Raw genomic sequence first — 57,671 nt, forward strand, 5'->3', positions numbered from 1 at the left:
GCCGACGACCCTGGTTGTCAAACGGTGAAATACGCACCAGACGATGAGTGCCGCCCTCGACGGAAAGGCGACCATAGGCGTAAGGAGCGTCCACTTCAAACGTTACTGACTTGATACCCGCCTCCTCGGCATACGAGGTATCCATAACTTTGACCTTGAAGCCGTTGCGTTCAGACCAACGCACATACATGCGCAACAGCATTTGCGCAAAATCAGCCGCATCCACGCCGCCAGCACCGCTTCGGATCGTGACCACGGCACTGCGTTCGTCGTATTCGCCATCGAGCAGCGTCTGAATCTCCATCTCATCGAGATCTTTTTGCAGGGCGTCAACGCCGCTGAGAGCCTCACTCATCGAATTGGAATCATCTTCCTCCTGGCCCAGTTCGTAAAGAGTCTCAAGATCATCGAACCGGTCAGAAAGAGAGGCAAGCTTCTTGATCAATCCCTGCTTGCCAGAAAGCTTGCTGGTAATTTTCTGCGCATTCTCAACATTATCCCAAAGATTCGGGTCAGATGCTTCCTCCTCGAGCTGCGCAATCTCAGACTTGAGACGATCGACATCCAGCGCTTTCTCAATCGTCTCGTATTTTGCATGCGCTTCACCCAGCGCTTGTGAAAAATCAAACTCTGCCATCACACTCCACCTTATGCTTGTTCATCGATAAGTTCCTGACCGTCTTCAACGGGGCAGTTATATTCACGCGATTCCGATTCCGACGATTTCTTCATTCTGTTCACCACTCAGGCACGCAACATCTCTTCGATAAATCACACGCCCGTGTCATGGATCAGCGTGTTGCCGTCTGCCTTGGCGAGGCACAAAACCTTCAAAGACCCGCATAGATCGCAGGAATCACCATCGCGAGCAGCATGGCCGCAGCTGCAAGAACGCAAATCGCGCGCACGATATTGCAACGACGTCCTTCCTTGCGTTCACGTTCTTTCCTGTAATCATTCACAACGCCTTATTGTATCGACCCTTCAGGATTTAACCTCCATGTCCGTTATGAGGTTCAGCTGCACCAATGATTCCCGCATGCGCTAGATTAGAGACATCATTCATTTGCATGCAACAGCAAACAAGGAGCGGGTATGGAAAACGAACCAATGGCTTGGGGCTGGGGATTGGCTTCAATCGACGAAGCGGGCAACACGCTGGACGTGTGGTACCCGACACCGAAAATGGGGCCGGCACCCGATGAAGCGTCACGACCGAACCACGGTTTCGGCGCAATGGCTGACGAACAACCAGATGCGCGCGGTGTACGGCGTGTCCCAGTGTTCACGGAGTCCTCACTCGATGCCCCCATTGTAGATGCCGCTGACGCTTATCTACGACTGCATTTGTTGAGCTTGTGTCTGGTCAAGCCGAACAGTATCAACCTCGATGGAATATTCGGCAAACTCTCCAACGTGGTGTGGACCAATTACGGTCCGTTTGCCGTTGACAACTTCGCCTTGCGGAAGATGGATGTGATGAACGCCGCCGCGAAATGCCGCAACATGGACGGCGGCATACCCACCACCCTTGTCGATGTCACCGTCCTCGCCCTCGACAAGTTCCCCCGCATGATTGATTATGTGGTTCCCGAAGGCGTGCGTATCGGGGATGCTGATCGAGTGCGCCTCGGAGCTCACCTGGCGCCCGGAACCACCGTGATGCACGCCGGATTCGTAAACTTTAACGCCGGAACACTCGGAACCTGCATGATTGAGGGGCGCGTTTCCCAAGGAGTCGTAGTTGGCAATGGATCGGATGTCGGCGGCGGTGCCTCGATTATGGGCACACTTTCCGGCGGCGGCAAATTGCGCAACTCGATCGGCGAGCACAGTCTGTTGGGAGCCAACGCTGGCATCGGCATCAGCTTGGGCGACAACTGCGTTGTCGAAGCAGGCCTTTATATCACAGCCGGTACAAAAATCGCAATTCACGACAACGCCAAGACCGAGGCCGGTGAGCCACTTGACGTGGTCAAAGGCGCTGATTTGTCCGGCAAAGACAACATCCTCTTCATTCGCAATTCAATTAGCGGCGCCATCGAAGCCCGATACCGCAAGAACGGTATCGCCTTGAATGAGAAGTTGCATAAGAACTGACACGACGTTCGCAAACAAACAGTCCGCTCATCAGACCTGCTGGAAACCATATGATTCCCAACTTGTCTCCGAGCGGACTTTCTTATCTGCACCTATAGATGCATTTACATCACCAGACGCTTAGCGCTGATCAATCGGCACATATTCACGTGCGGCTGGACCAATGTAGACCTGACGAGGGCGGCCGATTTTCGTTTCCGGATCGTCCAGCATCTCACGATATTGGGCAATCCAGCCGGGGATTCGACCAAGCGCAAACAATGGGGTGAACATCGCCGCGTCAAAACCGATGATTTGATAGAGCAGACCGGTGTAAAAGTCCACATTCGGGTAAAGATTGCGGGAAACGAAATATTCATCATGCAGAGCGATGTCTTCCAGTTCCTTCGCGATAGCGAACAACGCGCGTTCATCAGCCGGCAGGTGGCTGTCGACATCACCGCGAGCCATAAGCTCTTCCAGATACTGTTTGGCGACCATCGCCCGAGGATCATGACACTTGTAGACACGATGTCCCAAACCCGAAATGCGGACGTTGTTCGCCTTAGCGTTTTCAACGAATTGACTCACGCTTTCGTCGGAATCACGAATGGCTTCGAGCTGTTTGAGCACGGCTTCGTTGGCACCTCCGTGCCGAGGCCCTGAAAGCGCATTGATTCCAGCTGCTACCGCGGAATAAAGATTGGCATGAGCGCTGCCTGCAATGCGTACCACGGAAGTTGAACAGTTCTGCTCATGATCCGCGTGGATAATCAACAAACGACCCAAGGCATGAATCAGAAGTTCATCCGACCGGTAAGGCTCGTAAGGCACAGCAAAGCACATCCGCAAAAAATCATCAATATAGCCGCGGGCGACATCAGGATAAAGCATCGGCTCATCACGACGACGACGATAGATATAGCTCACTATCGTACGCGCCTTGGCCATAATGATACGAGCCGACTCATCCAACTGCTCGGGATCACTGACATCAGTGGTATCAGGGTAGAACGCAGCGAGTGCATTAATCGCCGAAGCAAGCACACTCATCGGTTGCGCGGAACGCGGGAATGAAGCCATAAAACTACGAAAGTCTTCCCCCACCATCGTTCGGCGGTTCAAATCAAGGCAGAACTGATCGTATTCAGCCTGGGTCGGTAGCTCACCGTACTGCAGCAACCAAGCCACTTCAAGAAAATCAGATTGCTCACACAATTGTTCAATCGGATAACCACGATAACGCAGGATTGAACGCCGACCATCGATGAATGTAATTTTGGATTTGCACTGGGCTGTGGTCAGGAAGCCCGGGTCAAGGGTGACGAACCCATCATTCTTGAGAGACGAAACAACGATGCCGTCGGCTCCCTCCGTGGCCTTAACCACAGGCAGGTTGAATTTGCTGGCATCCACATCAAGTTCTGCCTGCGTCATGCTTTGTCCTCCTTCAACGCTTCGGCGGCCATCGGATTCTCGAGAATCGACCTCCGGAACAAGCCCGAATCAATAAGTGCAATCACTTCGGATTGAACATACCCTATTGCATAAATGGGAATAATGGCAAACCATGTCCATGTACTGCACATCTGTACATTTAGAGGCGCTATGAAATTGCCGCACCCCTCCACCACGAAGCGAATGCAGCAATCCAACGAACTAAAAGACGCACCTATTCACGAACGGTAAGGATTTCCGGGCCGTTGTCGGTGATCGCGATGGTGTGCTCGCTATGTGCACCGTTGGACCCATCGGAACTGCGCAGAGTCCAACCGTCACCGGTGTCCTGATAGATTTCATCGGTGGTCTTCATGAACCACGGTTCGATGGCGATGGTAAGACCGGGACGCAACTTATAACCATGATGTCCCTTACCATCGTTGGGAACGAAGGGATCGCCATGCATCACACGACCGATTCCGTGCCCCCCGAACTCCATGTTGACAGCATATCCATGACCGTGCGCCACCTCACCAACAGCTGCGGATATGTCACCCAGACGGTTCCCAGACTGCGCCGCAGCGATACCAGCCGCAAGCGCCTCCTGGGTGCACTTGATAAGCGCAACATCCTCTTGATTGGGATTATCTCCGACCACAAAGCTGAGAGCAGAATCTGCACACCATCCGTCGATGCTCAACGCCAAATCAAGGCTGAGTAAATCACCGTCTTTGAGGGAATAATCATAAGGCACCCCATGAAGCACTGCATCATTAACCGACGTGCAGATGTAGTGACCGAACGGGCCGGTACCAAAATCCGGAGCGTAATCGACATAGCAGGATTCAGCACCTTTCCGACTTTCTATGCGGCGTCTGACCAGATCATCGATCTCAAGCAGATTGGTGCCGACTTTAGTGGTCTCCTGCAACTCTTTGAGAATACTTCCGACAAAACGACCAGCCACCTTCATCGCGGCGATTTCCTTTGGTGTTTTCAGTTCAATCATGCCTTCACCCTACTTCGTCAGCCAAACAAAATACCCTTGGACGGCAAGCGCCGGCACGCTTAATGCGATACCGGCGCTACAGCCCCAAGGTCTTTAATCCCAACACATCAACACTCATGCCTTGCCAAAGCGGAAAGCCCTGATAATCGCTAGCGCGCCCATGATCACCATCGTGCAGCCGGTAAAAATGATCAGAAAAATAACAGAGGTGAATGGGGAGCAGAGCAACACAATGCCTGCAAAAACAGAAATAACGGAGTAGAAGATGGCCCATCCTGATTTCGGAAGACGCCACGTCTCCACCAATGCCATGATTCCTTCCATGATCCAACCAATGCCAACGGTAAGAGTGACCAAGATCGTCAGCATTGCGGATGAAAGGATGGTGTTCTTCAGCATGATCACACCACCGATCACCAAAAGAAGGCCGACCAGGATATCAAGAACGCGCCATCCTCCAGGCAGACCGTTTTCGACGATGGCACCGATAACTCGCATGGCACCGGAAATCAGGAAATATATACCCAGAACAACAGCGAAGACCTCCAGAGTCTTGCCTGGCCATGCCAACAATGCCAGGCCAAGCAGCACAGCAACAACGCCTACCACACCATAGACCATACGGATGGTCTTTTTCGCCTGCGTCGGCAGCCATTCCTCCACCAATTTAAAGGGGTTCATTCGCCACCATTCGTCATTGTACAGCCCGTTCAAGCCACCGGCCGCTCCGAATGGAACGCCATGGCCATTCTGCGAATCCTGGTACTGACCGTCCTGCGCAGGGCTGGAATAGGCTCCAGCGTTCTGATATCCCTGCGCATTCTGGTTCGGGTCGTTGACGTACGGACCATACCCACTTGAACCATTGGTACCGTATCCGGTCTGACCTGCACTTCCATTATTGGGTTGACTCTGCCCGTTCGCATTGCCCGCGTTGACATCTGAACGATTGCCGTACATATCATTATCCTGCATAACACTCTCCTAATCACTTGTGTTTCATTTATAACAGGCAAAATGTAAAAAGTATTCCGAAACAGCACGGACACGAAATAAAAAATGACCGTTCCAATTTTTTCGCTATCTTTTTCCGTTTCAAAACCCATACGCATGTCAGCAAACGCCGCTACAGTAGAGCCATGTCTATACCTTTGATTTCCGGCCTTGATACCACTTCTTTCTCTGGGGTCATCAACCCCGGCGATGACCTTTTCCGTTTCGTTAATGGCCCTTGGATCGATACATACGATCTGCCTGACGATCGATCACGTTATGGCGCCTTTGATAAACTCGCTGAAGATTCAGAACAGCAGGTTCGAGAGATCCTCGAACGAACGGATTGCCCGGCACACAAGTCACAAAGCCTCTACCAAGCATTCCTCGACACAGACACAATCGAGGCAGCCGGCATAGATCCCATCAAGAATGCCCTCAAGCGCATAGACAGCGCCGAAAGCAAAGCCGAACTCACAACCATCCTGGGAGAACTTAGCATCGTCGGAGGGCCCGACTTCTTCGATTGTGGAGTCTATGGCGATCCAGAGGACCCAGAACACAACATCCTGCACATTGAGCAAAGCGGCATCGGACTGCCCGATGAAGCCTACTACCGCGATGCCCATTATGAACCAATTCGCAAGCAGTACGTCCTCATGGTCGCCAAACTGCTGAAACTGGCTGATTATGGCGATAGTGATGAAACAGAGACAAGCGCTAAACGTTTCCTACAATTCGAAACCGAACTCGCTTCGAATCACTGGGACAATGTGGCCACGCGAGACTCACAGAAAACAAACAATCCCACGAATTTGGAAACACTGGCTTCAACGCTTTCGCATTTTGACATTCGTTCCTGGCTTGGAGCACGGCAGTCCGCCTATGACGCATTGCAGGCTTCAAGGGAGCAACCGTTGAATTTCACAACGGCATTCGCGCGCACCATCGTCCATGAGCCAAGCTTCCTTTCAGGCTTCGACAGCCTTTGGAACAACAGTGATCTAGATGACTTGAAACTGTGGGCACGAGTGAGCATGATCTGCGGTTCAGCAAGCATGCTTAGCGACAATTTCAACAAAGCACATTTCGATTTCTACGGCAAAGTTCTTTCAGGAGCCAAGCAGCAGCGCGATCGTTGGAAACGTGGGGTTTCTCTGGTCAACAGCATCTGCGGAGAAGAGGTCGGCCGCGAATACGTTCGCGTGCACTTCCCCGAAAGTTCGAAGTCGAGGATGCAGCAGCTCGTCGACAACATCATCGAAGCCTATCGCGTCTCCATTTCCAGCAGTGATTGGCTGAGCGAAGCCACCAAAGCCAAAGCTCTTGAAAAGCTTTCGAAATTCAGGCCGATGATCGGATACACAAATCACTGGCGCGATTACACGGCTTTGGACATCAGGCCAGAAATGAGCCTAATTGAGGACCTTAATGCCGCAGCGGCTTACGAAACCGGTTTCCAGTTTTCCAAGATAGGTCAGATCGCTGACCGTGAGGAATGGCTGATGAATCCGCAGACGGTTAACGCATACTATGAACCGTCCATGAATGTCATCGTCTTCCCTGCCGCCATCCTCCAACCTCCGTTCTTCAATCCGAATGCGGATGACGCAGCGAATTATGGCGCGATAGGGACCGTCATCGGACATGAAATCGGTCACGGTTTTGACGATCAGGGAAGCCAATACGACGGAGACGGAAAGCTCAACGATTGGTGGACTGCCGAAGACAAGGCGAATTTCGAAACCCTTACCAAGGCCCTTATCGAGCAGTACAATCGCTTCATTCCTGCGCAACTTCAGGAAAAGTACACAGATGACCTGAGCCAGGCTCCGCACGTCAACGGTGCATTGACCATAGGGGAAAACATTGGTGATCTCAGCGGTGTCAACATCAGCCTGAAAGCCTACGCTTTCGCACTTGATGAAGCCTCCGGACATCCCATAGACGGCTCTGCGCAGGCGATTTCCGCTTCACTGGAAAGCGCACCGGAAATCGATGGCTACACCGGACTACAACGTTTCTTCCTTAGTTACGCCTCAATCTGGCGTACTGTACAGCGAGAAGAACTAACCGAACAGTACTTGCAGATCGATCCGCATTCCCCTGCGGAATTCCGCAGCAATGGAATCGCGCGCAATGTTGATCTGTACTACCAAGCGTTCAACGTGACCCCGGAGAACAGACTATGGCTCGATCCAGAGGAGCGCGTCCATATCTGGTAAGACATCGCCAGTTGCTTACCTCGACAAGACCCTTGAATCAAGCCTAAAGCCCATATGCCCAGCCGGTCTTTGCAATGAAAATGTTGCAAAGACCGGCTGCATTGAACAATCATTGCAGATGCTCAATCCGCAACGTTACGACTCAGAAGCTGCTGGTTGGCCGGAAACTGTGTCGGGTTGTTCGAACACTACACTCGCATCCCAAGGATCGTTATTCTTCCGACGGGATAGAGTTTGCTCATTGTCATTCAGATCACTGTCAACAACCCCATCATCAGGATGCATATCCCCTCCTTCCGGCTCCCCAAGATTCGGTTTGTCACGTTGAAATACTGAAATGCCGAAGTTCAAATCATGACCCACACTTGTCGCTTCCATCACTATCTTGCTGCGCTTGGTCCCATCATGTTCCCACTCTTCAGTGGCAAGAGCGCCAGTTACCACTACTGGGTCCCCTTTTCGCAGACTCGACAGAACGTTCTTTGCAAGCGTTCTGAACACCTTTACGGTAATCCATGTCGTCGGTCGATCGCGCCATTTGTTGGCTACAGCGTTGAAATACCTGGGCGTACATCCAACCCTGAACGAACATGCTGTAACCCCTCCTTCTTTGCCGAAACTTTGCGGATCCGTGCCCATGAATCCCGAAATCGTTGCTACCCCTTGCTGTGCCATTTCGACCCCTTCCATGTTCACTTTGCCTTATCAATTTGGACTGCGGGCTTCTTGAAAGCATGCCGCGAATGCAAACGCCTACGCGAATGAATCCCTGCGCTAAAGCGACCCACCAGAGCAAGAACCCCGCAGTTCCATCAGTATGCAACAGGAAAGATCACGAACTCAAGGCAAATCAGGCACTGTGGTCGAACGCTCAGACCGCTGGCGCGTCGTGGATACGATGTGGACGAATCTAGCGTTATCCACCAATTCCCACACCATAGAGTACTGAGCCGATAGAGCCGCATGCAATTCATAGCTCTGCAGACAGCTCGTGTCGAACTTCAGAAACAGATACACAACAACCGGTTTAATAACTTTAATATCTCCGATAATGGAAATAATGCAGGACCCCATCCCGCTTTTCAACAATGAGGAAACCAGTGCAAAACAATTAATAGCCCACACTTGCGCGAAGGCGAGGCGACTCAATAATAAAACACGGTCGGTTCGCACAAAGAAGAACCGACCGCTAAAAATTAACAGAACAATGCTCAGAGCATATCAGTGTACCGCTTCAAAAGCACCTGCGCCGCAGCGTCTCCATCAACCTTAGCCATGTTGTCCCCGTTGCGGTGGCGAATCTCGATGGTTCCATCGTTAAGATAATCACGTCCGACGACCGCGATCAATGGCGCACCAAGCAACTCGGCATCCTTGAACTTCACGCCGGGAGAAACCTTCTTACGATCGTCGTAGATGACCTCAAGCCCTTCAGACTCAAGCTGTTCAACAAGTTTCTCAGCACCATCGAACACCTCTTCCGTCTTGCCCGTAGCAACGACGTGCACAGCCGCCGGAGCGAGGTTGGCAGGCCAAGCGAGACCTTTGTCGTCATGATGGGTTTCAGCAATGCAAGCCAGCACACGAGAAACACCGATGCCATAGCTACCCATCCATATCGGCACGGTTTTACCGTTCTGGTCAAGAACCTGAAGACCGAGTGCCTGAGAATACTTCAATCCGAGCTGGAAGACCTGACCGATTTCGACCCCGCGCTCGAAGCTCAGCGGCCCCGAACCATCCGGACTCATATCGCCATCACGAACCTCGGTCGCTTCGACAGTGCCGTCGGCTTTGAAATCGCGGCCGTAAACCATATTGAATGCGTCAACACCATCCTTGTCGCCACCGGTAACCCATGAAGAGCCCTGAGCAACATGCGCATCAACAAGATAGCGCAAGGGATTCTTGATTTCAGATCCTTCCACACGAGCCTGCGGTCCCAGGACGCTTGGTCCGATATATCCTTTGACCAGTTCGGCATGGGCCTTCAAATCAGCATCGTTGGCTTCTTCGATCTCTGACGGAGCAAATTGCGCCTCAAGTCGTTTCATGTCGACTTGACGGTCGCCGGGCAGCGCCACAACAACAACCTCACGCCACGGCTCATCATGCTCTTCGTCTTCGGGATGCTTAACCGCGATGACCACGTTCTTGAGCATATCCGACTGCGTCCACTGGCGACCATCTTCACGCGCATAAAGCGCGTTGCACTGATTAACCATTGCATCGACACTCTTGGCATCGGGCAGATCACGCAAGATCATTGCAGGAGTATGAGAGCAATCAATCGCAGACATCTCAGGCGTGGTCAGAGCCTCTACGTTCCATGCCTTACCCGAAGGCGCCTGAGCGAACGTATCCTCTCCGATGGCCATCGGAGAGAGGAACTCCTGTGATTCAAATCCTCCCATGGGCCCAGAAACCGCGTGAACCATGATGTAGTTCAAATCGAGGCGTTTGAAGATACGCTCATAAGCGTCGCGCTCTTCAACATACGCTTTTTTCAACCCCTCTTCGTCAAGTGTAAATGAATATGCATCCTCCATAATGAACTCGCGACCACGCACCAAACCCGCACGAGGACGGAACTCGTCACGGTACTTGGTCTGAATCTGGTACAGCGTCACCGGGAGATCTTTGTATGAGGAATACATGTCCTTGACCAGAAGGGTGAACATCTCTTCGTGGGTCGGGGCAAGCAGATAATCGGCCTCATGTCGATCTTTGAGACGGAAAATGTTCTCTCCGTATTCTTCCCAACGATGCGTCGCCTCATAGGGCTCTTTCGGAAGCAGTGCAGGAAAATGAACCTCCTGACCACCGATGCCATTAATTTCCTCGCGAATAACGGACTCGATCTTGTTCAGGACGTTCAGTCCCAACGGTAGCCACGTCCAGATGCCGGGTGCTGCCTTGCGGATATAACCAGCTCGCTGAAGGAGACGTGCCGAATCAACGTCGGCATCAGCCGGGTCTTCGCGAAGCGTACGCAGAAACATTGTGGACATACGAAGTGCTTTTGTCATAGTCCTAAAATATTCGCGCGAGCAGACATTGCAGCTATAAAGAGCCACAGACACACCGGTCGCACTCCCTCACCGCAACCGCCATATCAAAGCTTCGGTGCCCTGTCGGATCCTCTCCTCAATCAATTATTCGAAAGAAAATCAAATAAAGGACAAGGAGTTTCATCCTGTAAAGTACAGATTCAGAAGAGCCCGTCCTGCGCGAATTCATCTTCTGCACCGGCACCACGCCTGATAAATGCTTCTTGGCCTTCAGTGGCCAAGCTCGTGCTGGCTGCTTCGGACTCTCTGCGCAGCTCACCGTCCAGAAGAACTGCATCGGGGGAAACAAGGAATGCACGCTCACTGATGCCATCGAGATAAAGACCGTCAAGATTCTCGACTCGAGAGAGCGCTACATATCCCATACCCGGAGCAAATGAACGCCGCAGATCCATCACAGCCTTGTCCAGCGTCATGCCTTGGGACTTGTGGATGGTAATGCCCCAGGCGCAACGCAACGGCACTTGCTTGACACTGGCCAAAACTGTCTCCCCGTCCATCATCTCCCATGAAGACGGCCTCATAATCACCGTATTACCATTTTCGAAGGTAACGATGGGCCAGCCTCCCTTGGCTTCGGAAGCGAATCCCTCCACAGTGCCGATTGACCCGTTGACATACTGATGGTCAGCATCATTGCGCAGGGCCATAACCGCGGCACCATTCTTTAAGCCAAGTACTTCAGGAGCCAGCATGCTCTTTTTCAGACTTGCAACAAGATTGGCAGGGCCCACGGATTGCGCATGGTATTCGTGAATTTGATCGTTAATTTGTGACAATCGCAGATCATTGAGCATATCGGCCTGCCTGTTGACAGGAAACAGATGAACCGCCACCTGCCCTAAAGCCGGGGCTTTACCGATGCGTCCGGCGAGTACATCGTGGTCTTCCTGAGTGACGTCACCCTCTCGAATGTCGGTAAGAACTGTCAGCAGCTGCCCGTCGTCCTGTCGATGCTGACCGGTGAGATAACAGACCACGGGATTCAACTGATTCCACGCCAAGGACTCAGTAACAAAACCACCGGGATTTTTGCCGGTATCGGCGTAACGCTGGCGAGATATCTGCAACTCAGAACTGGTCGGCGCATCGTTGTGATGAAACGTCCTGTTGACAGGAGGCAGCTGGAAAAAATCACCGGAAAGCACGACTTGCAAGCCACCGAACGGCTCTGGGCTGTGCCGTAGTGTTCGACATACGTCATCAACCATATCGAACAGCCATGCAGGCATCATCGAAACCTCGTCAATAACAAGGATATCCACAGCTTCGATCCTACGTTTTCGACGCGATCGAATGTGCTTCATCAGTGTCTGAGTCATGACTTCGGCAACGCCGACACCGCTCCAGGAGTGAATGGTCTGTCCATTGATATGAGTTGCCGCGATTCCCGTGGAAGCGGTGACCGCCACGGACGCTCCACGAGCACGAGCAGCGCAAATGAATTCGTTGAGAACATAGGTCTTACCGGCACCGGGCGCACCGGTAATGAACGCACTCGCGCCCGTTTCGAGAATCGTCAGAGCCTCCGACTGTCTCATGTTTCCCTCCCGATCAGGTTTCGATTCGCTACTAGGCAAGACCCAGGTCGATCCGAAATACCAAAGTCCTTGAGCGCCAAGCACTATGCGGCACTCCGGATGTCGGTGCCAGAAAACGAGCGACTACTTGTTCAACAGGCTTGTAGCCTCAATGCGAGCCGCTAAGCTCTTGGCCTGATCCCCATCCGGGCCCGGCGACGGCACCATGAGTGCCTCACGGTAATAGCGCAGCTCATCAAGCGACTCTATGATGTCTGCAAGCGCACGATGCCCGCCGTTCTTGGGAGGGCGATTCAGATACACCGACGGATACCAACGACGCGCAAGTTCTTTGAACGTGCTGACGTCAATGGTTCGGTAATGCAGATGGCTCATAAAGCCCGGCATGTAGTGGTCAAGGAACTTCTTATCACTGCCAATGGTGTTGCCGGCAAGCAACGGTTTGACCCCATCCGGAGTGAAGCGCGCGACATACTCGCTGACTTTCTGCTCCGCGTCGACAAGAGTGAGGCCATTCCCCCATTCGTTGATGAGGCCGGAACGTGTGTGCATCGCACGCACAAAGTCACCCATGTGATCCACGGCTTTTTGCGAGGGCTTGATAACGTAGTCCACACCTTCATCGAGCACATTAAGTTCAAAATCTGTGGGAACGACCGACACCTCGACCAGCTCATCACCGCCGAAAATATCAAGACCGGTCATCTCGCAGTCGATCCAAATCAGCCGCGAATCCTTCGAAGAATATGTCTCATCATCGTCGATATCAACCATGTTTGCTTCCTTTTCGATGCCAACTTCAGAACTCTACAGACTATCGCACGCGCCAGACTCTGCGCAATCCATGGCTGACCGTTGTCAACAGCACGATTACCAAATTTCACAATGCGTCCGATTTATGAGAAGGTACTTCCTCTCGCTAGGCCGCCGTGCCAAATGTCCTTAAAACAACAGAGGGGCCCCGGCCGCCGCCGAGACCCCTCTAGCTATCGTTAAGAGTACTTCCTAATAAGCACTCAGTTTTGGTGAAAACCGCTGTAGTTCGGTGCTTCGGCAGTCATCACGATGTCATGCGGATGCGATTCACGCAGACCGGCATCAGTGATGCGAATGAAACGTCCCTTTTCGGACATCTCCCCAATGTTGTGAGCGCCGACATAGAACATCGACTGATGCAGACCACCAATCATCTGGTACAGGACCGCATTAAGCGGACCACGATACGGTACTTCGCCTTCGACGCCTTCGGGAATGACTTTGTCTCCTCTGGTTACGTCAGCTTGGAAATAACGGTCCTTCGAATAGGACTTCTTGCCTCGTGGCGCCATCGCACCCAACGATCCCATGCCACGGTATATCTTGTACTGCTTGCCATGAAGCAGAACCTTCTCACCCGGGGTTTCATCGCATCCAGCAAGAGTCCCACCGAGCATAACGGTGGAGGCACCTGCAACCAACGCCTTGGCGATGTCTCCCGAATAATGGATACCGCCATCAGCGATACAAGGCACGCCTGCCGCACGGCAAACCTGCGCAGCATCATAAACCGCAGTAAGCTGAGGAACACCGACACCTGCAACCACTCGAGTGGTGCAGATCGAGCCCGGTCCGACACCAACCTTGACTGCATCGACACCGGCATCAATCATGGCCCGAGCGCCGGAAGCGGTGGCCACATTACCACCGATAATCTGAACGCCATCGAAAGCACTGTCGGACTTGAGGCGCTTGATCATATCCAAAGCCAGACGAGCCTCCCCATTGGCCGTATCCACGACCAGCACATCGACGCCCGCCTCCATAAGAGCCGAAGCACGTTGCCATGCGTCACCGAGGAAGCCAATGCCAGCCGCCACGCGCAAGCGTCCTTGATCATCCTTGGTAGCATCCGGGTACTGCTCGGTTTTCACGAAATCTTTAACGGTGATGAGTCCGGTAAGCCTTCCTTCGTCATCCAGCAACGGCAGCTTTTCAACCTTGTTCTTGGCCAGAAGATCGTGGGCATCCTCACGGGAGATGTTGGCAGGACCTGTGACAAGATTGTCTTTGGTCATCACATCCTTAACCTTCAACTGATCATAATCTTCGGGAAGAATGAAACGCATGTCACGATTGGTGATGATGCCAAGCAGCTTGTTGTCGCTGTCGACCACCGGCAGACCCGAAATATGGAAACGGCCACAAAGCTTGTCCAAATCGGCAAGAGTGGCGTCCGGATTGACGGTGAGTGGATCGGTGATCATACCCGACTCACTACGCTTGACGATATCAACCTGCGCGGCCTGATCGTCGATGGAAAGATTGCGATGCAACACACCAATGCCACCATTACGAGCCATGGCAATAGCCATATCCGACTCGGTAACCGTGTCCATAGCCGCAGAAATCATCGGCACTTTCATCGTGATTTCACGGGTGAGATGCGTAGTGGTGTCCACCTGCGAAGGAATAACATCGGTTTCGCTCGGCATTAGCAGGACATCATCGTATGCAAGTCCCAATTTCTCGAAAACTGGAGGCAGTGGACTGAAGGATGCTTTGGTATCAGGTTGAGAATTAATAGCCATAACCCAACTATATGGGGGTGGGATGACGAAATTCACATCCCCCGGAGTTGCTTCTGATCCTCCGAATGTCTGGGACATTGAGCCACAGGTTCCTCCAGCTTCTGCATCTCAAGCCATCTACGCATCAGATAGGGCGAAAACGTACAGATTGCAAGAATCACGGTGGCCACCATCATGCCGACAAGTACGTACTGCCACCTAAAGAAGAGAATCATGATCGATCCAAAGGAAATCAGTGCGGCCCAACCCCAAAGAATAAGAACGGCACCCTGTACACTGTGGCCGATGCGAAGCATGCGATGATGCAGATGCATACGGTCAGGGTGCATCGGTGACTGGCCTTTGCTCAACCGCCGAACAATCGCCAGACACATGTCAAGCACCGGCAAGAAAAGGACCAAAATCGGCAACATAATCGGCATGAACACCGGTAAATAGATACTGGTATGAACGGAAGCGGGATCAAGATGCCCGGTCATGATAATCGATGCACAGGTAATCATGTAGCCCAGTAACATCGATCCGGAATCTCCCATGAACAACTTGGCGGGATGCCAGTTATGAAGGAGGAAACCGACGCAGATCCCCACCAAGGCAACATCAAGCAGCGTCGCCATCGAAGCATAACTGGGCGTCGAACGTGCAATGACATAGGAATATGCGGCAAAGGCGATGCCTCCAATGGCCACGATACCGGAAGCAAGGCCATCGAGACCATCAACAAAATTAACCGCGTTAATCGACGCGACGATAAGGAAAGCGGTTATGGCCATCGAAATGCTGGGCGAAGCGGTGATCAAAGATCCGAACGGCAAGAAAATAATCTGCACCCCGCCCCAGGCAACAAACACTGAAATAAGCAACTGTCCGGCCAACTTAAGCATCCAATCAAGGTCCCAAAGATCATCAGCCACGCCCAACAGACAGATAAGCACCGCCCCGGCAAGTACCACCCATGCCTGTGACGAACCTACAAAAAGACCTGAAATAAAGGGCATCTTGCTAGCGAACACGATCGCGACTGTAAGACCCATGAGCATTGCCAACCCACCCATACGAGGGGTTGGAACCGTGTGCACATCTCTGGCACGAACCTCACCGACCGCGCCGATTTCAATGGCAAGATGACGCACTAAAGGAGTGACCAACCAAGTGACTCCTGCCGCAATTGCAGCGATAAACAGGTATACCCTCACTCTTTCACGCCCCTGTTCTCGGAATTCGCCAGAGCTCGAAGAAGACGAGGTTCACTGATAACCCCTTCACGGAGGATACGAATACCATTGGGCTCATTGGCATCCGCCGCAACCACGGTGCTGGCGACATGGCTGGAAGTCGGACCACCGTCAAGATAAAGATCCACCTCATCACCGAGAGCCGCAACCGCTTCCTCGACAGTTTTAGGGCTTTCTCCCCCGCTGCGATTCGCGCTCGAACAAGCCAAAGGTCCTGTGACACGCAAAGTTTCCAGACATGTCTGAGAATCGGGAACACGCACCGCCTGGGTACGCTCGGCCTCCTTTTCTTTGTGCAACGTAACCAAACGAGAGTCCTGCCTTGCGACCGCGATCGGCGAAAACGGACCAGGGAGAAACACCTTTGACAAGCGCGCCAAAGCATCGGGAAGATAAAGCCCCAGCCCCGCTAAATCATCAACGGAAGAAAGCAATACCTGCAACGCTTTGCTGCGCGGGCGACGCTTTGCTACATAAATCCCGTTCACAGCCCCGGCACTGAACGGATTTGCTGCAACTCCGTAGACCGTATCGGTCGGCAATACGACAAGTCCGCCTTCACTGACGATTTTGGCAGCCAACGCCAACGAGTCTTCGTCAATTGCGCGTACATCATTCATATTGCCTCCAACATCTCAAAGTATGCATTAATTGCACCATTGCACCCCGACTTCACCGACCAAACATAACCGATCACAGCACGGCAATTACATCCTCATTACGTCAGCCGCTCGCCCCGCTCATTCGACAGTATCCAAACGCTTTCCAAAGCCACCGAATAAGCCCAACTAGCTTTTGACGGCAAAAAGATAACGCGATCTTCCTGTGAGATCATTACCCGTTCGCACTTGGCAAAAACCATGTGTCCTGGCGAAATCAGCGAGCGACTCGCCTTGTGAGATGTCGTGCTCCATTACCAATGCACCGCCGTGTCGGAGCAAACTGTACGCACGCATTATGATGCGCTCCGGAATGCGTGTACCATCAGCACTACCGCCATACAACGCCATTTCCGGGTCATAATCACGCACTTCGGGTTGTTCGGGGATTTGCTCGAGCGGAACATACGGCGGATTGGAAACCACTGCATCAATGCTTCGGTCCAGATGATCCAATGTAGCGGGAATTGTGGCATCGGCCTGAACGAGATGATAGCGGGATTCGACCGACGGCTCCTGCTTAACGACTTCTTGATTATTGTGCTTGATCCATTCAAAAGCTTCATCGGACTGCTCAACGGCCCAGACTTCACTATCTTGCACTTCCGTGACCATAGAAAGGCCGATTGCCCCGCTGCCAGCACACAAATCGACCAAGCGACTGTTGTCGACATGTTCATGATTTAGCCAATCAATGACTTCCTGAACAACGATCTCCGTTTCCGGTCGGGGGATAAAAACACCCGGCCCCACAGCCAAATCCAAATAACGAAAAGGAGCGTGCCCAACGATATACTGCAACGGTTCCCGGCTTTTACGCCGTGCCAGCATTACAGACAACCGTCGAATCGCTAACTCTTCGACATCGTTTTTATCGTCGGCAGCTACAGTTCCCATTGTATTGAAACCACTGGTATCCCGTATGCCAGCTTCACTCGCTCGATTCAAACTGGCAACTGCATGCAGCGGAGTACCCAGCAAAACGGACTTCTCGACATCGCTCGGCGAAACCCCAAAGGCCTCAGCAAACAGCAGTTTGGCATCATTGCGCGGGGTATCAATTCCCGCATCTTTCAGCCATCCAGTTGCCTTCTGCAGAATTTCAGATGTCGAGTCCACCATGTGCCGATGCCTCCCCACAAACTGTTACCGAATCAGTTGCCTTTGGACATGCGATCGGCCTCATCGGCCTGGATGTCGCTATCGATAACCGCCTGCAAATCGCCGTCCAGCACCTGATCCAAGTTGTACGCTTTATAATTCGTGCGATGATCGACGATACGGTTTTCTGGGAAATTGTACGTACGAATACGTTCCGACCGATCAAGCGAACGGACCTGGGAATGCCTCATATCGGCAGCTTCGGCGGCCTCCCGCTCGTGCTTCATCGCCAACAATCGAGATTTCAACACACGAAGCGCGGCAGCACGGTTCTGAATCTGCGATTTCTCATCTTGCATATTCACTGTGATGCCCGTGGGGATATGGGTCATACGCACCGCAGAATACGTCGTGTTGACGGACTGTCCTCCGGGGCCCGAACTCATGAAGATGTCAATCTTGAGATCCTTGGGATCGATCTCAATCTCGTCGTCATCCTCATCGGCTTCAGGAAAAACGATGACACCGGCCGCGGAGGTCTGGATGCGCCCCTGCGACTCGGTAACAGGGATACGCTGAACACGATGCACTCCCCCTTCGTACTTGAGGCTCGCCCACACGCCCTCTTCGGGGGTCGGCGTGCCTTTAGCCCGAATCGCGACCTGCACATCCTTGACACCACCAAGCTCGGTTCCATTTTCGCTCTGAATAGTGGTAGTCCAGCCGCGCTTTTCAGCATAGCGAGTATACATTCGCAACAAATCTGCGGCAAATAGTGCCGCTTCCTCCCCACCGGTACCGGCCTTAATCTCCATAATCACATCGCGTACGTCATCCGGGTCGCGAGGAATCAACGCATTGCGCAGCTTTTGTTCTGCCTCGGGAATTTCAGCTTCTAGACGCTTAGCTTCCACAGCAAAATCCGGATCTTCACTGGCCATCTCTTTGGCGGCCTGTGCATCGTCCTTTATGCGCTTCCATGCACGATAGGCCTCGACGATGCCACCGAGCTGAGCATGACGTCCACCCAACTTGCGAATTGCCTTGGGGTCGGAGGCAATCTCGGGCTGGCTCATTTGGCGCTCAAGATCCTCATACTCCTCCAATGCGCTCTGCGCCGCCGGGAATTGATTATCTGCCATGCAAAGTCCTTCATTCTGTGCTCATGATAAGCAACAACGCGAAAGTATGTGTTTGGGTACAAAAAACGCCAGCCATGGTCCGGACATAAAAGCCCGAACCAGCATGGCTGGCGTAAAGAATGCTAGTTGCTCTTCTTGCCGTAACGCTTCTCGAAGCGTGCGACACGGCCACCGGTATCGAGAATCTTCTGCTTGCCGGTATAGAACGGATGGCAGTTGGCGCATACATCAACCGTCATGTGATCGCCCGGAGCGGTGGAACGCGTAACGAACGTATTGCCGCAAGAGCAGGTAACCTGCACTGCGTGATAGTCGGGATGGATACCCTGCTTCATAATGTCTCCTAAGGAATTCAGGTGACCCGGGTCGCCTAGCCCCGATGGCCGGACGTGAACCGGAACAGTGAAATTGTACCAACGAGCGTTGACCTCTGTCCCTTACAAAGAGGCGACCAAAATGAGCCGCTTCCACTTTCGCAGATCGAACAACAGCTCTCGCTGTGATAACCGCAAGAATGGTCAAATCATACCCGAATTATTCCGTGAGCCGATTCGATTGCGAGCAGACTGTGCAACATGGAAACATCAAAGACACCGGAACTGCGGCATAACCTGGAGCACCAAGGCAGACGCAAATTCCATGACGCAGAGTTCAACATACCGACCAGTTTTTGCCGGCATCGCATATTGACGACTCACCTTGTTGCCGACATCCGAAACCCGAAAGACGGGGCACAAACCGATTCTTTAAGCCCATCCAACCCTGCCATGCGCGCAAAAACGGAAAAATCCCTGCAACCGTTGAGGTTGCAGGAATTTCATAAAGTGGGGCCTCAGGGGCTTGAACCCTGGACCGACGGATTATGAGTCCGCTGCTCTAACCGACTGAGCTAAAGCCCCACGCTGGCAAAAACCAACGCGGCCAGTTTAGCAAAGGCTCTGACCATCATTCGTTGAGCGTTGTCACAGGGATTGCGAATCGAGATATTACTGCCTTCTTACAGCACGGCCCGAAGCAAAGCGGTCAAGCGCACCCGTCCTGGCGATGGCCAAATACAACACCCAACTCATCACGCCGGCGATCAGCGCGCCACCGATAACCTCACAAACCATGTGCGTGATGCCCCTTGCACTGAGGAATGCCACACCTTGAAATCTGAAAACAAGGACGAAGATACCATATTCGACAGCCGTCAGAACCCCTGAAACGACAGTCAGCGGAAGATTGAACCGCCGATACCGCTCAATGGTGAAAGGCAGCTCGGCGAATACACCCTGCAACAAAGCGGAGAGAAATACGAAACCGAACGAATACGAATTGCCGAAAACCATCTCCGCAACACTGCCGACGAAATTCACATAGACTGCTGCCCCGGGTTTGCGAATGATGAGCACGGCCAACGGACCGGAAAAATACCAAAAAGCATGCAGGAGACTTGCCACGCCGGGCAACACAGCACCAAGTAGTGGAGAAATCCACGAATAGGCGAAATTGAACCCCCAGAACACTACACCACAAGCCACACCCAAGGCCGCACCGACTGCAATATCCGCGGCACGCCAACGCAAACGAGATCCCCTGTTCGCAGGAATCTGCGCTACGGCGTCAGAGGGACGGGATATGGATTCATTCGACTTGACAGAAGACGTTGAAGACAATCGGGATGATTGTTCCGGCTTTGAGACATGAGCGGCCATGGTGATTCCTTGAATTTCAAGACCGCGCACAGCAGTTATCCCAACGCCCCTTGACCTGCGCGGCTCGGGCGGAGACGTCATTCGACACTCTAGCAGACAAGTGCATGAACCGTTCGTCTAAGACCAATTGCGTTACCAAGGATTTCAGTTTCCAGGTAGCTTATTGAATCACTGGAGTGCATCAAACCGTTTAACCATCAAATCAAATGGCCCGTAGAGCGGTAGAAGCGCCATCCTATTCGGAATGTCACCAGTTTACATGGTCGACAGGCTCATTGAGCGGCTGATGGCGCACATTGGAAAGCATCAGCGCACCAAGCTCTCCGGCAGCACGTCGTTCGCGCTTCTCGAGCTCAGGAGTACCAAAGTCTTCTTTCGTCGCCATTAGACTCGTGGCGGTCGGCACAGCCCGGAAGAACGCAAAAAGACCGCGCATAACCACATCTGGCACCAATGCATGGCGGTTCGAACCGCCTGTTGCCGCCAATACCACAGGCATATTGATGATCGCGTCTCGGGGCACAAGATCCCAGAACGCCTTGAACAAACCGGAATACGAAGCCTTGTAAATCGGAGAGGCAACAACAAGCCCATCGGCGGCCCCAACTGCGGCAATCGCGGAATCGAGACGCTCACCGTATTTGTCACCTACGGAACCTTTGGCTATATCGTCGGCCAGGTCCCGCAGCGTGATCATCTCAACCGTTACTTCCTTACCCCGAACTTCGAGGTAAGCCCGAGCCTTTTCGCTGACTTCCTGCGCCAGACGACGCGTACTGGAGGGTTCCGAGATTCCTGCATTGACAACCGTCAGGTGGCACTGAACCATTTCCGTTTCCGCTTTGGCGGCCAACGTTACGATATCATCCGTCTCTTCAAAACCCACAGTGCGCTCCTCCTCGTAAACATGACTTCGTTCCCGATGCCCATTTCTACTCATTACCGACATGCATCATAACGCCCTTCGGCCAAATCCCGCATGCCCAATCACCTTGCAAATCTACCACTTTAACGCGCCCGACACGGAAAAATCCCATACCATTAGCACAAAAGAGGTAACTGTATTCACAATAGACACCCTTAATGCCTTTGTACATGTGAGATTTTTTACCTTTGCCGACATGACGCGACATCACTCGCCGCAGATTTTGACACAAGTCTCACATGCGAAACAACACATGGACATGGCTTTTCATCCGGTCGAGCAGACGATTACCGAACAAATGGATAGCCTCATTGCCCGTTGTTTTCAACGTGTTTGGCAAACGCCTCGGCAAAACGACGGAGGAAATCTTCGGAACCTTCAACAACCTTGCCATTCTCATCCAATCCAGTGACCGCATTGAAATAAAGCTCAGGTTGCCCCATAAGACGCATATCGAGGAAGAGGGCAACGTTACGCAATGCCTGCTGCGCTTGCGTGGTGCCGAGCGCTCCCATCGACGCACCCACAATGGCTGCGGGCTTGCCGCTAAATGAATTTTCTCCCCATGGACGCGAGGCCCAATCGATGGCGTTCTTCATGACTCCGGAAAAACTGCGGTTGTATTCCGGCGTGACGAAGAGCACACCGTCGGCGGCCTCCACTTTACGCTTCATTTCAGTGACGCTGGACGGCAGATCACCATCAAGATCTTGGTTATACAGAGGCAGGTCCATGTCAATGTAGTCGAATTCCACATCCTCGGGAGAAAGTCGCTCCACATTCTTGGCAAGACTCTTGTTGACGGATTCCCTACGCAACGATCCTACAAAAACGGCGATTTTGACCATGACACCACTCCTTGTTTCTTTCCCTTGTCGGGGTTTATCAGACGGCGTACACTTTGTGCGACATCTTACTTTTGCTCACCTCCGCAAACGATGTTTCTCATTGCAACGTATAAGCGGATAAGAATGATGCTATGCGACGTCGGCAGAAGTGTCATATTCCGCCATGAGATAACTGGGAATAAATCGGAATCGACCAAATGTCTAATTATTGTATTGCTCAGATATGACATGACCCTTCAAAAAGCTCTCATTCCAATGGTTTTGACTATTCAGCACTGCGGTCTAGACTTGGAGACAGCACAAAAGAACTGTCGAATCGAGACGTTTTGAGCCCCAATTTTCACGTTATCAGCCCACTTTTCTGGATTCAAAGCGCGTTCAGAGACTATTTCGACAAATCTCACATTACAGATACCTCACTTCACCGGACCGGTGTCACCAATGATGTTTCGGACTACGCAGTGCGTGGCTGGAACCTTTCCTACAATTACGGCTTTGAACCTGCGCAGGATCTGGCGGAGGACGAAGCGGTATGGATTACACCCGATCTGCTCATCGCCCTCAACGGATGGCGGAATCGGCACAACATGGAATCGTTGCTCTTTGAAGCCCCTCCTGCCAACTGGCTTAGTTCTTTGCCGTCAAAACTGACGGGACGTAAAGCTGTCTGCGCGGATGTGGCCCAAATCAGAACGTGGACGACATTTCCGGATGGACTGGGTGCCCGTCCTTGGTCACAACTCGGCAATGGGAGGGTTCCTGAATTCAGAGCGGCAAGACGGACTCTCCCCCAATTGCAAGATGATTTGCGCAATGCACCAAATGATTCGCTGATTTCCGTCAACGCGCACATCCCGACGATCTGCGAGGAATGGGCCGTCATCATCAATCACGGCGCCGCAGTCGCCGCAAGCGGATATTGCGTTCACACACCCCTTGGAGAGGAGCAGAGCGACAATACAGACGAAAGCCACAATATTCTTACGGTGTTTGACGAAGCGGAATTTCATGATGCATGCCGACCTGTCGCCGAAGCCATGGCTACCGCAGCAGCGCAGGCAAGTCATCTGAGCAACGTCAGTATCACCGTGGGTTTTCATTCGACTTCGCCAGCGGGCATGACCGGAAACACAAATCAGGTAGCTGAACGACAACTGTCCGGAGACCGTGCACCGAAAGCCCTGATTACGGACGAAGAAACCACATTCCAGCCCTCCGCTGTTGTCGTCGAAGCAGCACCAGTCTGGTGCACAACGCCATATCCCTACCGCTCCATCAAAGAGATAACAGGCTTTCTTGAAGCCATAGCCGATTCTCGCATACGACAGGAACCAAAAAAAGGCGACCAAGAATGCAGACAACTAGGTATTAAAGGCGGCGTAGACGGCATCTACTTGCCGGACCCTTGGATGGTCCGACGCAACGTACATCGTTACGACAGATTCTGAATCAGGGCCAGCGTCAACGCTTAAAACCGTAAATCAGTTGACGACTTTCAAGTCCGCTTTCATGAAATCCCGAAGCAGTTGAATTCGACCGAACTGTTCGCACGTCGGAGTCTTACCCCGTACAACACCCTGTAGTTTGGGGTTGCCATGCCCATACATGTTTCAGCCCCTGCCTAGGGTCATTTATGCCATGGAAGCGCCAAGCTTCTTGATGCGCTGGATATGTTCAGAAGCGGCCTCACGTGCAGGCTGCGAGCCATCGCCCATATTCAGGTCGTCAACGTACACCAGATCGGCATCATTCACACCGCAATACTGATGGAACATATAGTTGACGACTTGGTTATATAGAGACTCGTGCATACCGGACTCGCGATACCAGTCCTTCGAGCTGCCGGTAAGTGCAATGAACCGGAACTTCTTGTCGGCAATAGCCGATTTGCTGCCATCGCGGTTGTACCCAAAATGACGGCACAGCACACGATCAACAAAGCCTTTCATCATCGCTGGCATGGTGAACCAGTAAATCGGGCAGACCATCGCAATGACGTCGGCATCCGCAATCTTGCGCTGCATCTGCGCGACATCGTCCGGCATTGGCCCCTCATCAAGATACTGCGTGCGATCGGCAATCGTGTATCTTGGATCAAAACCGACGGCGTGCAGGTCAACGAACTCAGTGTCCGCGCCTTTGCTTGCGGCGCCCTCAAGAAACGCCTTGCCAATATACTGCGTCAGCGACTCCGGATCCGGATTCGCCGTGATTGCTAAGAATTTGCTCATGTAGCCCATTGTACAAATTAAGTGTGAGATTCCTCCAACGCTTCATTAAGGACCCAAAGAGCACAATTCCAAACCGCGAATGCTTATTCCACACAGTAAGACAAAACAAAAGGGAAACCAGCAGGATCTTTAATATTAAACTCACGTAAATTCCTTCATAAGAAAGCAAGGCAGAGATGGCTGACTGGATTCAAGCAATAGGTACCATAATCGCAGTGCTGGTAGCGATGGCAGTACCCGTTTGGCAGATGAAAATCGATTCAAAACGCAACAATGAGGCACGAGTTGAAAATAACTATTACGAACTTCGGCACAACGCTTTTCTTGTTGATTCATGGATAACCAGAAGCCAAGAAGGTTGGAAAATTTGCATCGTCAATGACAGTGAAGGTCCCATTCGAAACATACAAGTTCATGCGCAGTGGCCCGAACTTGCCCATCAGCGAAAGCATCTTGACCCCGCAAATTTAACCGTCATCCCAAAAGCACATAAACCCTGGAGAACATTCTCCCGGGGAAACTGGATCATCTCGCCTAAAAGCGCGACAGAGAATTTACAGTATTCGGCATGGGACTATCCCATTTGCAAAAATAGCCGAGAAGAACTGCCAAGTCCCGCATTCTTCGATTCCGATGGCGACAAACATACACTGGCCGCCCTTAGATTTACCGACGTGTACGACAACGCTTGGGTTCGCATTTACAGTTGTGCACCGGAGGACTACAACATGAAACCCGGTCTTTACTTGCTTGCAACCTCAGATAAGCGTTTGCAAAAGTATGTCAAACAAACCCCTTACTTCGCGCCGAATAATTGATTATGGGTATATTTTGAAGTAAGGCACGACGAAGCGACCCAGAAAGCCTTTTATTCGAAATGCACCTCTTTGAAGAGGTGCATTTCGAATAAAAGGCCTCATCATGAATACAGATGTCGGATGTCAATGAAGACGGCGACCAGGCGCCAGAAAACCAATCACACGAACTTGTGTGGCGCATGCCTTCGGGATTGGCATAGCAGGTCGTCTTCGGTCAATTCGAAACAGCTGAGATCGATGGCTTGCTGCGCGAGAACGCTGCCCCGCACCCGCGTGCACATTTGCACCAACGTGTTGACATCGATCAACTGGATACAGCATTCGCTCGCATAGGCAACGGCTTGTGCCGTATACCTGCGGTGATGATGAAAATCAAACCTTGCGCCCACTGCGCCGTACTGGCACCGACAAGCTTGTGCAGCAGGGGCCGCCCGACGCGATGGCTCGAATCATACATTTGCATTCGGCGATATAGGTGCGCCCATCCTTTTCAATCTTCAAATCGAAATCGTCGTCATTCGCGGGAGGCTTGACGGAAGCCCGATAATCAAACCGCTTGTATAAATCAGCACAGAACGGCTCAAAATCGGTAGGATTCGACGAAAACTAGTAACAATTGACTGAACCGACGCGGCACATTGCCGTGCCTTAACTCGTTTCATCACCAGTTGCCGCTTATACGACTCCAGCGGGCAGTAGTCAATCGATTGTCCCTCATCGCGCATCAGCAATGTTAGGCCATACAACGTCAACGGGTTCTCGGGTTTAAATGAAAAACCGGCCACCTCGAGAACGCTTTCGGCTTGATAACTTTATTGCTTGATCATCACAAATCAGCCGTGCCGTCACTTTTCGGAAATTGCCAATAAGGGAACACCAAATCAACGGACCCTATCGCACCGCACCATGCGATCGACTGATTACCCCCCCCTCAGCACCTCAATAGTGCAAACGGAAAGGACCTGTCATGACAGCCGTAGCCGCCTAATCTCGCGATACAGATAAATAAGCAGAATGGCAGCAAGCGACACCTACAGCAAGGGAATGCCATATTGACGCAGTAACAGCGTAAACTCACTTTCAAAAGGGAAAATATCCACAACTAAGATACTACCGTGCAATACCACAACGTGAAGGCGCCGGGGATGCCATCCGTACTCTTGGATGCACGATCCAAACCCGCTCAACTCACACTCAACTAATCAAAATGTCTGATTTGCGCAAGCATGATTGACGCAAACCAGACATTTCAAACTTCAACGAACCAGAACCGGGACCGGTCGCTACTCCTGACCGGGAATGTGATGGAGTAGGGCACGACGTTCTCGCTGCTGGCGCGGGTCTGGGACCGGGAGCGAGGCCAGGAGCTTTTGGGTGTAAGCATCCTGGGGGTGTTCGATGATTTGGCTGGCGTCACCGTGCTCGACGATTTGGCCCTTGTGCATCACCATGATGCGGTCGGCGAGCATGTCGACCACCGCGAGGTCGTGGGTGATGAAGAGGCAGGCGAAGCCAATTTCGACCTGTAAGCGCTTGAACAGCTCAAGGACCTTGGCCTGGACTGACACATCCAACGCAGACGTCGGCTCGTCGGCAATCAGCAGCGACGGCTTGAGCGCGAGGGCCCTGGCGAGCGAGGCACGCTGGCGCTGTCCACCGGAGAGCTCGTGCGGGAAGCGGTCCATGTAGACGCGCGGGAGTTGCACCATTTCCATCAGTTCGCCGACGTAGTTTCTTGCTTCGGCGACCGACGCATACTTCTTGTGCACAATCAGCGGCTCGGCGACGTTCTGCGCAATGGTCATGAGCGGGTCGAATGAGCTGCCCGGGTCTTGGAAGACGAAACCGATGTCGGCACGCTTGGGCTTGAAATCACGCTCTTTGACGCCGTTCATCTCAACACCAAAGACCTTCAGCGATCCGTCGCTGATCTTTTGCAGACCGGCGATCGCGCGCCCGGTGGTGGACTTACCGGAACCGGACTCCCCCACCAAGCCAAGAACCTCAGAACGGCGGATAGTGAAATCAACTTTGTTGACGGCCACAAAATCGGGCTGCATCAGGCGGCCGGGATAGGTGACGCTCATCCCCTTCGCTTCGACAACCACGGGCTCCTTACGCCAATCGGTCGTGCGGGTGACGACACTGCCGTACCTGTCCTTGACGACGAGCTTCTCGCCAATGCGAGGCACCGACGCCAGCAAACGCTGGGTATATGGATCCTGCGGGTGGTAGAAAATCTGTTCCACGTCGCCCTGCTCGACAACGTGCCCCTGATACATGACAACCACTTGATCGGCGATGTCAGCGACTACGCCCATATTATGAGTGATGATCAGCACGGAAGCACCGAACTCGTCGCGGGCCAAACGCAGCAAATCGAGAATCTCCATCTGCACGGTCACGTCAAGCGCCGTAGTGGGCTCGTCCGCAAGAATTAACCCGGGGTTGAGCACCAACGCCATAGCGATGACGATACGTTGCTTCTGGCCGCCAGAGAACTGGTGTGGATAGTAATCGATGCGAGTCTCGGCATCGGGGATGCCGACCTTCTGCAAAATCTCGATGGCCTTGGCGCGAAGTTCCTTCTTATCCTTCATGCCATGAGCGCGCAGCCCCTCCTCAATCTGCCAGCCGATGGTGAACACGGGGTTCAGCACCGAATTGGGCTCCTGGAAGACCATGGCTGCCTCACCGCCACGAAGCTGCTGCAGCTGCTCTCCGGAAAGCTTGAGCACGTCAAGTTCCCCGGTGCCTTCCTTGTTGGAGATGTAAATCGCGCCGGAAGTCGATGCCGTCTCGGGCAGTAGCTTGATGATTGAGCGGGCAGTGACGGACTTGCCGGAGCCGGATTCTCCGACCACGCCTACCACAGTCCTGCGCGGGATGGTGAAGGTAATGTCATCGACGGCCTTGATCGGGCCGGCATCCGTGACAAAGGAAATGCCAAGCTTATCGACCGAGGCCAGCATATCCTTAGAAAGATGCGGCATCACAGCATTTGGAGCAGACTGCCCATATGTGGCACCAGACGTATTGACATCTTTGGCGCCCTCGTTCGGAAAGACCATGTTAACAGCTTTTGTATTATTCGTTTCGCTCATTCTCACTCATCTCCCTGACGCTGAGCGTCCGAATACTGTTCAGGCTCATCAGAAGAGCCATTGACAGTGGGTTTATCAACGACCCCAGTCTCGGTATCCATCGCATCATCCGTCTTCATAGGCTTACCTTCAATCTGCACAGCTACGTCGTCGGCCTTGTTCGGGTCAACGGACGTATCCTCGATGGAACCTATGACTTCGGCAGCGGACTTGCGGGCGCGCAAACGCGGATCAGCGAGATCGTTCAACGACTCGCCTACGAGCGTGATACCCAAAACGATCAGCACAATGGCCAGACCCGGGAAGATCGCTGTCCACCAAATACCAGCGGTGACGTCAGCAACCGCACGGTTCAGGTCGTAGCCCCATTCAGCAGCCGCAGTCGGCTCGATGCCGAAGCCCAGGAAGCCCAGACCTGCAAGGGTTGAAACAGCTTCAGAACAATTCAGAGTCAGGATGACCGGCAGTGTACGCGTCGAATTCTTCAGCAGGTGATTGCTCATGATCCTCCACGTGGAGGCACCCACCACGCGAGCGGACTCGATGTAGGCAGATTCCTTGATACGCATCACTTCGGCGCGAATGGTACGGAAATACTGCGGGACGTAAACCACGGTAATAGAGATGCCCGAAGCAAAGATACCACCCCACAGGCTGGACTGACCGCCGGAGATGACGATGGCCATGAGGATGGCAAGCAGCAGCGACGGGAAGGAGTAGAGGGCGTCAGCGATCACCACAAGCACGCGGTCGATCCAGCCGCCGAAGTAACCGGAGACCAGACCGAGAAGCACGCCGACGAAAATTGAGAGCACAACAGCCACGATAATGGCGATGACCGCAGTGCGCGTACCCCAGATGGTACGGCTCAACACGTCAAAACCTCCGACCGTCGTACCCCAAGGATGTTTGGCACTCGGCGCGGCCTGCGTCGGGAATGTCTGCCCGTCAGACGTCTTGACCTGAGCGAAACCATAAGGCGCGAGCACCGGTGCGAAAATCGCGACAAGCACGAAAAGCGCAGTGATGACCAATCCTGTGACCAACATTCCCCGCTGCCAACCGACAGACATGCGCAGTTCGCTCATAAACGGAAGCTTGGAGAACCAAGGCTCTTTCTTTGATTTGAGTTGTTCCAGACGCTCGTCTTCAGAAAGTGCTGTGGCGGTGGAGGTCGAAATTTCCCTAGACAATTCAGTACCTCACTCTCGGGTCGATCAACGCACAGACCACATCGACGATGAAATTGACGACGGCTACGATGACGGCAATCAGGATGACGATGCCCTGGACTGCCACGAAATCGCGTGCTTTCAAATATTGGGAGAGCATGAAACCCAAGCCCTTCCATTCGAATGTGGTCTCGGTAAGCACCGTACCGGCAAGCATGGTCGCAATCTGCATGCCCATAACCGTGATGATTGGGATAAGTGCGGGACGCCAGGCATGTTTTGAAAGCAGACGTTTCTCTGGTACGCCGCGCGAACGCGCAGCCTCGATGTAACCTGAGCTGTAGGTGGAGATGACATTGGTTCTCACCACGCGGATGAACACACCAGCGGTGAGAAGCCCCAGCGCAACTGCGGGAAGAATTGCATGCACAAGAACATCGCCGAGCACTCTCATGTCACCAAGCTGGAATGCATCAATGATGTAGAAACCTGTAGGTGAAATGAGCCTGCCGAACTGCATCTCACTTTCAAGAGAAGACCGTCCGGAACTAGGCAACACACCCATCGACGAAGAGAAAACAAGCTTAAGAACAAGACCAAGGAAGAACACCGGAGTAGCGTAGCAAAGGATCGCAAAAATCCTGATCGCCGCATCCGAAGGACGATCGCGATGCTTGGCTGCTAAACGACCCAACGTAATGCCGACGACAAGCGCGACAACGAGGGCCAGAACAGCCAGCTCGAAGGTCGCCGCACCGTAATGAATCAGAATGGAACTAACAGGCTGGTTATCGGTCAACGTGGTTCCCAGATCGCCGTGCAACAGCTTAAGCAAGTAGTCACCGTACTGCACAATCAACGGACGGTCATAGCCTGCGGCATGAATACGCCGCTGGAGCTCATCAGGGCTCAACCTTCCACCCTGAGCAGCCGAAATGGGGTCACCGGTCGCACGCATAACGAAAAACACAACGGTCACCAGAATGAACACCGTTGGAATAATCAACAGGAACCTTGTCAGCACAAAACGGAAAAATCCGCCTGACAGCCTATTCTTCTTAGATTTCTTTGCCTCAGATGGCGCTTTTGCATCCACCTGACCGACAGTCTCTCCAGACATATCCTACCAATTCTTTGAATTAACAACGTCCAGACAGCATAATACCGGCCCCCACCGAAAAGCGACAGCCGGTATCAGCGCAGACACGTCAAATCTTCGATTGCATGATTAATGCAATTACGCCATCAAGACTTAACGATAGGGGCGTAACGGAAGCGGAATGAGCTATCCAGCACAACGCCCTTAATGTTTGATGAGGTCACCGCAACCTGGTCACCCTGCAGAAGAGGAATGATGGGAAGATCCTTCGTTGCCATTTCCTGAATCTGCTTGAGCATTTCGGTTCGCTTGTCCTTGTCCTGCTCACCAGCCTGCTGGGCAATAAGGGCATTCATCGCAACGTCCTTGTAGCCGTTGTTAATGAAGTTGCCATCACGGAAGAAGGGCGATAGGTAATCGTCGGGATCCGGATAATCCGGGTACCAGCCGAGCTGATAAGCCGGATAGGAGCCATCAGAGTCCTTGGTGACGACACGATCCTTGATGTACTGAGTCCACTCGGTCTGCTGCAAATCAACCTTGAACAAACCACCGCTTTCCAGCTGAGACTTAATAGCAGCATATTCATCTGTCGCGGAGGAGCCGTAATGGTCGGCACTGTACTGCAACTTCAGGTCGACAGGAGTACTCACACCTGCTTCCTCAAGCCTCTTCTTGGCCTTATCAAGACTCGGTTTGCCGTTGCCGTCACCGTAGGTCTGCTTCAACGTGTCCTCGTGACCGGTCAAGCCTTTCGGAATGAAGGAATACAACGGTGTATAGGTACCCTTGTAGACACGCTTTGCAATGGAATCGCGATCAATCAAATCGGCGACCGCACCGCGCACCGCGCTGGCCTTTTTAGGATTCGGATCGGTGCTCTTCTCACCGTATGGCTGAAGCCTGAAGTTGAAGACGATGAATCGTTCCTCACCACCGGAACCCTTAAGGATATTGATCTTGCCATCCTTCTTCAGATCCTCGATATCAGTCGGAGAAAACCGACTCGTGACAACGTCAACGCTACCCTGCTGCACTGCCATCTTCAGGTTCGAGTTATCAGCGAAGTACTTGAGCTGTATCGTCTTGTTCTTCGCAGGAGTCAGACCCTTGTATTCAGGATTCTTGATGAACTGAGCAACTTCGTTCTGCCGGTACTGATCGAGTTTGTATGGTCCGGCGAAGCCTTGCCCCTTCATGACCTCATCAGTCGTCGCGGGTCTATCGGCCGGGTAGACCGAATGGTCAACGATCGGTGCAGCAGGACTGGCTAAGATCTGCTTGAGCGTCACGTCGTTGGGAACCAAGGCCTTGAAAACCACCGTGGTGTCATCGGGTGCTTCGACGGATCCAATGTTGGCGAGCAACGAGGAAGGGCCTTTGGGGTCATTGATTTTCTTGACCCTGTCGAATGTGTACTTGACATCCTTGGACGTCAGCGAGTTTCCGTTGGCGAACTTCAAGCCCGGCTTAATTTTAACGGTCAGTTCCTTCCCATCGGCACTCCATGTGCCATTGTCAGCCGCGATGTCCGGACTGATTTCAGAAGAGTTGTAATCCTGGGAATACAGAAAAGGATAAATCTGGGTTTGCACGACGAACGAACCATTGTCGAACGAACCGGCAGGATCCACGGTGGTCACCTTGTCGGTGGTGCCGATGGTAATCGTCGACGCGTCCGTAGCGGAACCTGAATCACTCTTCACACCGCCGCATGCTGCAAGTGAACCCAACGCCGCAACAGCGCTGAACATGGCCAATATTTTTTTATATCTCATACAATGGGACCCTCTCTAAATCATCGTCGGAAATATCCGAGTACAAAAACAGACGATATCTATTCACTGTTTCGCAACGGCGAATACCATCAAAATCCAATCCGCACCCAAACATTCCCAGTTACCACACTATGAATGAGAACCGAAACAACAGTCATCCTACCCCGTGATCCGGAACCAAACAATTAGAAACAACTCTATAATCATATAAACATCTGTTGAATTTGCACAAGCATGTCCATATAAGGGAATGGGACATACAATGCAGATCACATAGCACAACATTCGCCGGATGACCGTTGAGCCCTGTGCATGAATACCTCTCATTTCGTCATCGCTCACTCCAGCAGTTGCAAAAGATCGTCCTTGGTAAGGTTCGAGATCCCAGTCGCAGTACCGCTGCCGGCCTTGTCGACAAAACGGTGAGCCAAGTCGCTTTTAGACTGCTGCATTTTTAAAATTCGCTCTTCGATGGTGTCTTTAGCGACAATTTGGTAGACATTGACATCCTGGGTCTGACCGATGCGGTGGGCGCGATCGGTGGCCTGCTCCTGCGCCGCCGCGTTCCACCACGGATCGGCATGGACCACCACGCATGCGCCTGTGAGATTCAGGCCGGTATTGCCGGCTTTCAGTGAAATAAGGAAGACAAGGGTGTCATCGTTGTTGAACTGATCGACCAGTTCAAGCCGCTTGCGTTTGGGGGTCGATCCGGTAATGACGTTGTATGCGACACCATTCTGGCGCAAACGCTCAGCTATCAGTTCTAAATAGCTGGTAAACTGCGAGAAAATCAGCATTTTACGACCGGCATCCTGGCAACTGGACACAAGCTCCTCGATGGCATCGAGTTTGGCCGACGTAATCTTGCGCGGCTTGCCGGCCGCACCCATCTCCCCCAAAATGCCCACACTTGAATCCGACGAATCGGCATTGCCCGCAATCATATTCGCCGACGCATCAGCGGTTTCGCTGAACTCATCAATCGGTTGATCGTCTGCACGTTCAATCTCGCGGCTTGGTGCACCCCAGATATGTTCATTGTTCTTGACGACGTTGCTGCCCACATTGCTGAATAGCAGACGCGGATCACAGCAGACCTGGCGCAGGCGGGTAAGCTGGGCCAGAATCTGAATTTTACCGGTTTTGTATTCGATGTCGCGCTGCTTGTTCAAAGTGGCCCGCAACTGCTGTTCGAGAGCGGCATACAACCTGCGCTGTTCGCCTTCCAACTTGACGGTGATGACGTTTTCGATCTTGTCCGGCAGATCCTTGAGCACCTGCGACTTGAGACGACGAAGAATGAATGGGCCGACGAACGCTTGCAACTTGGCCTGTGCGTCCTTGTCACCCGAGAGAATCGGCATCTCGAAGCGGTCGCGGAAATGCTTGTATGCCCCCAACATACCCGGCATAAGGAAATCGAAGATACTCCACAGCTCGGAAAGTCGATTTTCAATCGGGGTGCCGGTCAGGGCAAAGCAATGCCGGGCACTAATCGAACGCACGGCATGAGCGGACTTGGTGGCATGGTTCTTGATGTATTGCGCCTCGTCGAGCGTCATGCAATAACATTCAAGGCCTTCATAATCATCGATGTCGCGACGCAACAGATCGTAGGAGGTGATCAAAACATCAGGTGCATCCCACTTCTCATTTTGATCATCATGAGTTCCGCGATACCACGACTTGGCATTTTTCAGTTCTGCCCGACGTTCGGCTTTGGAGCCAGCAAGCACGCTGACATTGAGCTGAGGAGCAAACTTGGCACATTCGCCCGCCCAGTTGTACACGAGCGAAGCCGGGCAAACGATAAGACTGGGACCTACCTTGCGCTGCTTCTCGCAACACGACAGCAAATATGAAAGCATCTGCACGGTTTTGCCCAGTCCCATTTCATCGGCGAGAATACCTCCGAAACCTTTGTCGGACACAGCATTGAGCCAGCGGAATCCTTCCACCTGATGGGGTCGCAAGACATGTGCGAGCGAATCGGGAACCCGGTAGCTTTTCGGATTAAGAACCCGCAAATCGTTGATGTAAGAACGGAATTCGTCACTCTTGTCCTGCTCATCGGCTTGATGATCCAGATAATAGGCTTCGTAGCCGGGGACGCGGATGGCACCGGAATCAAGTTCTGCCGGTTTCAGACCCAAATCACTGCTGACCTCATCGAGTCTGCTGGTATCGACATCAGCCATATTGACGAAAGCGCCGCTTCGCAAGCGGTGGAATTTGCGCTTCTTGCGGTAGCTGTTCAATAGCGCCGGCACGTCGGAGGGGTCTATCTCGTCAGCGATCGGCGAGACCTCGACCAATCCCGATTTGATCGCCAGTCCGACCTTGAAGACGGGATGTGGCGATGACGTGAGTCCGTCAAAACTCGGTGTGGAAAACACTTCCCCGAGGCCTCGCAATACAGGAAGACCCTCGTTCAATAACCTGTAGATGGCCTTATCATCATCTTCCGCAATGCGAGCAATCGTTCCTTGAGGCATCGGGAAGTACTGACGTACCGCCTCCACGGCCAGCCGTTCCGTTTCACGATCCCTGACAACTCGTTCATGCTCTGAAATACCGGAAAACACATGGAAACGTTCATCCCCATAACGGGCCTGCACATCGCAGGTAATCCCATTTTTATCACGGTCAAGATAGGTTTCGATATGGCACGGAAGACGGCGCATATCGATCAGCTCAGGCGGCAGCTTGACTGCAATGCCATGATGTGAAGCCCCACGTGTTGCCAACGTTGCACCAGCGCCCACAGCCGATTTCACGTTGGTCGCTCTGTTCGCACCGTCTTGCACCAGCCCACTGTGTTCGGCTCCATTGGATGACGCTTCCCGATCCGAACCGTTATCACTCAAACCAGCATCGACAGTTTCAACATTCCCAGCATTATCCGCGTCTTCCTCGGCGACGATCGGATCAAGCGCAGGAAGCACAGTCCGTGAAAACTCTTCGACATCATTGCCGCTCAAGTACAAATCGCGTTGCCCATCGCCGTCACAAAGCACCCGCAGCAAATTACGATTCGCGGTCATAGCACGCGAGCAACGGTGAATTTCCGGAATGCTCACACCCAAGGGGCCGTCACTGTCTACAGAGTCGACGACTACGAACGATGACCCTCTACCAATGATGAACTTTTCTATGCTGCGCGAATGACGGATACAATAATCGTGCCTTGCCGAAGAATTCTCGTTATCGACACCCATCGGTTCATCGCCTGAAGAAGGAGTGCCGTCGGCAGTCAGGTTCCCCTCATCGGCTCGAACCACTTCCAAACCTAGCTCAGGGTCATCCTCAACCACCCGAACCGGAACAGCGGAAGCAAAATCGCCGTGGACCGGCACATAATCGAGAGTTACATCGGCATCAACAAACAGATCAAGCAATTCAGCGGTCTCGTCATCCGATAGGCGTATTTCTTGCGCCTCGATCTTGCTTTTGTAGAACTCGAAATCACCGGAAACGCTTTTGCGAATCTCGATGGCACGACCAAGGATGGTCAGAATGGATCGCGAGCGCTCATCAAACGAATCAAGGGAGTGAACGAATGCGAGTTTCTTGCCGTACGTGACGAATTCTCGCTGTTGCACGGCATCAACCAAGTCGCGCACATCCTTGACGACATAGGAAATCCCTTTGGAGGGTACGGCAATATGCACGCGAAGATACCATCCCTTTGCCGCACTCTTAAGCAAGGGACGCAAAACGACCGAACCAATGGGCATGTGACGGCTCAGTGCCACGTTGCTGCTGACATCACCGGCAGCACGACTACTGATTTCCTTAAGAAGGTCCAGTTGACGGTTCTTGGATTGGACTTCAAGCCTGGAATCCTCCTGCTGCATGTACGAACGCAACATCCGTGAGGTGCGATGAACGACGTTACGTGAACGGTTGAGACCACCGTTGACGGATGCAACGATGCCGTTGCCGAGCTCTTCGAATTGTTCGGGAGCATCGTTGTATTGCATGATCAGTGCAATGACATGCTTGCAAATCGCACCGAACCGCCCGAATGCCGGACAGGTACAGCTCGAGTCCAGAATCTCGCCTTGGTTCTCGTCAATGCGAGCGCTGACCTCATAATCCTGGGCAAACTGATCGGCGGGATCGACCGCGGCTTCAAGCAATGTGCCGTGCTCACCCGGCGTACAGATGAGATTGTGCATCCGCCCTGCGGAAATGATTTCGTAGGCGCGATAGAAACTCTTGCCGCCTCTCTGGCGCAGCACTGCTTCGGGAACAGCCGGTTTGCTGGCACCGAAAGTCACTCCGCCATCGAGGTCGTCAGTCGTATCGAACGAATCGTCGTCCAAACCCGAACCGAGGCCAAACCCTCCCGAGTTTCCGGTTCTCGACCCATATACTGACGCACGCCAATCCAAATCGTATCCCCCGTCCCATAGCAGTCTGCCTGCGGCTTCAAATTGTCACGGTATCGAAAGGCCGCAAACTTTCATTCTACTCCATCCGACCAGCCGCTACCATGTCACCACGCAGGAAATCGTTGCAAAATCAAGATCAAACGCAATCCATTAAGCCTGAACCGAATAATCTGGTATTTCGCCCAGCTGGACGTCACCAAGCTTCTTCGACCGGTTCGCGCAAAATCAGCCTTCGAGTGCGCCAACAATCCCAAGTAATTGCGACAGAGCTATCGGCAGCCCTTCTTCTTGCCGGCCATATGCTCGGCAAGATAACGTCCGGTGACGCTCTCAGGGTTGGAAGCCACCTCGTCGGGAGTGCCGGTTGCGACCACCGTTCCGCCTTCCTCGCCTCCCCCTGGCCCCATGTCGATGACATAGTCGGCGTTGGCGATCATATCAAGGTCATGTTCGATGAAGACCACCGTGGCCCCGCGATCTACGAGTCGTTGCAGTACTTCAATCAGCGTACGAACATCGAGCGGATGCAGACCGGTCGTCGGCTCGTCCAAGACGAACAGCGAGGTGCGCTGCTGCTTGCCAAGCTCATTGGAAAGCTTGAGACGCTGGGCTTCACCGCCCGAAAGACTGGGAGTATCCTCGCCAAGTGTGAGGTACCCCAAACCGAGATCATGCAAGGTTTCCAAGGCCTTATGTATCCGTTTGAGAAGATTCGGGGCAACCATGCTCTCACCGCCGGTCGATCGCACTGACATTGCTTCATCGGCAGCTTCTTCAGGAGCAAAGACATCGAGGGCGTCATCGACTTCCAAATCCAATATCTCAGGCAACGTCAACCCATGCGGATGGCTGGGCGTTGCCAGACGAACTTCGTTGATTTCCGGTCGATATCGGCGACCGTGACAGGATGGACAAGCGATAGTGACATCAGGCAGGAACTGAATATCGAGGCTGATTTGACCCGTACCGTCACATTGCGGGCAACGCAGAGAACCTGTGTTGTATGAAAATGCGGAAACATTAAACTTGCGACTGCGCGCCAATGCTGTGGAGGCAAAAGCCTTTCGCAGCATGTCCATTATGCCGGTGTACGTGACGAGGGTCGAACGCACATTGATGCCGATGGGAGCGGAATCAACCAAACGAACACGGGTGATACCGGCGGTGCCAAGCTCGCGAACATGTGACGGCGGCGGCGTGCCATCCTCCTGTGCCTGCATAGCAGGAATCAGCGATTCGAGAATCACCGTGGTCTTCCCGGAGCCGGAAACACCGGAAACGGCGGTCATGCGTCCGCGAGGAATGGCAATACTCAAAGGATGGACCGTGTGAATCGCCTCAATACTCATCCTGACCCAATCGGTTTTGGAAACAGGCGGCAACGGCAATCGATTTCTGACCACCACAGGCTGCGAACCATCAAGAAATCCGGCAATAAGGGACTTAGTGTTATGCCGTATTTCAGCAGGCGTTCCCTGTGCAAGCACACGTCCTCCGCGCCCGCCTGCACCCGGTCCCATTTCAATGAAGCGATCGGCCGCGTTGAGCACGTGAACATCGTGATCGACAAAAACCACCGAATTGCCGGATCCAAGAAGATCGCGCATTACACCGATAAGCCCCTCGATGTTTGCCGGATGCAGACCTGTGGAGGGTTCATCAAGCACATACAAGACACCCGTGGTTTCGTTGCGCACCGCCCGAGAAAGCTGTGCACGCTGACGTTCTCCCGTGGAGAGCGTGGCTGTGGAGCGATCCAAAGTCAGATAACCCAAACCGAGCTCAATAAGTCTGCGTCCCATATCTTCCAGTGTGTCGACCAGACTCAGTGCCATCTGGCGCATATCCTCCGGCAAATGGTTAGGTACACTCTTGGCCCACAATAATACCTTTCGCAGGGGCCAGGAAGTTACCTCGGCCAAGCCATCCTCTCCGATTTTCGGAGCCCGGGCCGCCTCGTTGAGGCGAGAACCTTCACAATCCGGACATGTGCGCTCGACCAAGAATTTCGCCACCTTGACCATTCGTTTTTCATCGGTGGCACGGTCGAGTTCTTTGGTCACGGTCAACCGCGCGTTACGGAACGTGAAATCAAGATTATGAATGCCTTTGACTGAGGTGATGGTGATATGTTTCTTTTCCTCCGGTCCGTTGAAAACAATGTCGCGCTCCCTGTGCGTCAACTCGTGGAACGGTACATCCGTGCGCACTCCGAACTCCCTAACGATATCAGGCTGGACGTTGAAGCCGAACGTACGCCACGGCACAACAGCACCTTCATCAATGGTGAGATTCTCATCGGGCACCAACGCGGCATCGTTCACTTCATGGATGATGCCGGTGCCCTGACAAGTCGGGCATGCCCCCGTTGAATTGAAGGCAAGCTGTTCGGCGCTGGGCGGTTCAACGAGCGCCCCACAGACTGCGCAATGAATCGGCACTTCGGCGGCGACATCGAGCGTCGGCTTTTGATAGTGCCCATTTGGACAGGGGTGAGCAGCTAAGCGTGAGAACATCAACCGAACCACATTCAACGTCTCTGTCGACGTGCCGAAAGTAGAACGCATGCCGCCAACGCCCGGTCGTTGGCGCAGCGCCAAAGCCGGAGGAACAAAACGGACCGCGTCAACCTGCGGTTTCTCTGCCTGCGTCATTCGCCGGCGGGTATAGGTCGAAAGAGCATCAAGGTAGCGTCGCGAGCCTTCGGCATACAGCACCCCCAGTGCCAAAGACGATTTCCCGGATCCTGAGACTCCGGCGATACCCACCAGCTGATTAAGCGGAATTGAAACATCGATGTTCCGCAGATTGTGGACCCGAGCGCCCCGCACTTCGATGGCTTCTGGCGCCGAGGAAGCCCCACTCTCACGCACTTTACCTAGAGTTACGCCATCACCATTGTTTCTATTGTCCATTCCACCAACTGTATTCGTTCCTCCTGCCAGATTACGAATTCAGCCCAATATGAGGCCACTGTATAATAACGCAAAAGGTGCCGTGGATAGCCACGACACCTCCATTAAAACCAAGCGCAAAGCCGGCAAACGGAACTTTCATTCATCAGCATCAGACCTTCACTCAGCGCGCACGACGGAACGGAGTCAATTTACGCTTGCTGTGCGAACGACGGAAGCCATCTGCCTTACGTGAACGCTGGCCGCCGTCACTCGAACGACCTTCGAACCCTTCATCACGCCCACGACCGTGACCGTTTGACCGATTCGACCTGCGCGACCCATACGAACCCCCGTAGCCTTCGGAATAACCACCGTTACGTTTTCCCGAACGCTGAGCATCACGGCTTTTGCCACCTTTTCCTCTGACGCGACCATCATAATCTGAGCGGCGGGAACGCTTCGCGTTGCCTTGGCTGTCGAAGTCACGCGAGCGGCGATTCCCACGAGAAGAACGACCCTCGATCGGACCTTGCCCATCGTCATAACGTGGGTTGTGGCGCTCGCTGCGCCCCTCCTGTCGCCTTTCGTTGCCCCGAGAATCATCATGACTAAACGATTCACGGAAATCACGCTCTCCACGACGACTCGAATCACGCCTGGACTCACCGGAACCGGCACTCTTGCGATCATCAAACGAACGACGCGCTCCCTCACGGCGATTCATACGATCACGGCGTCCGCCGCGGTCACGACGGCCATGACCTCGCCCTCTGCCGCAACCGGAACGTCCGGCCTTGCGATCGACAACCGGGACAGTCAGCGTCCAACCCTCAACGAGCGGTGCATGCTCGCCCACCAACTCCTTGAGCTTGTCCGAACCTGGAACAATCTGTTCGCTCTTTGCCTTGATTCCAGCACGACGGAGCATTTGACGGGCGTCACGACGCTGTTGCGGAAGAACAAGTGTCACCACATCACCGGATTCACCAGCCCGAGCCGTACGGCCAGAACGATGTAGGAATGACTTGGGATCCTCCGGAGGTTCGGTCTGCACGACCATCGTCACATCGCTCACATCGATACCACGGGCGGCCACATCGGTGGCCACCAACACGTTTACATCGTCCGAAGTGAAAGCCGCCAAGTGCCGATCACGCTGATTCTGCGAAAGGTTGCCCTGCAGATCGACGGCGGGAATGCCGGCATGAACCAGCTTCTCGGCCATTTTCTTGGCCTGGAACTTGGTGCGCGTGAACAGGATGCGCTTGCCTTTGCCACTGGCGAGCTCCCGAATGACCTCATACTTATTGCCTTGAGAAACCTCGAAAACATGGTGAGTCATGGTATCAACCTGCGCATCGGCCGGCGCAATCTGATGAATCTTCGGTTCATGCAGGAACTGACGCACAACTTTATCGACACCATGATCGAGTGTGGCGGAAAACAGCATGCGCTGGCCGTTGCGATCGACCTGTTCAAGCAAACGCTGCACGGCAGGCAGGAAGCCCATGTCAGCCATCTCGTCAGCCTCGTCAAGCACTGTGATCTCAACTGATTCGACGGAAAGCTCGCCTTGGTGCAAGAGATCCTCAAGACGTCCCGGGCAGGCGAGAACAATCTCGGCACCAGCCCGAAGCTGCGCAATCTGACGGCTGTACTTCACGCCACCATATACAGTGACGGTGCGCATGCCATAAGCAGCGGCAAGCGGGGCCACAACCTCGTCAATCTGATTGACCAGCTCACGGGTCGGTGCCAGAATCATCGCACGCGGATGCGGCAGACTGTCGTGTCGTTGAGTGTCACGCACGGAGCCGCCAAGCTGCTCGCCCAGACGTGCCACCAGCGGAATCGAGAAAGCAAGCGTCTTGCCACTTCCCGTTTCACCACGGCCGAGCACATCACGCCCGGCAAGCGAATCGGTGAGCGTATCGGCCTGAATCGGGAACGCGACGGTTTTTCCGTCCTTTGCCAGCACATGCACCAGAGGCCCAGGGACACCGAGCTGCGCAAAAGTGCGTTCCGGCTGATCACCAGTCTTGGCATAAGCAGCCGCCCCTTGGGACATTTCCTCGGCATTCTTCAACGGCACCGTTTCAAAGGAATCGTTCACTGCGTTTCCTGCGTACCGCTCGTCTGAAAAATCAGCGGCATTATTTGAATTTTTATTATCGTTATATTGATGAGAACTACGGTTCGGCACAACAGCCTTTCACAAAGATTGAAGCCGACCTATTTCTCAAAAAGTATGTAAACCCCGGCTTCTTAATGGACACTTCAGTGTATCAGGGGTCCTACACAACCGCAGAACACGAAGCTACTACCAAACACCAAATCAAGCATGACACAATCAACGCGCAGTCAAAACCACTAAACGAATTTTGTCGCAACACGCAGTCAGCTCCCTGAACGCACAATAACGACAATTCCTTGCTCGTTCAGTTTTCCCTTGGTGACGCAACGGTGTCCTCGCTGGGAGGATCTTGCTTCTTGTGGCGAGGACGCGGAGACCTGTCCGGCGGCACATCTGTATATGGATACCCCATCGAAGCCGTCGATGTATAGAAGCTTTTGGTGACATCACTGAGATTAACGCCGGGAATAGGTGGCGAACTGACTGCATGGGGTGTCTCATCGGAGTGCGTGGTCTCACCACGACGATAGCGATCCATCATCTGTTTCTGCAACTGGGCAGAACTCGGAGGTGTCCACGAAAGCGCATTTGCACCAGACGCGATGGTCTCACGAATTGATTCGCCGGAACCTCCGGAACTGGCAACAACGGGAATCTCCGGATACCGGTCCTTGACGCACGCGACGACTTCCGCGGTATGCTTGCCGGCTGCAACGTTGATGATTTTTGCACCCGCCTCGATTTTGCGTTGCACCATATCATCCCAGTCGACGACTGTGGCCATCACGGGAACATGAATAGTCATTGCAACCTCACGCACAGTCTCGACCTCGCTGGGCGCGTTCAGCACGACGCCCGCGACTCCTTGCATCTCGGCAAACACCGCAAGCTCAAGCACTCGCGTCCCCGTGGTGGTGCCGCCACCAACTCCGACGAACACAGGTACCTGCGCTACCGAAAGCACAGCCTGATTGATAACCGGCTGGCCCATGAACGGGTAAACAGCGAGGATCGCATCGGCGTTGGTATTGTGAATCACCGCCACATCCGTGGTATACGCGAAGGAACGCAGACGCCTTCCCTGCAACAGCAGACCTGAGGAACGCTCAATTTCAGCCGGTACACGCGCGTCAAAAGAACTCAGCGGATTTTCAATAGGCAGCGGGTCAGGCAAATCAGCCCTCAGACTCATTACACGCTGTTCCATCGCATCACTCCGTTCATCGGTTACCGGAAACTTTCGATTCACCAATCGCATCCGTCCTGCGCAGCAATCAGCATAGTCCGATCGCGCCGCAACATGCAGAGCGGATCGAGCACATTACAAGACTCAACATATCATTTTTGACTTCTGTTCCCAAGCGTGCTCCATCTCACGTTAAGAAGGCGAAAAACCAACATCGAACCCCCGGCAAGCCCAGCGCGCAACGTCTACTCAATATGCGAAAATTGGCGTGGACCGCAGGCAAAACACCCATGCGGAAAACGCTTCACATGCAATGAGATAAAGCACACATCAGAACGAAGGAACGAATACTTGGCTGAGTTTGTTTACCAAATGATCAATGCCCGCAAAGCCTACGGCGACCGCGTGATTCTTGACGACGTGACCCTGAGCTTTTTGCCAGGCGCGAAAATCGGCGTGGTCGGCCCTAACGGCATGGGTAAATCGACCCTGCTGAAAATCATGGCCGGCATCGAAACCGTTTCCAACGGGGATGCAAAACTGACCCCCGGCTATTCCGTGGGCATCCTCCAACAGGAACCTCCACTGGACGAAACCAAAACAGTCGGCCAGAACATCAAGGCAGCTTTTGGCGAAATCACTGAAAAAATCGACCGTTTTAACCAAATAGGTGAGGAAATGGCCGATCCAGATGCTGATTATGATGCGCTGATGACCGAAATGGGCAAGCTTCAGGAAGAAATCGATGCCGCCGACGGTTGGGATCTCGATTCCCAACTTGAACAGGCAATGGATGCGTTGCAGTGCCCGGACCCAGACACTACGGTCAACGTCTGCTCCGGCGGCGAGCGCCGACGCGTGGCACTGTGCAAGCTGCTGCTTGAGGCTCCGGATCTGCTGCTGCTCGACGAACCCACCAACCACTTGGACGCCGAGTCCATTCTTTGGCTCGAACAGTTCCTGCACTCTTACAAGGGTGCCGTTATTGCCGTCACCCACGACCGTTACTTCATGGATAACGTAGCCGAGTGGATCTGCGAGGTCGATCGTGGCCATCTCTACCCCTACAAGGGCAACTACACCACTTACTTGGAAACCAAGGAAAAGCGTATGGAGATCCAAGGCGCCAAGGATGCTAAACTCGCCAGACGTCTGAAGAATGAGCTCGACTGGGTCAAGAGCTCACCCAAGGCACGCCAGGCCAAGAACAAGGCACGTCTCGCCCGCTACGATGAGATGGAAAACGAGGCACGTAACTCCAAGAAGCTCGACTTTTCCGAGATTGTCATCCCACCAGGACCACGTTTGGGCTCGCAGGTGTTGGAAGCCGAGCATATTCACAAGGCTTTCGGGGACCGCGTGCTTATCGATGATCTTTCCTTCACGTTGCCCCGTAACGGCATCGTGGGCATCATTGGCCCCAACGGCGTCGGCAAGTCCACGCTGTTCAAGACCATAGTTGGCAAGGAGCCTCTCTCCAGCGGCGAGCTGAACATCGGCGAGACCGTCAAGATCTCCTACGTCGATCAGAACCGCGAAGGCCTGGACCCCAACAAAAACTTGTGGGAGGCGGTTTCCGATGGCAACGACTTCATTGATGTCGCCGGCGTGGAAGTGCCTACGCGCGCTTACGTCGCCAGCTTCGGCTTCAAAGGCAGCGATCAGCAGAAGCTCACCGGCATGCTTTCCGGCGGCGAGCGCAACAGGCTGAACCTCGCGTTGACCCTCAAGCAGGGCGGAAACCTGCTCCTGCTCGACGAGCCCACCAACGACCTCGATGTGGAAACGCTCGAATCGTTGGAAAACGCACTTATCGAGTTCCCCGGCTGCGCCGTGGTCATCTCCCATGATCGTTGGTTCCTCGACCGCATCGCCACCCACATTCTTGCTTGGGAAGGCGATGACGAGAACCCGGCCAGATGGCATTGGTTCGAAGGCAACTTCCAAGCTTATCAGGAAGACAAGGTCAAGCGTCTTGGCGAGGAGGCTTCCCGCCCCCACCGCATCCATCGCAAACTGACGCGCTGATCTCCGACGACAACCTGCCGTTTTCACATACTAATGTGGGGAAACGGGATATGCAGCTCAGAACGATTTTCAGCTTTTTGACCAAGTCCGAATCCCGAGCGTCGCCTATTCCCGCTTCCCCACTTGGCATTGGTACGGCGAGCGCTAATGTGATATCAATCATTGTCTGCACGATAGCACGATTTGGCGTTAAGCCCTTGAGTTGGCGAAATTCGTATGACTTACGTACATATACAACTCGATTACGGCACCAATCGCAGCGCCAGATACTGGCACAATCCGCGCAAAAGTTCGGCGGCGAGGATTAGACTCGCATAAACGTTATTAAAAAGAAACGAGGACTGACATGGCGGAAATGACGACCGGCAACGCAGCACAGCGGGCGGTTGAGGCACTGGAACTCAAGGCCGGCATCCAGCAGGAAGGGCACACCGTCTTCAACGATGCCACGAACCTCTACTACCCCACTGAGCGTATCTATGGGGGGCAGATGACGGCACAGGCCATCATTGCAGCTACCAACACCACAGACGACGACAAGGTGGCCAATTCCATCCACGCCACCTTCATTAAGGTCGGCAAGCTGGATGAGCCGACCCGTTATGAAGTCGAGTCACTGCGCGATGGTCGGTCGTTCTCCACCCGCCGCGTGGATGCCAAGCAGGCTGATCAATTGCTGTTCACCGCCACGGTAAGCCTGCAGAAGACCGGTCAGCCCGGAGTACAATTCAGCGACGACATGCCTTCCAATCTGCCGGATCCGGAAACCCTTGCCAGTGCCAAGGACCTGATGGAACCGTATGCCGACAAATCGAGTTTCGCCAACTATTACACTTCGCAGTCTCCCTTTGACATCCGACACATCGGCTCAACCGTCATGCTCGTTCCCGATAAGCACAGCGCAGAAGAGGATTCCGGCAAGCAATTGGTGTGGATGCGCATGTCCGACAAAATCGAGTCCCAGCAAAGCGTGCATCGTGCCCTGCTGGGACTGGAATGCGATCAGGTGATGATGGAACCCGATCTGCGCCGCGCAGGTCTGAGCATCTCCACACCGGGCATCTTCTACGCCTCGATCGATCATTCGATGTGGTGGTACGACAATATCGACATGAACGAATGGCATCTGTATGTGCAGGATGCCCCTGTAGCCGGACACGGCCGCGCTTTGGGCATCGCCAAGGTCTATTCAGCAGACGGAAAGCTCTTAGCCGCAATGAGTCAGGAAGCCACCATACGCATACCTGAAAGGGATTGATCTTCAGCAGAAAATCCTCATGATGCCAAAATCGAATGATTCGGCGGATGGAACGGCTCCTTAGCCAATTCATCCGCCGAATTTCTATACCTAAACCCGCAAATCCCGCTTCCGACTACAAAACAACATCAGGAAGCATCAAGTCCTCATCATCGAGAAATGTGTAACCGCAAGCACTTTCTAGCAACTGTCAAGCGAACATCATACCTTTGAGCGTCGACTGGACACCATCAATGCCAGTGATTTCATACGACCATACAGTCTCGCCCTTATGTGTCAACGAAACAGTTGTCCGGTATTCTCCAGTTGCGGTCTGTTCTGGTTCAGTCAATATCAAATCATACGACTCGCCATTGTTTTCAAATGTCCGTTTCAGCACTTTACTTCGTATTCCTTCTGGATTAACACCTTCTTTTGTTGACCGAACCGGCAATGGCTTTGCGTCGACGCTCACGTCGCTTGGCAGTCTTGATTTTCGGATCATCCGGGCCTTCGCTCGGCGGCAGCTGGCACAGCCATTCGCCGATTATGCCGACAATCATGTCGGCGATGCAGATAACAGTGGCAATACCACATTGAATAACCACGCTCTGGTAATACCGGGCACCCCAATGCGGCAAGCACAGCAATAGCTGGGCGAGATACCATCCAGCCAGCATCGCACCGGCAACGCCCAACGCCTTGGAAAGCATCAGCGTGTACACGGCCTTAGTCGGATCAACCCAACTTTTGCGCTTGGTCGGATCGGTAATGGCATATTGATGCACTTGAAGCGCCAAAACCAGGACGACAACGCCAAGCAGCACCAGAACGAACGAAACAAACCACGGAGCACCGATGAGCGAAAGCCTAGTTATCTCATCGGTCTTGAAGAGCATCGCGCCTAGCAGGAGCCCCAGCAACGCCGCAATGACGTAATACCACCAAGCCGTTCGCCGTGCACTCATTGTGTCTCCCCCAGTATCCATCGGTCGTCGACTTTGCCCACACGCGCAGCATCAGGTGCCATTGCCAACAAATAGGAAACAGGGTCGCCGTCGAGGCGCGCCTCGGGATCCATATCAAGCCACGGCGCGAGGATTTCAGCTTGTGCTTTAGCATCCGTCAACGGTAATTCGATAGTGTTCGCAACCGCTTCCGATACATCTTGAGCACCACTTTCCGATGCTTGGGCAATATCGGCGACCGCACCAATCGACTCACCCTCAATATCAACCAGGCGCAATGCAACGGCGCCTTCGTGCGATGCCGACAATGAATCAAGCAACGTTATGATAGCCTGCGGCTTGAGTTTGGTGATCACCTGGATAACAGCGGCACTTGCGTCCGAACTATCAATGCCCATGACACGATAAAGCGGCGAAATACCTTCGACCTGATTGCCGGGCACTGCATCGATCGAAACAATGGCGGAACGGAAGCGCTTTTCAGCATCAGTCGTTTTGCTGCGCATCGCGATGATTGCTCGCCGAGGAACGGCATAAACATCTTCCATCGTGTCTTGTTGCTGTACTTTTCGTTTATCAGACTCGTTCTTGCGCATCTGATCGGCGATGGTTGCACCAGCTAGTGAAGCCTTGGTCGGAGCAACATACATACCGCCACCAGTTACGGCATCACCGCCATACTCGGCACCATCATCAAAGCTCACCGGCACTTCGGCGAACGTTAATTGTTCAATAGCTTGTGGTGCACTGTCTCCACTGTCTTCGCGACGTCCGAAAAACGGTAAACCATCGTCACTTTCATCGACCAGATGCACCGTAACATCCACACTCGCCCTTCCCTCCCCAACAGCTTCAAGCATCCGCCTCCATACGGCAGTGCCCGCTGTTACATCCTCGCTCACCGTAGGATCGAACGAAAGTGAGATTCGCGCATGAACGCCGAGGGGCGTGCCATCTGCTGTCACGCCCCTCGACTCTTTCGAATCATTAATCAATGAATCCGCCATTTGCTTACTTGGTCTCTCCCGGCTTCATACCGACCGAACGCTTCAGCGATTCCGGAATCGGCACAGGCGGAAGGTCCGAATCGGGACGAGCCGAGTCGGAAAGCCAAAGCTGACGTTCCGGAGCCATCTTGAGATTAGCGAAAATGACCTTAAGTTCCTTTTCGTTCAAGGTTTCCTTGACCAGGAGCTGACGGACGAGCTCATCAAGCACATCACGGTTCTCAGTGATGATTCGCCATGCCTCGGTGTGCGCGGTTTCAATCATGCCGTGCACTTCTTCGTCGATCGCGTCCTGAGTACGTTCGGAATAATCGTGGATGAAGTTGTTGGCGGAGTCCTCGCCATGTTCAGCATCAGCCCACTTAACGGCACCCAACTTGGAGGACAATCCGAATTCAAGGACCATCTTGCGGGCAATCTGCGTCGCCTTCTCGATATCGTTGGAAGCACCCGTTGTCGGATCGTGGAAAACGATCTCCTCGGCAGTACGGCCACCCATCGCGTAAGCCATCTGATCAAGCAGCTCATTGCGAGACTGGGAGTACCTGTCTTGCGTAGGCATGACAGCCGTGTAACCCAAGGCACGTCCTCGCGGAAGGATTGTGACCTTGGTCACCGGATCGGTGTGGTGCAGCGCAGCCGCAACCAAGGCATGGCCACCTTCATGGTAAGCGGTATTGCGCATCTCATCGAGAGCCATGCCACGCGATTGCCGCTTCGGACCGGATTGAACGCGGTCGATGGCCTCGTCGATAGCACGGTTGTCAATCAGCTGAGCTCCTGCACGAGCGCACAGCAGTGCGGCTTCGTTCAGAACGTTGGCCAAGTCTGCACCTGTGAAACCGGGCGTACGTACAGCCACAGTTCGTAAATCGACGTCAGGCACAAACGGCTTGCCTTTGGCATGCACCTTAAGGATTGCCTCGCGTCCTTCAAGATCAGGAGCCTCAACGGCGACCTGACGATCGAAGCGTCCGGGGCGCAACAGCGCCTCATCGAGAACATCGGGGCGATTGGTGGCCGCGATGATGATGAGATTGGTGTCATTGTCGAAACCGTCCATCTCGACCAGCAACTGGTTGAGCGTTTGTTCACGCTCATCGTGACCGCCGCTCATACCGGTACCACGCTTGCGGCCCACAGCATCGATCTCATCGATGAAGATGATGGCCGGTGCATGCTTCTTAGCCTCTTCGAAAAGGTCACGCACACGCGAAGCACCAAGGCCTACGAACATCTCGACAAAGTCGGAGCCCGCCATCGAGTAGAACGGCACACCTGCCTCGCCTGCAATCGCGCGCGCCAGCAAGGTCTTACCGGTTCCGGGAGGGCCATAAAGCAGAACACCGCGCGGAATACGTGCACCAAGAGCTTTGTATTTCGAAGGATCTTTGAGGAAGTCCTTAATTTCTTTGACTTCATCCACGGCCGCGTCTTCTCCGGCAACGTCGGAGAACTTCGTGGTCGGTGTTTGGCCTTCGAGCAACTTGCCGTTATCTTTCTTGCCACCCATGCCGAGCATTCCGTTCATGCCACTGCCCATGCGGCTGAACAACCACCAACAAAGGGCCATGAGGATAATAAACGGCAGAAGCGTGGAGATGAGGTAGCCCCAAATCGAGTCCGACTGCATGTCCGAGGTCCAGCCGCCCTTGGGATCGGCCTCTTTAACGACCTTGAGTACCTCAGGTCCCTCAGCAAACGTGTAATAGAACTGAACGTCCCGACCATAGTTGTGATTCACCTTGGTCTTGGGATCAGGTTTGTTGAAATCTTCGTCGAGTTTGAGCTTGACCATTTGCCTGTTGTCGACGATCTGAACACGGTTGGCTTTGCCTTCCGCTATCAGCTCCATGCCATTTTTGGTATCGATTGTCTGTGTACCCGTTTGTGTGAACAGTTGGAACCCGACGAGCATCACCAGAACCAACGCCATAACCCAAAGCGCCGGCGATTGCCAGAACGGCTTCTTGTCGTTTGGATTACCGCCGTTGTTATTCTGCCCGTTGCTGCCGTTATCGGGCTTGTTGCCTCGCTTAAATGGACTGAAAGGATTGTTGTTGTCGGGGTTATTGCGGTTGCCCATCGGTCCCATCGGGTTTTGTGGATTCTGAGGATAGCTCATACTGCTTCTCCTTGGTAGACTTCAGGCTTCAAGACCGCTATAGAGTCAAGGTTGCGGAAACGCTCTTTATAATCGAGCCCGAACCCCACCACGAATTCATCCGGCACCTCGTATCCCCGATACTTCAAGGGCACATCAACTTCCCTACGTGAAGGCTTTTCCAGAAGCGCAAAGACTTCAACACTGGCAGCTCCGCGGTTTTTCAATTCTCGGATGAGCCAATCCAGCGTATGTCCGGAATCGACGATGTCTTCGACGATCAAGATATCGCGGCCTTTCACGTCGCATGCAAGGTCCTGACGCACCTTGATCGTGCCACTGCTGGATAATCCGTCACCGTAGCTCGACAGACTCATGAAATCCATCTGTACGTTGATGCTCAGGGCCTGTGAAAACGCCACCAACGTGTTCATGGCACCTTTGAGCACGGCAACCAAAAGCAAATCCGTGTCCTTATAGTCTTTGCTCACCTGTGCCGCGACACTGTTGATCTTTTCTTCGATTTGTGTCTTAGATACCAATTCGTGGTCGATTTGGTCATGTACATCCGCGATTTCCATGTCACCTATTTTTACACAGGTGAATGACGTCTCGCTGCCTATTTGCTGAATATCCGCTGGGAAGTGAAACGAAACCCTGACCATGCCAGTGCGTTACCAGTGTTTCAATGGACAAGACATGCCGAGAAGTAAACGACAGTCCCAGCTGCGCCAATACACGCGCGATGACGCGACGTCGAATGGCCGAGTGCGCTTGGGCCAGCGGTTTAACACGCAGAATCAAGGTTCGATCAAGATGGGTGTATACCTCAGCATCCGCACGTTCCCCGCAACCAACTTCTGATTTGCAATCCGATCCAAACGATTGCAAGCCTTGATCACTCATCGACCTTGTATCCGCTGCGACATCAGCGTTCCGGCCCCTCTGATCACGAAGGCCTTCAGCTTCATTCCAACAAACGATCTTGCGGTACCAGTCATCCGTTGAGGCCTCAAGAAAATCCCTATCGACGCGGGCGATACCAGCTCCCTGCGCTAAGTGAGCCGAAAAATCACCGCCGAAGAACGACGACAAATACGGCATAAGTGTGTGGCGCACACGCGAGCGAAGCGGATAGTTTGCGGGCAGTGACTGATCCGCAGGTTCCGTATCACCATTGGTCGGGTCATCCCACCAAGCAATCCCCAACTCACGACAGATCGCAGTGGTCTGTGCGCGTGTGAGATCAAGAAACGGACGATCGAAACATACCCCGCCCTGAACAAACGCGGCCGGCATCCCGCAAAGTGCTTCAATGCCACTGGAACGCATCAAATCCATCGCCACCGTCTCAGCCTGATCATCACGGGTGTGAGCTAGCAACACGGTAACGTGACCGATCTGACGGGCCACATTAATAATCGCTTCGTATCGTGCCTGTCGCGCCATATCTTCAGCGCTATGCCCATCGTGCGCACCTTTGACATCGATACTGCGCACGATAACCGGACCCAGCCCCAGAGCCGTGCAACGATCAGCCGCATCCTTCGACACCTGTTCGGAACCATCCTGAAGTCGATGGTCAATAATGACGGCGCCGCAATGGATTCCCAGCATTCCGGAAACGATTTGACTCACGGCCGCGAGAGCCATCGAGTCGCGTCCTCCCGAGCATGCCACCAGCACCGTCGGCGCGTTGGCATCGGGAGTATGCACTCCATGTCCGGCAAAACGAGAGTGCTGTCGTACAATGCCTATGCCAGCAAGCGAATTGCGAACGTCACCGATCGCCTTCTTCACGGTCGCCGAATACACCATGGTCTCAGAGTTCCACCAACGATGACATGAACGTGTCAATGGCTTCTTTCGCCTCCGCATAATTTTCCGGACTGTTAACCACAACAGCGAAGGAAAGCACGCCGCCACCCTTGCGAGAGACATTGCCGGACATCGAAGTAACATGTTCAAGGGAACCGGTTTTAACGCGCAACAACCCGGCCGCACCGGGATCATGCAAACGTGTCTGAGCAGTGCCGACAAGCCCCGGAATGGACAATCCTTCCCCTGCCGAGGACCCGGGACCGATTTTAAGATTTCGGGACTGAAGTTCAACCAATGTCCTGACCGTAAGAGTTGACCCTGCAGAAAGCCCGGAACAATCCTGCATCTGCAGGTTCGCCGTGTCAATGCCCATCTTGTTGAGCTGTTGTTTCACGGCTTTCGTCGCCCCTTCAGGGCTGTTTTCACCCCTCATTTTCAACGATGTAAGCCTGCCGAACTCCTCAATCAAAGTATTGTCGGAATGTCGCATGGTAAACGCCATTACTTCAGCCAAGGTTGCCGAGCTGATTGTGGCTATGCGTTCCGCATTGCCATGGGATCGACCGGAAGTTACCTCGTCGTCGACGGCAACGCCACGTTGTGACAGAAGCGAAGAGAAAACAAGAGCAGCATCATGGGCAGGCGTTATCGACAACTCAGGGTACGCGGTGTACTGATCGATGTCGTGATTCTCCCCCTTCCATTGCCTTCCCCCATCAACAGCCATCGAAGCGATGCCGGTGTAATTGGTGTGGTTGATATTGTTGGAGTCAATATTGGCCGGATATCGGACAGTCCCGAAAAGCTCATCATCGTATTGCAGATGAATGTGCTCGATACCTCGTTTTTTCAGACTTGCAACAGTCTCGTCGGCCAACGTGGCAAGCCCGGCCCTGCCGTTGATATGATCGGGATCGTTCTGCCCTGCACCCAACAACATATCGCCATCAGAAGTAAGTACGAGTTTTGCAGGTTCATCCGCCTCTTGATCGGAGGACTCAAGCAAGGTCTCGGTGCGGAACGTCGACCCCATATCCAATGTTGAAGAGGCCGCCAGCGCAGTGAGCGTCTTCATGGTCGATGCAGGCTCACGCGGAGTGTCCGGATCACGTGAAGCCACAATAGTGCCGGAAGCATCGGACACAGCAACGGAGAAATCAGCGCCGACCCCGGGAGTACTGGCAAAGGCCTCAATCAAACCGTTCGCAGCGTTTACGTCAATAGGCTTATTAAGATTTACAGGTCCGGCGATGGGTATGTTCTCCCTCATTGCACCGGAAATCCTCGATGAATTCGTGTCGGCAGGAAGAACGGTCAGTGGACCAGGAACCAATCCTCGAAAATCGGCGAAGACATACGACGCGCAAAGCAATATTGTAACCAACGCAGAGATGACGATGCGTGAGACACGGTTGCGCTCGGTATAATCCTTCCTGTACACATACATGCCGCGCTCAGAAAACCCTTGTTCTTGTGTAGCCACAACCACTCCTACTTACGTTACCGCCCAAGGAAGCTAACCTTTATGCTCGATCGGTTTCCATTGCGCCCTTGAGAAAACGGCCTGGAAGGAAATCGGGATATAACTGGCCATATAAATCGGGAAGCTAAGTACATAGGCAAGCAATTCCTTATTGGATGCGCCAATCTGGTCACGTTCAGCAAAAACAGTGAGCCCTGCAAGGAACATCATGGCCAACAAACCGAATGCACCGCCAATCGTCCATGTAATCGCTGCATCGATTTGAGTTGTCCATGAAACAAAACCAAACGCAGCAAAAAGAATGCCCAACGCGCCCCTCACCATGCCAAGCAGCATGAACGGGCAAATCAGCATTGTGAAATCAAAGGCCGAAAAATCGCGCTCTTTGATTGCGCGTTTAATCAGCAAAGGCCCGTAATACCGGAAGACTTGCAAAAAGCCCTTGCTCCAACGAAGCCGTTGCCGCCAGCTTTGCAAAAACGAAACGGGCTGTTCATCGTAAAGTATTGCCGTGCCGCAGTATCCGATGCGGTCGCCGTGCAATACGGAGTCCATCGTGAACTCAAGATCTTCAGTGAGCAGATGGAATTTCCATCCGTTGTTGCGCTGCATAACCTCTTGCGAGAACATGAACCCCGTACCACCCACATGACAGCTTGCGCCGAACAACATTCGTGAATTGTTCAGGAAGCGGGATTCCCGAATGAACCAAAGGGCCGAACCGGAAGAAACCCAATTCTCGGAAATATTCGTGGAATTGCGGTAACTGGTGAGGATTCGGAACCCGGACTGGAATGCCTTGTTCATCTCCTCGATATAATGCTTGTCCAGTTTGTTGTCGGCATCAAAGACAAAAAACGCTTCATAATCGCTGGCTACTCCACGCTCAATCATCTCGTCGAGCAGATAAGTGAGCGCATAACCCTTGCCGATTTCTTCCAGATTATGCCGCTCGACGACTTGGCATCCCATGCCGCGCACGACTTCAGCCGTATCATCGGTGCAATTGTCAGCTACGAGCCAGATATCGACAAGACTGGATGGATAGGTCTGTTCACGAATGGAGTTGATGAGGTTCGGGACGACTTTGGCCTCGTTGCGAGCCGAAATAAGCACGGCGTACCGCTTGTCCATCGGAACCGTTGGAAAGGTGATGCGATGATGGAACAGCGAGGCAATAATGCAGGCGGCCTGATAACCGAGGCTTACGGCGCCCAATATGAACATAAGAACGTCAAGAATGTTCAGATATACCATCAGCGCCATCCTTTCCTTGGATTGTCGGTTTCACCATGAGACTTTTCGCCCACTACCTTACCGTGCGCTCCGCCCTGAACATCGTTCGAAGGATTCTCTTCGGCAGACTCCGACGTGTGTGCATCAGCAGCATCCGCCTCATCGCTGCCCATAAGATGCCTGCGCTCCGAACCGACATCCGAAAGAGCGCCCTTAGGGATTGCTTGGGTTTCTGATTCATCCAGATTGGAACTTGTGAATTCTCCGTTCGACGCAAAATTCGACAAATAAGCGGCATCACGCAAACTACGCAACTCATCGTCGACGGGAACCCTTGCACTCGATCCTTTCGCAGCACGCGGCATGTGCTGCGCAACCGGCTGGACTACATGTTCGTTGAAGGCTTCAGCCCCTGCTACCACCTTGGATTTGCTGACAGGTACCGGGTCGCTCATCAACGGCGAATCCACCAGATCATAGCGTTTGGTGGACACCTTGAAAATCGCCTGCAAACTTGCAGTGATTGGCAGGGCCAAGAACGCCCCAAGAGCGCCGAAAACAGCACCCAGCACGAGTACCGACAAGAAGGCGATGGCCGGATTGAGGTCCATGGTTCGCTGGGAGACCTTCGGTGAGATGATGAGGTTTTCGATCTGCTGGTAGATAACAATGAAGATAACGACAGCGACCGCATACACAAGCCCACGCGAGCTCCATGCGAAAATCACCGGTAGAGCACCGCCGATGTAGGTACCGATCGTAGGGACGAACTGGGAAACGATACCGCAGAACAGCGCCAACGGCAACCAATTGGGAACCTTGATGGCCATGAGGAATATAGAAGTGAAGAAAGCATTGAAGATGGCCAGAATCGTTCGAGAGAACAAAAAACCGGAAATCTGGTCCTGCACCACCGTCCAAACGAGCAGGAAACGACGCTGCGCGACCGGACCGAGCCATTGGCACAAGCTCCTGCGCATCTTGGGACCAGCCGCGGAAACGTAATACGTCACCATAACGATGGTCAGCAGATTCAACAGAGCACCAAACAACCCCACTGTTGTGCTGACAGCCTGACCGGCAAAATCGGTGACCCAAGAGGTCTGTATATTTTTAGCGATTTCAGTGCCGAGATTGGATATCTCCGGAAGGTTGAAATCTGTGTGTACCTTCAAAAGATCACGTGCCTGATCGTACAGTTCGGGAATATCCTTGATCATCGAAAACATCTGGGTGACGAACATGTTGCCGAACATGGCCATCAACGCCAGCACAAGGACAATAAGCCCCACCAAAGTGACACCCGAGGCAACCCCGCGTTTCCACCCATGGCGCACCAGCCGCACCACGAGCGGCTCCATCGCCAGAGCGATGAAGATCGAGATGATGATGTCAAGAACGACGAACTCAACTTTGCCCCATGACCTGTATAGAAAAAGGCAGACAAAGACGGCCATCGCAGTGTAAAGTAATGCCCTTCCCCACCAATCCGGCGGCCTTCGGGAATCCCCTTTCTGAGGAAATACCGAAGCAAAGTCAATTTTCTGGCTGTTGTTGTTTTCGTCTTGTTGCCCACGTTGTTTCATGATTGACAATCTTACCTCGCCCCATGTGTAGACGACTTGGAATATCCTCGTCTATCATGGTCGATGTTTCTATCGTGATTCCTGCGTACAACGAACAGGAACGAATTGTCAATTGTCTAGATAACGCAATGCGGCAAAGTGTCTCCCCATACGAGATCATCGTAGTTGACAACCGGTCGAGCGATGCAACCTGCACATTGGTCGAGAGTTTTATCGCATCTCACCCCGATTCCAACGTGAAACTCCTTCATCAGGATGAAGAACAGGGACTTATCCCGACACGCGACTTCGGTTTCACCAACGCCAAGGGCGACGTATTCGGCCGCATCGATGCAGATTGCATGCTCAAACCCGACTGGGTCGAAACCGTCGCCGATCTTTTTTCCCGAGATCCGCAGATTATGGGAGCCACGGGACCGGCGGTCTACTACGACATGCCAGCCAAGCATCTGGGAATTACAAGCGACGATAAGATACGCCGCTTCACCTATCGCGCCGACGGCGGCAAAGTGCTGTTGTTTGGTTCCAACATGGCACTTCGTGCCAGCGCTTGGAGAACAATAAAGAACAAGGTATGCCGTGACAAACCTGACATCATGCATGAAGACATCGATATTTCATTGCACCTTATCGATCAAGGTCTCAAAACTGGGTATTGCCGGAACATGATTACCGGCGTGAGCGCCCGGCGTATGGACACCCCGTTCCCCTCGTTTCGAAAATATATGCAACGTTTTCAAAACACATTTGACGCGCACCCCGATCACTCTCGCGCTCACGACACCGAATACGCACTCTACGCGCTGTATCCGCCGTTGCGTGCACTGTACCCTGTTTATCAGAAATATCT

The 57,671-nt window shown here is 53.2% G+C and carries 42 protein-coding genes, 1 tRNA gene and 1 pseudogene (2 of these 44 only partly in view); 7 read left to right on the forward strand and 37 right to left on the reverse strand.

What is annotated here, in order from left to right; all coding sequences use genetic code 11:
* On the reverse strand, positions 1-637 hold the 5' portion of the coding sequence (gene prfB / locus GA0061077_RS03400) for a peptide chain release factor 2 (RefSeq protein WP_091847462.1). It extends 503 nt beyond the left edge of the window; the window shows 637 of its 1,140 coding nt (coding positions 1-637); it begins with the start codon at positions 635-637; its stop codon lies beyond the left edge, outside the window.
* 193 nt (positions 638-830) lie between these two features.
* A complete protein-coding gene (locus GA0061077_RS07135; RefSeq protein WP_267886411.1) occupies positions 831-962 on the reverse strand; it encodes a hypothetical protein in 132 nt (43 codons plus the stop codon).
* Positions 963-1,095: 133 nt separating this feature from the next.
* On the opposite strand from GA0061077_RS07135, the gene dapD reads away from it, so the two are divergent.
* Positions 1,096-2,100 carry a 2,3,4,5-tetrahydropyridine-2,6-dicarboxylate N-succinyltransferase gene (gene dapD, locus GA0061077_RS03405; protein ID WP_091847463.1) on the forward strand — a complete coding sequence of 335 codons (1,005 nt, stop codon included), beginning with the start codon at positions 1,096-1,098 and terminating at the stop codon, positions 2,098-2,100.
* Between the two features lie 120 nt (positions 2,101-2,220).
* Here the strand turns inward: dapD and GA0061077_RS03410 are convergent, their stop codons facing one another.
* The 3 genes from GA0061077_RS03410 to GA0061077_RS03420 all read right to left on the reverse strand — a co-directional run bounded on the left by GA0061077_RS03410 (position 2,221) and on the right by GA0061077_RS03420 (position 5,503).
* Positions 2,221-3,516, reverse strand: a complete 1,296-nt coding sequence (locus tag GA0061077_RS03410) for a citrate synthase (RefSeq protein ID WP_091847464.1) — start codon at positions 3,514-3,516, stop codon at positions 2,221-2,223.
* 235 nt (positions 3,517-3,751) lie between these two features.
* Positions 3,752-4,528, reverse strand: coding sequence for a type I methionyl aminopeptidase (gene map / locus GA0061077_RS03415; RefSeq protein ID WP_091847465.1), 777 nt, complete (start codon positions 4,526-4,528; stop codon positions 3,752-3,754).
* Positions 4,529-4,642: 114 nt separating this feature from the next.
* Positions 4,643-5,503 (reverse strand): HdeD family acid-resistance protein, encoded by an 861-nt coding sequence (locus tag GA0061077_RS03420; RefSeq protein WP_234696481.1) that lies wholly within the window; start codon positions 5,501-5,503, stop codon positions 4,643-4,645.
* Positions 5,504-5,667: 164 nt separating this feature from the next.
* Between GA0061077_RS03420 and GA0061077_RS03425 the strand changes: the two genes are divergently transcribed.
* Entirely contained in the window at positions 5,668-7,746 is a 2,079-nt protein-coding gene (locus GA0061077_RS03425; RefSeq protein WP_091847466.1) for a M13 family metallopeptidase, read from the forward strand.
* 135 nt (positions 7,747-7,881) lie between these two features.
* On the opposite strand, the gene GA0061077_RS03430 is transcribed toward GA0061077_RS03425, so the two are convergent.
* From GA0061077_RS03430 to GA0061077_RS03500, 14 genes are all read right to left on the reverse strand, one after another.
* Entirely contained in the window at positions 7,882-8,421 is a 540-nt protein-coding gene (locus tag GA0061077_RS03430) for a single-stranded DNA-binding protein (RefSeq protein WP_159426906.1), read from the reverse strand.
* Positions 8,422-8,957: 536 nt separating this feature from the next.
* Complete coding sequence (locus tag GA0061077_RS03440) at positions 8,958-10,757, reverse strand: proline--tRNA ligase (protein ID WP_091847469.1); 1,800 nt, start codon at positions 10,755-10,757, stop codon at positions 8,958-8,960.
* 200 nt (positions 10,758-10,957) lie between these two features.
* Complete coding sequence (locus GA0061077_RS03445) at positions 10,958-12,358, reverse strand: PIF1 family DEAD/DEAH box helicase (RefSeq protein ID WP_091847470.1); 1,401 nt, start codon at positions 12,356-12,358, stop codon at positions 10,958-10,960.
* Between the two features lie 123 nt (positions 12,359-12,481).
* The gene (gene orn / locus GA0061077_RS03450; RefSeq protein WP_091847471.1) at positions 12,482-13,132 is read right to left on the reverse strand and encodes an oligoribonuclease; all 651 of its coding nucleotides are present in this window, start codon (positions 13,130-13,132) and stop codon (positions 12,482-12,484) included.
* Between the two features lie 242 nt (positions 13,133-13,374).
* Positions 13,375-14,925 (reverse strand): IMP dehydrogenase, encoded by a 1,551-nt coding sequence (guaB, locus tag GA0061077_RS03455; protein WP_091847472.1) that lies wholly within the window; start codon positions 14,923-14,925, stop codon positions 13,375-13,377.
* 32 nt (positions 14,926-14,957) lie between these two features.
* Complete coding sequence (locus GA0061077_RS03460) at positions 14,958-16,121, reverse strand: MraY family glycosyltransferase (protein ID WP_091847473.1); 1,164 nt, start codon at positions 16,119-16,121, stop codon at positions 14,958-14,960.
* Positions 16,118-16,780, reverse strand: a complete 663-nt coding sequence (locus tag GA0061077_RS03465; RefSeq protein WP_091847474.1) for an L-threonylcarbamoyladenylate synthase — start codon at positions 16,778-16,780, stop codon at positions 16,118-16,120. The genes GA0061077_RS03460 and GA0061077_RS03465 overlap by 4 nt, the downstream gene beginning before the upstream one ends.
* 168 nt (positions 16,781-16,948) lie before the next feature.
* Positions 16,949-17,941 (reverse strand): peptide chain release factor N(5)-glutamine methyltransferase, encoded by a 993-nt coding sequence (gene prmC / locus GA0061077_RS03470; protein ID WP_091847475.1) that lies wholly within the window; start codon positions 17,939-17,941, stop codon positions 16,949-16,951.
* Between the two features lie 32 nt (positions 17,942-17,973).
* Positions 17,974-19,062, reverse strand: a complete 1,089-nt coding sequence (prfA, locus tag GA0061077_RS03475) for a peptide chain release factor 1 (protein ID WP_091847476.1) — start codon at positions 19,060-19,062, stop codon at positions 17,974-17,976.
* Positions 19,063-19,184: 122 nt separating this feature from the next.
* Entirely contained in the window at positions 19,185-19,397 is a 213-nt protein-coding gene (gene rpmE, locus GA0061077_RS03480) for a 50S ribosomal protein L31 (protein ID WP_091847477.1), read from the reverse strand.
* A 490-nt stretch (positions 19,398-19,887) separates the two neighbouring features.
* A tRNA-Ile gene (locus GA0061077_RS03485) sits at positions 19,888-19,961 on the reverse strand.
* A gap of 87 nt (positions 19,962-20,048) precedes the next feature.
* Positions 20,049-20,759, reverse strand: coding sequence for an ECF transporter S component (locus GA0061077_RS03490; RefSeq protein WP_091847648.1), 711 nt, complete (start codon positions 20,757-20,759; stop codon positions 20,049-20,051).
* Positions 20,760-21,006: 247 nt separating this feature from the next.
* Complete coding sequence (locus tag GA0061077_RS03495) at positions 21,007-21,645, reverse strand: CE1759 family FMN reductase (RefSeq protein ID WP_159426907.1); 639 nt, start codon at positions 21,643-21,645, stop codon at positions 21,007-21,009.
* 347 nt (positions 21,646-21,992) lie between these two features.
* Entirely contained in the window at positions 21,993-22,532 is a 540-nt protein-coding gene (locus GA0061077_RS03500; RefSeq protein ID WP_091847479.1) for an NADPH-dependent FMN reductase, read from the reverse strand.
* Between the two features lie 326 nt (positions 22,533-22,858).
* Between GA0061077_RS03500 and GA0061077_RS03510 the strand changes: the two genes are divergently transcribed.
* Positions 22,859-23,980, forward strand: coding sequence for a hypothetical protein (locus GA0061077_RS03510; RefSeq protein ID WP_091847481.1), 1,122 nt, complete (start codon positions 22,859-22,861; stop codon positions 23,978-23,980).
* Between the two features lie 183 nt (positions 23,981-24,163).
* Here GA0061077_RS03510 and GA0061077_RS03515 read toward each other — a convergent pair whose 3' ends face one another.
* A complete protein-coding gene (locus GA0061077_RS03515; protein WP_091847649.1) occupies positions 24,164-24,763 on the reverse strand; it encodes an NAD(P)H-dependent oxidoreductase in 600 nt (199 codons plus the stop codon).
* Between the two features lie 176 nt (positions 24,764-24,939).
* Here GA0061077_RS03515 and GA0061077_RS03520 point away from each other — a divergent pair, with 176 nt between their 5' ends.
* Entirely contained in the window at positions 24,940-25,581 is a 642-nt protein-coding gene (locus GA0061077_RS03520) for a hypothetical protein (RefSeq protein ID WP_091847482.1), read from the forward strand.
* Positions 25,582-25,953: 372 nt separating this feature from the next.
* On the opposite strand, the pseudogene GA0061077_RS07240 reads toward GA0061077_RS03520, so the two are convergent.
* The 9 genes and pseudogenes from GA0061077_RS07240 to GA0061077_RS03565 all read right to left on the reverse strand — a co-directional run.
* Positions 25,954-26,166, reverse strand: a pseudogene (locus GA0061077_RS07240) (hypothetical protein); the annotation flags it as partial.
* Positions 26,167-26,864: 698 nt separating this feature from the next.
* The gene (locus tag GA0061077_RS03530) at positions 26,865-28,574 is read right to left on the reverse strand and encodes a dipeptide ABC transporter ATP-binding protein (RefSeq protein WP_091847650.1); all 1,710 of its coding nucleotides are present in this window, start codon (positions 28,572-28,574) and stop codon (positions 26,865-26,867) included.
* Between the two features lie 113 nt (positions 28,575-28,687).
* A complete protein-coding gene (locus GA0061077_RS03535; RefSeq protein WP_221182600.1) occupies positions 28,688-29,878 on the reverse strand; it encodes an ABC transporter permease in 1,191 nt (396 codons plus the stop codon).
* A gap of 1 nt (position 29,879) precedes the next feature.
* Positions 29,880-30,977 carry an ABC transporter permease gene (locus tag GA0061077_RS03540; protein WP_091847484.1) on the reverse strand — a complete coding sequence of 366 codons (1,098 nt, stop codon included), beginning with the start codon at positions 30,975-30,977 and terminating at the stop codon, positions 29,880-29,882.
* A gap of 125 nt (positions 30,978-31,102) precedes the next feature.
* Positions 31,103-32,734, reverse strand: coding sequence for an ABC transporter substrate-binding protein (locus GA0061077_RS03545; protein WP_091847485.1), 1,632 nt, complete (start codon positions 32,732-32,734; stop codon positions 31,103-31,105).
* A 338-nt stretch (positions 32,735-33,072) separates the two neighbouring features.
* Positions 33,073-37,134, reverse strand: coding sequence for a DEAD/DEAH box helicase (locus GA0061077_RS03550; RefSeq protein ID WP_260281730.1), 4,062 nt, complete (start codon positions 37,132-37,134; stop codon positions 33,073-33,075).
* A 269-nt stretch (positions 37,135-37,403) separates the two neighbouring features.
* Positions 37,404-40,049, reverse strand: a complete 2,646-nt coding sequence (locus GA0061077_RS03555) for an excinuclease ABC subunit UvrA (RefSeq protein ID WP_091847486.1) — start codon at positions 40,047-40,049, stop codon at positions 37,404-37,406.
* A 163-nt stretch (positions 40,050-40,212) separates the two neighbouring features.
* Complete coding sequence (locus tag GA0061077_RS03560; protein ID WP_091847653.1) at positions 40,213-42,099, reverse strand: DEAD/DEAH box helicase; 1,887 nt, start codon at positions 42,097-42,099, stop codon at positions 40,213-40,215.
* A 370-nt stretch (positions 42,100-42,469) separates the two neighbouring features.
* Positions 42,470-43,423 carry a dioxygenase gene (locus GA0061077_RS03565; RefSeq protein ID WP_234696482.1) on the reverse strand — a complete coding sequence of 318 codons (954 nt, stop codon included), beginning with the start codon at positions 43,421-43,423 and terminating at the stop codon, positions 42,470-42,472.
* Between the two features lie 279 nt (positions 43,424-43,702).
* Here GA0061077_RS03565 and ettA point away from each other — a divergent pair, with 279 nt between their 5' ends.
* Positions 43,703-45,379, forward strand: a complete 1,677-nt coding sequence (gene ettA / locus GA0061077_RS03570; protein WP_091847487.1) for an energy-dependent translational throttle protein EttA — start codon at positions 43,703-43,705, stop codon at positions 45,377-45,379.
* A 346-nt stretch (positions 45,380-45,725) separates the two neighbouring features.
* Complete coding sequence (locus GA0061077_RS03575) at positions 45,726-46,637, forward strand: acyl-CoA thioesterase (protein ID WP_234696483.1); 912 nt, start codon at positions 45,726-45,728, stop codon at positions 46,635-46,637.
* Between the two features lie 401 nt (positions 46,638-47,038).
* On the opposite strand, the gene GA0061077_RS03585 is transcribed toward GA0061077_RS03575, so the two are convergent.
* The 8 genes from GA0061077_RS03585 to GA0061077_RS03620 are packed head-to-tail and all read right to left on the reverse strand — an operon-like array spanning position 47,039 to position 56,821.
* On the reverse strand, positions 47,039-47,584 hold the full coding sequence (locus tag GA0061077_RS03585; RefSeq protein WP_091847489.1) for a DUF3180 domain-containing protein: 546 nt from the start codon (positions 47,582-47,584) through the stop codon (positions 47,039-47,041).
* Positions 47,581-48,591, reverse strand: coding sequence for a 2-amino-4-hydroxy-6-hydroxymethyldihydropteridine diphosphokinase (locus GA0061077_RS03590; RefSeq protein ID WP_143249595.1), 1,011 nt, complete (start codon positions 48,589-48,591; stop codon positions 47,581-47,583). The genes GA0061077_RS03585 and GA0061077_RS03590 overlap by 4 nt, the downstream gene beginning before the upstream one ends.
* 4 nt (positions 48,592-48,595) lie before the next feature.
* Entirely contained in the window at positions 48,596-50,716 is a 2,121-nt protein-coding gene (ftsH, locus tag GA0061077_RS03595) for an ATP-dependent zinc metalloprotease FtsH (RefSeq protein ID WP_091847491.1), read from the reverse strand.
* The gene (hpt, locus tag GA0061077_RS03600) at positions 50,713-51,276 is read right to left on the reverse strand and encodes a hypoxanthine phosphoribosyltransferase (protein WP_091847492.1); all 564 of its coding nucleotides are present in this window, start codon (positions 51,274-51,276) and stop codon (positions 50,713-50,715) included. The genes ftsH and hpt overlap by 4 nt, the downstream gene beginning before the upstream one ends.
* A 1-nt stretch (position 51,277) precedes the next feature.
* A complete protein-coding gene (tilS, locus tag GA0061077_RS03605; RefSeq protein ID WP_091847493.1) occupies positions 51,278-52,513 on the reverse strand; it encodes a tRNA lysidine(34) synthetase TilS in 1,236 nt (411 codons plus the stop codon).
* A 4-nt stretch (positions 52,514-52,517) separates the two neighbouring features.
* Positions 52,518-53,999 (reverse strand): D-alanyl-D-alanine carboxypeptidase/D-alanyl-D-alanine-endopeptidase, encoded by a 1,482-nt coding sequence (locus GA0061077_RS03610; RefSeq protein ID WP_234696484.1) that lies wholly within the window; start codon positions 53,997-53,999, stop codon positions 52,518-52,520.
* 33 nt (positions 54,000-54,032) lie between these two features.
* On the reverse strand, positions 54,033-55,256 hold the full coding sequence (locus GA0061077_RS03615; protein WP_091847655.1) for a glycosyltransferase family 2 protein: 1,224 nt from the start codon (positions 55,254-55,256) through the stop codon (positions 54,033-54,035).
* Positions 55,256-56,821 carry an AI-2E family transporter gene (locus GA0061077_RS03620; protein WP_091847495.1) on the reverse strand — a complete coding sequence of 522 codons (1,566 nt, stop codon included), beginning with the start codon at positions 56,819-56,821 and terminating at the stop codon, positions 55,256-55,258. The genes GA0061077_RS03615 and GA0061077_RS03620 overlap by 1 nt, the downstream gene beginning before the upstream one ends.
* A 56-nt stretch (positions 56,822-56,877) precedes the next feature.
* Between GA0061077_RS03620 and GA0061077_RS03625 the strand changes: the two genes are divergently transcribed.
* On the forward strand, positions 56,878-57,671 hold the 5' portion of the coding sequence (locus GA0061077_RS03625; RefSeq protein WP_091847496.1) for a glycosyltransferase. It continues 88 nt past the right edge of the window; only the first 794 of its 882 coding nucleotides appear in the window; the start codon lies at positions 56,878-56,880; its stop codon lies off the right edge, out of view.

The sequence above is a fragment of the Bifidobacterium commune genome (genome assembly GCF_900094885.1).
GTDB lineage: Bacteria > Actinomycetota > Actinomycetes > Actinomycetales > Bifidobacteriaceae > Bifidobacterium > Bifidobacterium commune.

Coding starts and splice junctions, on each gene's coding strand:
- GA0061077_RS03560 (WP_091847653.1), bottom strand. CDS start 42,099: ATGTCCCAAGGGGCGGCTGCTTATGCCAAGACTGGTGATCAGCCGGAA.
- GA0061077_RS03500 (WP_091847479.1), bottom strand. CDS start 22,532: ATGGTCAAAATCGCCGTTTTTGTAGGATCGTTGCGTAGGGAATCCGTC.
- GA0061077_RS03490 (WP_091847648.1), bottom strand. CDS start 20,759: ATGGCCGCTCATGTCTCAAAGCCGGAACAATCATCCCGATTGTCTTCA.
- GA0061077_RS03530 (WP_091847650.1), bottom strand. CDS start 28,574: ATGCCGCATCTTTCTAAGGATATGCTGGCCTCGGTCGATAAGCTTGGC.
- GA0061077_RS03410 (WP_091847464.1), bottom strand. CDS start 3,516: ATGACGCAGGCAGAACTTGATGTGGATGCCAGCAAATTCAACCTGCCT.
- GA0061077_RS03430 (WP_159426906.1), bottom strand. CDS start 8,421: ATGGCACAGCAAGGGGTAGCAACGATTTCGGGATTCATGGGCACGGAT.
- GA0061077_RS03620 (WP_091847495.1), bottom strand. CDS start 56,821: ATGAAACAACGTGGGCAACAAGACGAAAACAACAACAGCCAGAAAATT.
- GA0061077_RS03465 (WP_091847474.1), bottom strand. CDS start 16,780: ATGAATGATGTACGCGCAATTGACGAAGACTCGTTGGCGTTGGCTGCC.
- GA0061077_RS03515 (WP_091847649.1), bottom strand. CDS start 24,763: ATGAGCAAATTCTTAGCAATCACGGCGAATCCGGATCCGGAGTCGCTG.
- GA0061077_RS03555 (WP_091847486.1), bottom strand. CDS start 40,049: ATGGACAATAGAAACAATGGTGATGGCGTAACTCTAGGTAAAGTGCGT.
- map (WP_091847465.1), bottom strand. CDS start 4,528: ATGATTGAACTGAAAACACCAAAGGAAATCGCCGCGATGAAGGTGGCT.
- GA0061077_RS03615 (WP_091847655.1), bottom strand. CDS start 55,256: ATGGTATATCTGAACATTCTTGACGTTCTTATGTTCATATTGGGCGCC.
- orn (WP_091847471.1), bottom strand. CDS start 13,132: ATGGTTGATATCGACGATGATGAGACATATTCTTCGAAGGATTCGCGG.
- GA0061077_RS03425 (WP_091847466.1), top strand. CDS start 5,668: ATGTCTATACCTTTGATTTCCGGCCTTGATACCACTTCTTTCTCTGGG.
- GA0061077_RS03575 (WP_234696483.1), top strand. CDS start 45,726: ATGGCGGAAATGACGACCGGCAACGCAGCACAGCGGGCGGTTGAGGCA.
- GA0061077_RS03540 (WP_091847484.1), bottom strand. CDS start 30,977: ATGTCTGGAGAGACTGTCGGTCAGGTGGATGCAAAAGCGCCATCTGAG.
- rpmE (WP_091847477.1), bottom strand. CDS start 19,397: ATGAAGCAGGGTATCCATCCCGACTATCACGCAGTGCAGGTTACCTGC.
- hpt (WP_091847492.1), bottom strand. CDS start 51,276: ATGGAAATCGCGGATGTACATGACCAAATCGACCACGAATTGGTATCT.
- GA0061077_RS03545 (WP_091847485.1), bottom strand. CDS start 32,734: ATGAGATATAAAAAAATATTGGCCATGTTCAGCGCTGTTGCGGCGTTG.
- dapD (WP_091847463.1), top strand. CDS start 1,096: ATGGAAAACGAACCAATGGCTTGGGGCTGGGGATTGGCTTCAATCGAC.
- ftsH (WP_091847491.1), bottom strand. CDS start 50,716: ATGAGCTATCCTCAGAATCCACAAAACCCGATGGGACCGATGGGCAAC.
- GA0061077_RS03565 (WP_234696482.1), bottom strand. CDS start 43,423: ATGCGATTGGTGAATCGAAAGTTTCCGGTAACCGATGAACGGAGTGAT.
- GA0061077_RS03585 (WP_091847489.1), bottom strand. CDS start 47,584: ATGAGTGCACGGCGAACGGCTTGGTGGTATTACGTCATTGCGGCGTTG.
- GA0061077_RS03420 (WP_234696481.1), bottom strand. CDS start 5,503: ATGCAGGATAATGATATGTACGGCAATCGTTCAGATGTCAACGCGGGC.
- prfA (WP_091847476.1), bottom strand. CDS start 19,062: ATGGCAGATAATCAATTCCCGGCGGCGCAGAGCGCATTGGAGGAGTAT.
- GA0061077_RS03520 (WP_091847482.1), top strand. CDS start 24,940: ATGGCTGACTGGATTCAAGCAATAGGTACCATAATCGCAGTGCTGGTA.
- GA0061077_RS03445 (WP_091847470.1), bottom strand. CDS start 12,358: ATGAGACAGTCGGAGGCTCTGACGATTCTCGAAACGGGCGCGAGTGCG.
- GA0061077_RS03440 (WP_091847469.1), bottom strand. CDS start 10,757: ATGTCCACAATGTTTCTGCGTACGCTTCGCGAAGACCCGGCTGATGCC.
- guaB (WP_091847472.1), bottom strand. CDS start 14,925: ATGGCTATTAATTCTCAACCTGATACCAAAGCATCCTTCAGTCCACTG.
- tilS (WP_091847493.1), bottom strand. CDS start 52,513: ATGGTGTATTCGGCGACCGTGAAGAAGGCGATCGGTGACGTTCGCAAT.
- GA0061077_RS03590 (WP_143249595.1), bottom strand. CDS start 48,591: ATGGCGGATTCATTGATTAATGATTCGAAAGAGTCGAGGGGCGTGACA.
- prmC (WP_091847475.1), bottom strand. CDS start 17,941: ATGGTGGACTCGACATCTGAAATTCTGCAGAAGGCAACTGGATGGCTG.